The organism is Virgibacillus byunsanensis, assembly GCF_042675965.1.
GTDB lineage: Bacteria > Bacillota > Bacilli > Bacillales > Amphibacillaceae > Virgibacillus_R > Virgibacillus_R byunsanensis.
On the sequence record NZ_JBHTKJ010000008.1, the window covers coordinates 1 to 57,457 of the forward strand.

Genomic DNA, 57,457 nt, shown 5'->3' on the forward strand with positions numbered 1-57,457 from the left:
TTGAGGAAAGGTCCCCTCCTACTTGACCCATTAAGGCTTGGCGATAAGCCAAGTTTTCTAATGTTTAGGGTAAGTGGAGCTGGAAAATTAATCAACAGGTGGGGTAATTGATCAAGAGGCGGGGGAATCATTCAAGAGAGTGCTGTAATCGATCAAGAGGCGAGGAAATCGATCAACGGAGTGCTGTAATCGATCAAGAGGCAAGGTAATCGATCAACGGAGATGAAAATTGATCAAGAGGCTGGGGAATCGATCAAGAGGGATGAAAATCGATCAAGAGGCAGGGAAATCGATCAACGGAGACGAAAATCGATCAAGAGGCGAGGAAATCGATCAACGGAGACGAAAATCGATCAAGGATAGTGGAAAATCGATCAAGAGAGTGCTGTAATCGATCAAGAGGAGTAAAAATCGATCAAGAGGCAAGATAATCGATCAACAGAGACGAAAATCGATCAAGGGTAGTGGAAAATCGATCAAGAGAGTGCTGTAATCGATCAAGAGGGATGAAAATCGATCATGAGGCAAGGAAATCGATCAACAGCTACAATTATAGATCAAAATCCACTCATTATAGATTAATAGTACGCCATCTCTAATTAACCCAAACCAGCAAAAAAAGCTGACGCACCCATTACGGGCACGTCAGCCAATCTTCAGCAATCTTACAAGTATTCCTCAAACCAGCGGCAAATGTGGTTTAAGCGTTCGATTCTCATTTCAGGCTTACCGCTTCGGCTTAGTTCATGGTTTGAACCAGGGAAGCGCACAAATTCAACTTCTTTCCGCAAGTGCTTCAGCGTTATGAAAAGCTGTTCGCCTTGTTCAACTGGACAACGGAAGTCTTGTTCACCATGTAAAATTAACAATGGTGTCTCTACATTTTCGGCATATTTTAATGGCGAGATTTCCCATAGTTTAGTAGGGTCATCTAATAAGTTAAGACCATGCTCCCATTTCGTAAAGAAGAAACCAATGTCACTTACACCGTAGAAACTTAACCAGTTGGAAATAGAACGTTGTGTAACAGCTGCTTTAAATCGGTTTGTATGGCCGACAATCCAGTTTGTCATAAAGCCGCCATAGCTTCCGCCTGTAACTCCCAGACGATCTTCATCGATAAAGTCATACGCATCAAGTACATAATCAACTGCACGCATTAAGTCGGTATAGTCTTTTCCGCCATAATCGGTACGACATGCGTCAACGAATTCCTGTCCGTATCCATGGCTTCCACGTGGGTTAGTGTATAGGACAACATACCCTTTTGCTGCTAGTAATTGCATTTCATGGAAAAATGTTTGACCATACATCGCATGTGGTCCACCATGAATTTCTAAAACGAATGGGTGTTTCTTGCCTTCTTCAAAGCCATAAGGACGTAACAACCATCCTTGGATTTCCCATCCATCTTCAGCTGTTATCGTTAAGGTTTCTGGTTCACTTAAGGAAACCTCGCTTAGGAAATCTGTATTGGAATTTGTTAGTCGTACTAATTCGCTATCCTGCTTTAGTTGATAAAAATTACATGGATTTGTTGGTGTACTGATTCCTAGAACAAAGGAATCATTAACTTCATTATAGGAAAAACCAAATACATGATTTTCATCTTTGTAGAGTACTTCCAATTCGCTGTTTAATGTTACTTGATACAAGCCAGTTGCACCAAAATCAGTTCCTATGAAGAATAGTTTATTCTCATCTTTAGACCAAACAGGCCCTGTAGTTGATTGACCTAACCTGGTATCTCCGATCATTGAATCACCAAGTTGCATATCCCATTCCTTACTTAAACAGTAACGCTCGCTAGTTGCTACATCAAATACGTACAATTCATTTAAAGTTGCACCCATGTACGCATACTCATGTCCAAAACTAGCAATTTTATTACCACTAGGCGAAAAACATGCGCTGTTATAGGCTCCTTCTCCATCCGTCAGTTTTACTACTTCCTTGGTGGTTAGGTTTATTGTAAACAGATCATTTATAAGTTCATAATCTGCTTCGACATTGAGGTTGGCAGTAAATAATACTAGATTTCCATCAGGTGAGATGTCTTCAACGTTATGGTGAGCATCAGCTGTCGTTAATTGCGTGAATGATTCATTTTCTACATCCAATACAACGATTTGGCTGCGCTTATTATCGTGAAACCCTTGTGCGTCTGATTTATACTTTAATCGATTTACCACTAATGGTTGTTTACTTTTCTCTTCTTTTTCTTTTTGTCGTTCTTCGTTTGAATGTTCCTTCTGGTTTTCTACATCATCGTCTTGATCTAGTGAGGCACTGAAAATAATGTGCTTTCCATCTTTCGACCACTCGGGGCTTGTCGCACCGTTTTTAAATGTGGTAAGCTGTTTTGCCTCCCCCCCCTCTGTTGATAACAACCAAAGCTGTGGAAGGCCACTTCTACTAGACTGAAATACTACTTTTTTTCCATCTGGTGAAAAGCGGGGATTACTGTTCTTTTCTCCGAATGTCCATTGCTTCGCATCACTTTCATGTAAAGACTGAAAAAAGATATTCGATTCATAATCATTATTCTCTGTTGCTTTTGTTGATACATAAGCATATGCACTTCCATCAGGGGTCAACTGAGGGTCACTATGTACAGAAATGTTGGTTAAATCCTCTGCGATTAAAGCACGTTTATCTTTACTCATAAAAAAGCCCTCCTAGGCGATATAGATTTACTAAAGTTCTTATAATTCTAAACTATTTCGAATGACGAATCAATTAGGTTAAACTAATTTTTGCAATTTTGTTTCTTGTCTTACGTTGTTTAGAAAAGCTCTCAATTCTTTCGGTTTTTTGAAAATTAGAATGTTTGTATCTTGAAGGTCTGCTAACCGTTCATAGATAGCAGGAGTTTTAATCTTGTTAAACTGAAGAATCCATTGGAAAAACTCCCAGTCCAATTTTTCAGGACAGTCTTTTCCCATATCTGGTCGTGTTATATTGCGGTATTTAATTCTTCGCTTGGTATTTCCGTACAGACATCTAAACGTGGGATAATGTAAGAATATGACGGTGTCTGCTATTTGCAATCGTAAATCCATTGTACTTCCATAGTTTCCGTCGATAATCCAAGTTTCTTTATTTAAGATATGATTTTGTTCCTCTATCAATGCATCACGTTGGATTGGAGTCCAACCAGGCTTCCAAAAAATAGCATCCAAATGATAAACAGGAATAGTAACTATAGAACCTATTTCTTTAGCTAATGTAGATTTTCCAGCACCACCATTACCGATTATGGCAATTTTTCTCATACGCACCACCTACATAAAAGGATTTTCTAACAGAAGAATTATCTTAACATAATTTTCGGAAAATCACACAAAAAAGAAAACCTTTTGTGCAGGTGACAAAAGGTTAAACAGATTGATTAATTTTATTTATTTTAATAGAAGCATCTTCTTCATATTTTTGTTGTAGTTGCTTGGTAATAGTACCTGGCTTCCCATTCTTTATAGTCGTATTATCGACCTTTACGATTGGCATAATTTCCGAAGTACTACTAGATAAAAATAGTTCGTCTGCCATTGCAATGTCCTCGACAGAAAATCCTTCTTCCATAAAAGGGATATTTAGATCTGAGACAAATTTTTCAACACGCATGCGTACACATCCATGTAGTATTCTATTTGTTGCTGGATGGGTATACACTTTTCCATCTTTAACAAGGTAAACATTAGCAGCGCTGCATTCCGTTATCAAACCATCCATGTGTAAAATAGCTTCATAGCAATTATTTTCTTTTGCCTCTTGTTTTGCTAGAACGTTTGGTAACAGATTCAAACTTTTGATAAAACAATATTCCCAACGAACGTCTCGTGCAGTAATGGTAGATACACCATTTTCTAAATTTGCTAGGTTACGAGATAGGTCTTGTGCATATGCATAAAAGTTCGCTGATACATCTGAAGGAAAAATATGATCGCGTGGAGCGGACCCTCTTGATACTTGCAGATAGACTTTTCCATCTTCTTTCATATTGTTTCGTTCCAGTAGTTCCAGTAATAAATCATTAATTTCTTCTTTTGTAAATGGAAGTGTAATTTTAATTGCCTCTGCTGAACGGAATAATCGATCCACATGTTCGGTGAGTAGATAGTAATTTCCATTGTATATACGAATTACTTCATAAACCCCATCACCAAACTGCAAACCACGTTCTTCAAATGGGTACTTCAAATTATCACGATGTGTGAATTTTGTTTGTGACAAAATAATTGGGTATACAGACATTTTCACAGCCTCCTTAAAGCTTATGAATAGTTTATACTTTCTAAAAACGCTTGTAAATGGTTGATTCACTATTTAGTGATAAAAAAGTGATATCTATCACTGAGATTATTTTTGAGTTCGATATAATAAGGGTATTCAACAAAAGGATGTGGTGTTTGATGGAACCTTTATTAAGTCGACTAGAATCCTATGATTATGACATACTTATGGCTAACTCCAAACAAATATCGGTAGGTAAAGGTGAGTATATTTTTAAAGAAGGAGATCCATCAAACTATTTATATTTCGTACTAAAAGGTGAAATTCGTATCTTTAAATATTTGGGAAAACATAAAGAAATAACTATTTTTACGCGTGGTAAACAGGATGGATTTGGTGAAATCGGTATATTTAGTGGTGAGAAGTATTCTAATTCTGCATTAGCCCAAAAGGACAGCCTCCTATGTTGTATATCAAAAAAAGATATTGAAACCATTCTGTCCCATAATGGTAGATTAGGCATACATGTAACCCAGTGGCTTGCTGAATCATTAGAAGCAAGCAAGGCCAAAATGCGTGATTTTATTGCATTTGGTTCAGAAGGGGCTGTCGCCTCTGTATTTGTTAGGTATTCAAATATGTATGGGATAGTTACCCCTGAAGGCATTCGTATTACAGAACCAATCATGATCCGGGATATTAGCAAACATATTGGAATTTCCAGAGAAACAGTAAGTCGAATTATTAATAAATGGAAAGAAGAAGGTATTATTTCAAATAACAATAAATACTTTCTATTAAAAAATGTAGATTACTTTAAAGAACTACTCTTTTGTGAAAACTGTGGTGTGGAGAATTGCGTCATATAAGGGTAAGGCTGTAATCATAAACGTAAATAGATTACAGCCTAATAAAAAAATAATAGTTTACTATTGATTACTATCCAATGAGTTGTTATAATAAGAATCGTTCACCAAAAAAGGACAAGAAACGCACTTCTTTATCATGCGGGTGTAGTTTAGTGGTAAAACCTCAGCCACGAGCAAAACATCCACCGAGTAAGTTTCGAGTTGCCCCGAAGCATGGACAACCTTGAATATGCTAGTAGATGTAGGGGCATGTCAGTACGTGAACAAAATGCAATAATAAATCTTTTATCATGCGGGTGTAGTTTAGTGGTAAAACCTCAGCCTTCCAAGCTGATGATGAGGGTTCGATTCCCTTCACCCGCTCCATACATATGTCTTAACGCAGTGTTTCGTAATAACTAATTTACGAAGTGTTGCGTTTTTCATTTTCTCCAAAAAACCCCACATTCCCTAAAATAGAAACCCATATAATAACACTTCACTTGAATTAAACTTCTCTAGAATAGTATTCTAAAGAGACATACAAATTAAAAAGTTGAGGGATTTAAGATGAAACAATTAATGCAGCAACTTACACAAATGGATGGAAAAGGATATAAAGCGTATAAAAGTGTTCAAGGTCACTACACATTTGATGATTTTGATTTATATATAGATTATGTGCAAGGTGATCCATTTGCGACTCCTTCTAAAATTCGTGTAACAATTCCAAGTGATAAACGTCCAATTAAGGATGAGTGGCTTCAGACATATGCACGAAAGGTAGCTACAGAAGATGCGCTTGCTCGTGTTATTGGGAAAGCTGTTTCAAGTGACAAACCTTTCATTAAAGGGTCTGGCAAAAGTGGACAGATTCTTTTTGATAAACCTGACCAGGAAATTCTGGAACGAAGTGCTGTACAAATTACTCCAAACAGGACAACTGTGTGCATATCCGTTGGGCTTCCTGCAAATGGACGTCGAATTAATGGAAAAGAAGCTGAAAAACTATTTTCCCAGGCAATCCCGAGCATTATAAACAACTCTATTTTCACTATTACCGATGCACAAATTAACAAAGCTGTTGAGCTCGCTGACCAACAGGAAGCAATTCGTAAGGAAATGCATAAGCATAACTGGATTGCTTTTATTGCTAATGGTTCTATTTTACCAAGAGAAAGCGGGATAAGTAATCGTCCACTGAAAAATGCGGTACCTTTTCAAAGCCCTGCTGAAAATGAGGTGACGATTCGTATTCCATATCAATCTGAACCGTTAAAAGGGATGGCGATCAAAAAGGGAATTACATTAATCGTTGGTGGAGGTTACCATGGAAAGAGTACCATTTTGCAAGCAATTGAACGTGGTGTATACCCTCATTTAAAAGGCGACGGTCGGGAGTATGTTTTAACCGACCCTGATGCTGTGAAGATTCGTGCTGAAGATGGAAGGCAGGTTACAGGTGTGAATATCTCACCATTCATTACTAATTTGCCACACAAGCAGAATACGCAGGTTTTTTCAACAGAAAATGCAAGTGGCAGCACGTCACAGGCAGCTAATGTGATGGAAGCATTGGAAGCTGGTGCAACTACATTATTAATTGATGAGGATACAAGTGCGACGAACTTTATGATTCGTGATCATCGAATGCAGCAGTTAGTAAGTAAAAATAAAGAGCCAATCACCCCATTTATTGATAAAATAAAACAAATGCGGGATCAACTGGATGTGTCTACCATACTCGTTATGGGTGGATCAGGTGATTATTTTTCTGTAGCAGATCGAGTTATCATGATGGAGGCATATATTCCACATGATGTCACCTCAAAAGCAACGGAGATTATGGAAAAATACCCGATCGAACGTGATGCAACAGCTGAAGAGGTGTTTGGTGACATTTCAGCTAGATATTTTCAACAAAATACCCTACAAACGAAAAAAGGTAATCGAGAGAAGACGCAGGCAAAAGGCTTAACAAAGATTTTAATGGGACGCACCGATATAACGTTTGATAGTACCGAGCAATTAGTTGATGCTTCACAAACACGTATGATTGCTGAAATCATACAATTTCTAGATCGAACCAATGGTCTTGGACAGAAATCACTATATGAATTATTAGATGAAATAGATGAGCAAATGAACAAAAAGGGTTTAGCGTCGTTTACCACCTTTAAAAATCAGCATCCTGGTGATATTGCACGTCCACGACGCTATGAAATTGCAGCTGTCCTGAACCGGATTCGGACAGCCACTGTTAAACAAAAATAGAAGGGAGGGTAATTGTATGAATACCGATCAGCTAAAACAAGAGATTATTGCCTACAGCAAAGAAATAGGTATTGATAAAATTGGCTTTGCTTCAGCTGATGTGTTTGGCGAATTAAAAGAAAGACTTAGACGCCAGCAATCATTACAGTATCAGTCAGGCTTTGAAAAAGGGTCAGTGGAAGAACGTACAGAACCACAACGATTATTGCCTGAAGCACAATCGATACTCTCGATTGCAATTGCCTATCCATCCCGAATGAAGGATCCACCAAAAAGTACAAAAGCAGAACGTCGCGGAATTTTTTGCCGTGCATCATGGGGAACAGATTATCATGTTATATTACGTGATCGCCTGGAGAAGCTATCTGCTTTCATTAAAGAAAAAGTTCCAGATGTAGAAAATAAACTGATGGTTGATACAGGCGAGTTATCCGATCGTGCAGTTGCAGAACGTGCTGGAATTGGCTTCAGTGGAAAAAATACGGCAATTATTACACCGGAGTTTGGCTCATATGTTTATTTAGGTGAGTTAATGACGAATATTCCATTTGTACCGGATGAACCAGTTGATGATAGTTGCGGAGAATGTACAAAATGTATTGACGCATGTCCTACTGGAGCGATTGTTCAGGGCGGTCAGTTAAACGCCCAGCGCTGTATAGCATTTTTGACCCAAACAAAAGGCTTCCTGGAAGATGAGTATCGAACAAAGATTGGTAACCGGTTATATGGTTGTGACACATGCCAAGTTGTATGTCCGAAGAATAAGAAGATTGATTTTCATATTCACCCAGAATTGGAACCTGAGAACGAAATTAATAAACCAGTATTAAAGCCAATGCTGCGAATATCAAATCGGGACTTTAAAGAGACATATGGACATATTGCTGGTTCCTGGAGAGGGAAAAAGCCCTTGCAACGTAATGCATTAATCGCCCTTGGTCATTATAAGGACAAAACAGCTGTTGATGAGATGATTGCTGTAATGAGTAATGACCCAAGGCCTGTCATCCGTGGAACAGCAGCATGGGCACTGGGTAAAATTGGTACAGATGAAGCCTTTACAGCAATTAAGAAATCCATGGAAAAAGAACAGGATGAACAAGTATTGTTTGAAATGGAAAAAGGACTGGACTTTCAACAAGAGCTGTCTGCGACGAAATAAATTCAGGAAAAGAGGAATTGTTGATGGGGAAAGTTACACTATATTACGATGAGATGGATTCACCAATAGGCACATTACTGTTGGTTAGTGATGGAGAAAAAGTCGTTCGAATTGAGTTTGGGGCATTGGCTAACTTAACTGACAAAACAAAGAAATGGTTGGGGACCCATTTCGGTGAACCGATATTTGTTCAGCATCCGGAAAAAGTAAGACAAGCTAAAGATGAGCTCATGGAATACTTTGCAGGTAAACGAAAAGAGTTTACCGTTGATTTTAGTTATCATGGAACTCCTTTTCAAAAAAAAGTTTGGCAAGCACTCTTTCGTAAAATACCTTACGGTGAAACCAAAACCTATAAAGATATAGCAGTTGCTGCTGGAAATCCAAAAGCTGTCCGTGCTGTTGGTGGGGCAGTTAATAGAAATCCTTTTTCCATCGTTGTTCCTTGCCACCGGGTTATTGGAACAAATGGAAAAATGGTTGGTTACGGGGGCGGACTAGATAAAAAAGAATATTTACTGGATCACGAGGCTAAGTAACTATGAAACTTTTTCCTATAGTGTTTCGTACTATAAGCAAACAGGATAATCTATAGTTATTCTGTTGTTTTTTTTTAGAAAACCCCTGGCTATGCCGGGGGTAACGCTCTTTCTTTTTAAACACCTGACGGGATTCCTAAGCTTGTATTTCCTTATGGACAAGAGCAAGTTAATAAAGCTATCGACACGCAAGTTTCGTTAAAAGATAAAAAGAAGTACGGAAAGTCTATTTCGTGGTCCGTCGAAGACCACGGTGATCATTATATTTTCAAGTGTATCGTAGATGTACCTGAAAAAGAAGGTGAAAACTACAGCAAAAGGAATGGAGTTATCGGTGTTGACCTGAATGTTGACCATATTGGATGGTCAAACATTAACGCCATTGGTCAGTTTATTAAAAGTGGAGTCCTCCGCTTTGATATTGAAAATAAAAGAAGTGGTCAAATGACAAAAATGATCGAAGCTGAAGCCATCGCTTTGGTAGATATGGCTGTTCGTGAAAAGAAACTACTTGTATTAGAAAAATTAGATACGACAAAATCAAAAGTATCCCATGCATACGGCAATAAAAAAGCAAACCGTCGCATGTCGGCTTTCGCATATGATAAATTCATTTCAGCCATTAAAAACCGCGCTGAAAAAATGAGGATTCACGTTTACGAAGTGAATCCTGCATACACCAGTCAAATCGGTAAAATGAAATATATAAAACGTTTCGGCATTTCGATACATCAAGCAACTTCGTTTGTCATTGCTTGAAGAGCAATGGGTTATAAAGAAAAACTCCCACCAATGTTGCATTCCCTATTACCAGAGAAGATGATAGGTCTGCATCACTGGGCGCAATGGAAGAAAGTCACTACCCTCCTGAAAGACATTCGTACGAGTACATACTATCAATCAGAACTTTTTGACGAAAACCAGTTTCGCGAAAGTGGACTCTTGTTTCGAGGGGCTCTTACAGACTACGAAACAAAAGGAATGGATAAGTTGAAAAGTAGAAAAACCACAGCCTAGTTGAACGGGCTATGGTATTCTAGGAATCTACTTGGGTTCTTAGCTTTCTCCTTTTGGGAGTCCCCTTCCCCGAAATTTCATTAGAAATTTAGGTGGGGGGTAGTTCATTAGTGGGCAACAAGTAAGAGCTAACTATCATACAGAAACTAGAGAAGACAGGGAAAAACGGACAAGGACAATGTTGATATTAGGAATTATTGGTCTGCCACATGTAATTGTAGGAGCGTTACTCCTTCTTACAATATAATATGCTTTTGACAAGCATTCTCTCCATATACTCTTAATGGAGGGGATTTTTTATGGAAAAATTAGCGAATATCTGGCTCGATTTCTTACAGTCAGAACCGAAAAATGATACATGGTGGGATAGGAAAAAGAAATTATGTGATGTACGACAAGCGGAGATGGTGCGAATCAATGGAAAAGGGCGAATTTTTCACACGTTACAGTATGACAGAGAAATAAACTACCATTATTTACTTCATTTATCCATGTTAGTGAAGCAAAACGATTACATGTATTTAGAGGAGCAGGTTATTCCTTATCAGTTTCGTGTTATTAATGGCGAGGTTATCGACCATCAGGAAATGGAGAAGCCGATTGTATTAAGTGGCAATACAGTAATGCCTGAAATTACGAGGGATTTATCAAAGCAACGATTTTCCTATAATAGACTTGCTGCAGTAAAGTATGCTGAACGGTGGTGGAATAGCTATAACCCAGCTTATGAAAAATTTGATGTCGATTGCACAAACTATGTATCTCAATGTCTCAGCGCTGGTGGAGCCCCCACGTATGGAGCCCCAAATAGAGGGAGTGGCTGGTGGTATAGTGGGGGAAACTGGAGCTATAGCTGGGCGGTTGCACATTCCTTGCGCTGGTATTTAAGTGGATCAACGAAAGGACTAAAGGGAAAAGAGGTCCAATCTGCTAATGAACTATTGCCGGGGGACATTATTTGTTATGATTTTCAAGGTGATGGCAAATTCGATCATAATACAATTGTAGTTGCAAAAGATACGAATGGAATGCCACTAGTAAATGCTCATACAGACAACAGTCGAAATCGGTATTGGTCTTATGAGGATTCTACCGCTTATACACCCAATATAAAGTATAAATTTTTCCGAATAGGTGAGTAAATGATATACTAATGAAGTTATTATAATGGTAAGGAGAATGTATAGTGAGTTTACATGTTGTATTATATCAACCAGAAATACCAGCAAATACCGGTAACATAGCAAGAACATGCCTGGCAACAGATACGACACTTCACTTGATACATCCATTAGGATTTTCAACGGATGATAAAATGTTGCGACGTGCTGGCTTGGATTATTGGAAGAATGTTGATATTAAAGAATATAGCTCGATTCAGGAGTTGTACGATACCTATCCAAAAGGGGATTTTTATTACATTGAAAACTTCGGTACAAAGCATTATACCGATTATGATTATAGTAATGTGGAGCCTGAATTGTTTTTCGTATTTGGAAGGGAAACAGATGGTATTCCGAAAGAACTGCTTGAAGGTAAGGAAGATAAGTGTCTTCGCATTCATATGAATGATAAGGTTCGTTCATTAAATTTATCAAACACAGCTGCAATTATACTTTATGAAGCATTACGTCAACAAGGCTTTCCAAAACTGTTATAAAAAAACCGTCATGCGATTAAAATCACATGGCGGTTTCTTCTATTAAGACTTATCATTGATTATGCTTAGGTACACCTGCTTTTGCTTCGTATCCGGAAGTGAGACATGAAGTGATAAACACAACGATTACTCCCATAAGTAGAAAAAGATTCATCAAGGCGCCCTCCTTTAACTTTATATATGTACAATCACTATATTATTATTCTGTCCTTATTATAGCGAATAAATCACCAGTTGTGAACCTTGAAGATACCAATGGAGAAAAATTTCTCAAAAAGTCAGTGGGAATGGTATTAAAAAAATATGGAAAAGCTAACTCTTTTGTTGTTTCTATACTTGAATTGGAGTATATTAGTTGATGAAGTCATTCGAGAGTTCTATAATGTTACATGAGTGTGAAAAGACGTTTTATCGAATTAAGTTAACTTCTAATGGGGGTATATAACGTGGCACATAACGAAGAATCTAATAAAAGATTCTGGGAAAGATTTCATGGCCCAAACATGGGTTATGTAGAAGAACAATATGATCTATACAAACAGGATCCAAATGGTGTTGATCCTTCTTTAAAAGAAATTTTTGATCAGCACGGAGCGCCTGATTGGATGTATCAATCAGATAGCTCAGTACAGAGTACGTCTCAAACTACTTCTATAAATGATGTGAAAAAATTAACCTCAGCGATGAAACTTGTTGAGGCTATTCGCCGTTTTGGCCATCTAGAAGCAGATATTTATCCAGTTGGAAAAAGAAAACGTGGATCAGATTTGGTTGATCCCAAAACATATGGATTATCAGATGATGACTTGAGGAGTATTCCTGTATCATGGTTATGGGAACAGGCGCCAGCTGGTGTAGATAACGGCTATGATGTAATTCAGCAACTGAAAAAGTATTATGCAGGGAAAATTACCTTTGAATATGATCATGTAAATAACGATGATGAGCGTAAATGGTTATTGGAACGAATTGAAACTGGTGAATTCCATTTAGCCTTATCAAAAGAGGAACAAAAGCAATTATTAGAGCGACTTGCACATGTAGAAGGCTTTGAAGGGTTCTTACAAAAAACTTTTGTAGGACAAAAACGCTTTTCTATTGAAGGCTTGGAATCAATGGTACCAATGCTTGACCGTATTGTAAAATATGCTGCTAAAGATAAAGTAGAACATATTATGATGGGTATGGCACACCGGGGTCGTCTGAGTGTTTTAGCCCATGTGTTAGGAAAACCTCTAGATAAAATATTTTCTGAATTTCATCATTCTCCAGATAAGGAACTAATTCCATCTGAAGGATCGATGGGCATTAATTATGGCTGGACTGGTGATGTGAAATATCACTTTGGCGCAACCAAAGAACTGCATGAAGGAGATGAAACGGCAACACGCATTACGCTTGCTCACAATCCATCTCATTTAGAATTTGTAAACCCTGTTGTTGAAGGTTTTGCTCGTTCAGCCCAGGATGATCGTTCAAAATCAGGCTATTCAGAGCAAAACATTAATAAAGCGATTCCTGTTTTAATTCATGGTGATGCGGCATTTATTGGAGAAGGCGTAGTTGCAGAAACACTAAATTTAAGCGGTTTACCAGGTTATCAAACAGGTGGTACTCTACATATTATTGCGAATAATCTTGTAGGCTACACAACAGATCAAGAGGATGGAAGATCGACTCGCTATGCAAGTGACTTAGCAAAAGGTTTTGAAATCCCAATTATTCATGTAAATGCAGATGATCCAATTGCTTGTGTATCTGCTATCCAAATTGCTTATGAATATCGTCAAAAATTTAATAAAGACTTTTTAATTGATTTAGTAGGTTACCGTCGTTATGGCCATAATGAAATGGATGAGCCAAGAACGACACAACCACATCTTTACCAAGATATTGATGAACATCCAACTGCTGCACATGTTTTTGCAGAAGCATTGACGGGAAATGATGTAATTGTTGAAGATGATTTTGAAAAGATTAAACAGCAAGTAGAAGATCGATTGCGTGAGATTTATGATGGTATGAACGAAAACAAAACAGGTGAAATTGAACCGAAAAACATGCCTAAAGTTTTAGAAAACGGTTTGGATCAGTTTAAAACAGCGTTTCCAGTAGAAGATTTAAAAAAGATTAATGAAGACCTATTGAAACGCCCAGAAGGGTTTACCGGATTCAAAAAGCTGGAAAAAATATTAAAACGTCGCGAGAATGTTTTAAAAGAAGGCAATAAGGCTGACTGGGGCGCAGGGGAAGCATTAACATATGCATCCATACTGCATGATGGAATTCCCATTCGCTTAACAGGCCAGGACACAGAACGAGGTACATTTGCGCACAGACATATGGTTCTACATGATGTTAAAACAGGGGATGAATATTGTACATTGCATGGAATAGATGGTGCTAATGCCTCTTTTGACATTCGAAATAGCCCACTTTCTGAAGCTGGTGTGTTAGGGTTTGAATATGGTTATAGTGTGAATGCACCAAACACATTAGTTATTTGGGAAGCGCAATTTGGTGATTTCGCTAATGCTGGACAGGTAGTATTTGATCAGTTTATTTCATCAAGCCGTGCTAAGTGGGGCGAAATATCAAACATGGTAATGCTCCTGCCTCATGGTTACGAAGGTCAGGGGCCGGAACATTCAAGTGCACGTTTAGAGCGCTACTTACAACAAGCTGCTGAAAACAACTGGATCGTTGCGAATGTTACGTCATCTGCACAGTTCTTCCATTTAATGCGTAGGCAAGCAGCTATGCGTAATCGTGAAGAAGCACGACCACTCGTTCTTATGACACCGAAAAGCTTGTTACGTAACCAGCGTGTAGCATCACCTGCAGAGGAATTTTCAGAAGGGAAATTCCAACCGTTACGTCAACAGCCGAATTTAAAAGTAAGTAAGAAAAATGCGAAACGATTATTAATTGGCAGTGGGAAAATAATGGTCGATATTGAAGAAGCAATTGATAATTCCGAGGAAGACTTCAATTGGCTCCGTGCAGTACGTTTAGAACAAATTTACCCATTCCCGAAAAAAGACTTAGAAAAAGTACTTAAGGAACTTCCGAACCTTGAAGAAATCGTTTGGGTACAAGAAGAGCCTAAAAATATGGGCAGCTGGGATTTCGTTGATGATTATTTGAGGGATTTATTACAAGAAGGACAATCGTTGCGTTATATTGGCCGTCCAAGACGTTCCGCACCTGCAGGAGGAGAGCCGAACGTGCATAAAGCAGAGCAAAACAACATCATTCAAAAAGCTATCAACCGAGGAGGAGATTCCAGTGAAAGAAATTAAAATTCCAGAACTGGCAGAGTCTATTACAGAAGGTACAATTGCAGAATGGCTCGTCAAAAAAGGTGACAGAATTGAAAAAGGTGACCCAGTTGTTGAGTTGGAAACTGACAAGGTAAACGTAGAAGTAAATGCTGATAATGCTGGTGTCCTTACAGAAATTATTTGTGAAGAAGGCACGGATGTTGAAGTAGGCGACGTGATCGCTAAAGTAGATGAAAATGGTGAATCTGGTGGAGAAGCTTCTGATGAAAAAGAAGAAGCTCCAAAAGAAGAAGCAAAGGAAGAACCTGCAAAAGAAGAGAAAAAAGAAGAAAAGCAAACTCAACAACAGGATACTTCCGAGGATACGAACAAACATGATGTTATTGCAACACCTGCAGCTAGAAAGCGTGCTCGCGAGTTGGGTATTGATCTTAGCAAGATTCAACCACGTGACCCACTAGGACGCATTCGCCCGGAAGATGTGGACTCAGCTTCAAAAGGTGGAAATGAACCAAAAGAATCGAAGCCTGCGAAAAAAGAAGAGCCTAAAAAATCCGAGAAGACGGAATTCGAAAAGCCGGTAGAACGTATGAAAATGTCACGCCGCCGTCAAACGATTGCCAAACGCCTAGTTGAAGTACAACATGAAGCAGCAATGCTAACAACATTTAATGAAGTAGATATGACAGCTATTATGAAACTTCGTAGTGAGCGGAAAGAAAAGTTCGTTCAAAAGCATGACGTTAAATTAGGTTTCATGTCATTCTTTACAAAAGCCGTAATTGGTGCATTGAAAGAATTCCCATTACTAAATGCAGAAATCCAAGACAATGAACTTGTACTGAAAAAGTTCTATGACATCGGTATTGCGGTATCGACTGAAGATGGTCTTGTTGTACCTGTTGTACGTGATGCCGACAAACTTGATTTTGCTGGAGTAGAAAAAGAAATTGGTAATCTAGGTAAGAAAGCACAAAATAAAGAATTGCAATTAAATGATCTTCAAGGTGGGTCATTCACGATTACGAATGGCGGAACATTTGGATCCATGTTATCTACACCTATTTTGAATGCACCACAAGTAGGAATTCTTGGAATGCATAATATCCAAAAACGTGCTATGGTCATGCCAGATGATTCTATCGAAGTTCGTCCAATGATGTATCTTGCCCTATCTTATGACCACCGTATTGTAGATGGTAAAGATGCGGTGCAATTCTTAGTTCGTATTAAGCAATTGCTTGAAGATCCATACGATTTATTACTAGAAGGATAATTAAAAATTAAATGTAGACCCGTTATACATGATCTTTGTATGACGGGTTTTTTTGTGGTTTGAGTAATGTGTTTCCGCAGAGTTAAGAGTCAAGCACGGAATAAAGCAGATAAACGCGGAATAAAGGCTAAAATCGCGGAATTGTTACAAACTTTCGTGGAATAATAGTTTTAAACGCTGAATCAAAGCTATTTCCCGCGGAATAACCGAACAAGAGAATAGTAAAGCAATGTGTAAACATTTTCTATCCATACAGCTGTTAAAAATCGCACTAGTAGGGAATAACTAACTAAATCAAATAATGGGATTTAAATGGAAAAACTTTACCTTGAAAGACGTCTGACAACCTGTTAAACTCGTCTATGGAAAGATTGATTGTAAGCATTTACAATTACTATTTAGTTATTAAGGGAGGCTACATCCGTGGATATTCTTCTAGGGTTATTGGCAATCGTTGTCGTCCTCGGACTAGCATTTTTGATGTCTAATGATAAAAAGAATGTTAATTATAAAGGCATCGTAATTATGTTGGTTTTACAGATCGTGACAACTTGGTTTATGTTCACAACACAAATAGGTCAATCCGTTATAAATGGTATTTCGGCAGGGTTTAATAAGTTAATTGAATTTGGAAGTGAAGGAATAGGCTTTGTAGTAGGTGGAGTAGAGGTTGGAGAAGGTGGCGTTTTCTTCTTTGATGTCTTATTACTAATTATCTTTTTTGCTACTATCCTATCAGTGCTTACTTATTTAAAAATACTACCGCCTATTATTAAATATTTAGGTTGGGCTATTTCAAAAGTTACAGGATTACCAAAAGTAGAATCCTTTAATGCTGTTAACAGTATCTTTTTTGGCCAATCCGAAGCATTAATAGCAATCAAATCTCAGTTTCACCATTTAGATAACAACCGTTTATATGTTGTAAGTGCTTCAGCAATGGGTTCGGTGTCAGCATCTATTGTCGGTGCATACTTACAGATGATCCCACCACAATATGTATTAGTAGCTTTACCACTTAATATGTTTAGTGCACTAATGATTGCGTCTATCATTGCACCTGTAAAAGTTTCTCCAGAAGAAGATCATGTAGATGTTAAGAATGTTTCTGAGGATAAAAGTATTTTTGAGGCTATGGGTAATGGAGCTTTAGAAGGTGGAAAAATTGCACTAATTGTTGCTGCTATGCTAATAGCATTTATTGCATCCTTGGAATTAGTAAACTGGTTGATCCAATTTGTTGCTGCAGGTGTAACACTTCAAGAAATTCTAGGTTACGTTATCGCACCAATTGGAATGTTAATGGGTATTGCTCCTAGTGAAGTTATTGAGGCTGGTTCTGTAATGGGAACTAAAATTGTTACAAATGAATTTGTAGCAATGCTTGACTTCCAAACAATGCTTGATGATATGTCAGAGAAAACAATAGGAATTGTATCCGTGTTTCTAACAAGTTTTGCTAACTTCTCATCCATTGGGATTATTGCAGGTACTGTTAAAGGAATTGATAGTGATAAGGCTGGAACCGTTTCAGGATTTGGTATGAAACTTCTTACCGGTGCCACTTTAGCATCCATCCTTTCAGCAACTGTAGTAGGAATCTTTTTATAAAAGGAATAAAAACTCACCTGCATTTTTTATGATGCTGGTGAGTTTTCTTCTATTGCGACGTATTTCTTTTGCAAATATAGTAATCGAAAGAGTAATGCTATGGCTCCACAACTCAAGCCGACAATAATACCAACCCAATAACCAAATGGTTCTAGTGCCGTATAGTTTGCTAACAACCAGCCAGTTGGCAAGCCAATAATCCAATAAGAGATGAATGCCATGATGAGTGTAATATTAACATCTTTATAGCCACGTAATGCACCTTGGATAGGTGCGCCAAATGCATCAGCTAATTGGAAAAATATTGCATAATATATAAAGTGTTTTGTGAGTTTAATTACTTCTGGATTGGAGTTATAAAGTGCCGCTACCATGTCGTTAAAGACATACAACACTAACCCTGCAAAAATAGCGATGAATAACCCACCACTAATTCCGATATATCCGTAGGTTCGGGCATGTGAGTATCTTTTGGCACCCATTTCAAAGCCAATTACAATCGTTAAGGCCATTCCAACACTTAAAGGAATCATATAAAGTAAGGATGCAAAATTGATTGCTGCTTGGTGTGCAGCTATTGTATAAGTGCTGTACACACTCATTAATAATGTCACAGCAGAAAAAATGCTCGTTTCAAAAAAGATGGCAAAACCAATTGGTATTCCAATTCTCAATTGTTCCCACCAAGCCTTTAATGAAGGTAAAACCCAGCCCGTAAAGATACCAAAACTGCTGAATGGGCGAATTTTGTATACTACTCCAAATGCAATCACACATACTAACCAGTAGGTTAATGCTGTTGCGATTCCGGAGCCGATTCCTCCATATGCAGGAACGCCAAATTTACCAAAAATGAATATATAATTAAAGACTATATTTAACGGTAAGGATACCAGGATTATAATCATGGAAATACGTGTTTGACCAAGTGCATCAATAAAACAACGTAATGTATTGAATACAAATAAAGGTATAATTCCAGTACTAAGTGCTATTAAATAATATTTAGCAGTGTGTCTTACTTCCGCTTCTAAGTCCATTGCATGTAAGATAGGATTAAGTGTAAACCCACCTATTAGAATGACAATAACCGCCAAGGCAATCCCTAAGTAAATACCTTGCTGAACCTTTTTGGGAACATCCTCTTTTGACTTTGAACCGATTAAGTGAGCAATAATAGGGGTAATGGCTAAAAGAACACCATTTACTCCCGTGAAAATCGGCACCCAAAGACTTGAACCAATTGCTACACCTGCTAAGTCTTCTGCACCAGCGCGACCGGACATAACGGTGTCAAAGAAATTCATTAGATACATGCTAACTTGTGTAATCAGGATAGGTATAAGAATGATTGTAAAAAGTTTTAGTTTTTCTTTTGTTGTGGATGTTTCATACATAATTCTCTTCCTTTTTCGATATTTTTTTATTACACTTTAACAAGGAACTTAGCTAAGTTTCTAAAAAGGTTGAGTATATTTAATTTAGCCATAAAAACTATTATACCGATTAAAACCGGATAACGATAGAAAGGAAGTTTATTTGATGCAAAAGAAGCGTATTCTTTTCACTGGTGGTGGCACAGCAGGCCACGTCATTGTTAATCTTGCACTAATTCCCGTTTTTCAGCGTGAAGGATGGGAAGTTGATTACATAGGATCGAAAAATGGTATTGAACGAAAATTAATTAGTCAGCTTGATGAAGTAACTTATTATCCAATTTCAACAGGAAAATTGCGACGTTATATGTCCAAGGAGAATTTGAAAGATCCATTTAAAGTTTTAAAAGGCACAGCACAAGCATGGCGCATTATAGGTAAACGCAAGCCATCTATTATATTTTCAAAAGGTGGCTTTGTTTCCGTACCTGTAGTTTTGGCTGGGAAAATGCGGGGTATTCCATCTGTTATCCATGAATCAGATTTCACTCCAGGTCTTGCAAATAAAATCTCAACTCCATTCACACAAAAAGTTTTAGCAACGTTTCCAGAAACGATGGATTATTTGCCTAAGAAGAAAGCAGAATACGTTGGGGCAGTTATCCGTGATGAACTATTTCAAGGCAGTAGAAAAAAAGGATTGGAAATGTGTGGTTTTACCGATCCAAAACCTGTTCTACTTATTATGGGTGGTAGTGGCGGATCCGAAAAAATTAACGAAACTGTAAGAAATAGTCTAGATCAATTACTGACTGAATTTCATGTTATTCATATTTGTGGAACTGGTAAAATTGATGAAACGATTGAACGTAAAGGCTATAAACAATTTGAATATGTAGACGAGGAATTAAAAGACCTCTTTGCCGCAACTGATTATGTGTTATCCAGAGCAGGTGCGAATGCCATATTCGAATTCTTAGCTTTACGTAAACCGATGCTTCTTATCCCGTTGTCAAAAGGGGCAAGTAGAGGTGACCAAATTATAAATGCAAAATCATTTATGGAAAAAAGATATGCACGTGTTATGCAGGAAGAAAATTTAGCAGTGGAAAGCCTTATGAATGAAGTTTTTGAGTTGAAAAACAATGGCTCATTAATGAGTATTAATATGGAAAGTTACAAGAGTGAAAAGGCAAAAGAACGAGTTATTGAAATTATAATGGAAACCAAAAAATAGGAGAGAAAATTTGTTTTTAAATAAAAATCTCCTCTGGACAACATGCCAGAAGAGATTTTCTGATTTTTAATAGCTGTGTAAGCCAAAAGAGATAGGCTCCATTCTAATCTTCCATAACCTATAAGTCTCATCTTCTTTAAAATGAGCTAATTGGTTAGCTAACACAGTTTGTAACTTTGTTTCGGTATAATTGAGAAATTCTACATTCCTTGTTCCTCCATATTTCAAGTTAGTTCAAATGATGAATAGTCCACATGTTGAACTATTATGAGTAACCATTTTGAAAAACGTGCAATAATGAAACCAATAAATGCAAGTTTAAATAATTAGTTCGCAGATTTAGAGTAATATAGAGTATTTTGGATAATATAAACGATATAAGTCTTCTATATTTACTAATTGCTATATAGCCATAGATATCACTGCATTTTCGCTCTTTAGTATATTTGAGTAAATATACTATTTTCGATAAACTTATGAGTATTGCAAGATAAAGTGTTCAAGAATAATTTCATTTTCATACCCCATAAATGAAATTATTGTCCTCTTTTAATACTTGTTTAAGATTTCTGCGATCTGCCTAAATACATATGGCGCTCAAATCATGGGAGCAAAAAGTAAGACACTTCTACCCGTTTACTAGTGTGAATTGATAATAATTTTATGAAAAAGGAGTAAGGTATAATATGAAGAAATTAATATTTTTATTTTCTGCTGCAATTTTAGTAGTACTTTCTGCATGTGGTGGGGATGCTGGATCAGAAGGAGAAATTGATACCATCATTTTGGCTGATGCTGGATGGGATAGTATACGTGTCCACAATAGCATTGCCCAAAAAATTATAGAAGAAGGATATGGATATGATACTGAAGTAACCTCTGGCTCTACTCCAGCTACTATTCAGGGGCTTAGAGATGGAGATATCAATGTTTACATGGAAGTTTGGACAGACAATGTAAAGCAAGCTTATGAAGAAGCCATCGAGGCTGGAGACTTTGAAAAAGTTTCTGTGAACTTTGATGATAATGAACAAGGTCTTTATGTTCCAACATATGTTATGGAGGGTGACGAGGAACGTGGTATTGAACCAATTGCACCTGATTTAAGAACAGTTGAGGATTTAAAAAAATATCCAGAAATATTTGAAGACCCTGAAGACCCAGGACGTGGAAGGATTATTAATGCACCAAGTGGTTGGGCTGTAAAAGAAGACATTGATACAAAGTTTGACGTATACGGCTTAGATGAAACAATGAATAACTTTATGCCTGGTTCAGATGCTGCGATTGTTGCTGATCTTACGGATGCTTATAATGCAGGTGAAGCCTGGGTCGGCTACTACTGGTCACCGACGGGGGTAACTGCTAGGTATGACATGACATTATTAGAAGAACCGGAATATGATGAAGAGATATGGGACGAATCTAAAGCAACAGAATTTCCACCAAATGATGTGGTCGTAGCAGTTCATAAAGATTTGCCAGATCAAGCATCTGAGGTAGTTGATTTTTTAAGTAACTATGAAACAAGTAGTGAACTTACAGAAGAAGCATTAGACTACATGAATGAGAATGATGCTTCGCCTGATGATGCTGCCATCTGGTGGATGAACGAACATGAAGATCTTTGGTCTGGATGGGTGCCTGATGAAGTAGCTGAAAAAGTAAAAGATTCTATGTAAGTGAAACGGCGAGGTTAGTCGATCTTCCTTTTGGAAACATACCCCTTCATAGGGGTATGTTGATGTTGGATCGTGATCCTGCTTTTAGTCGGCCTTCCGCCTTCTTATACTAAGCGAATCGATATTTACTTATCGTAAGGAGGCAATGGAAGCCCACTAGCAGCACGGCCGTTGGAACTGGACGTTGCTTATCCAGTCGTTTACTTATGCGAAGGGATTGCTCTTCGTCATGTATAACCAAAAGTATAAGCAGCTAGCCATCGGTTAGCTGCTTTTATAAACTAACAATATAGAAAAGAGAGGTGAAACGGCTGCAACATTGCAGTCTGCCCATGGGAGGATTTCCTGATATACAAACAAGACTAGGTGATTATGTTGACCAATTTGTCAGCTTTCTGGATACAACGTTCGAAGTGTTTTTTGAGTTAATATTCTTTATTTCATCGCGAACAATCAATGGAATTGAAGACTTTTTAGTTTGGATGCCGTGGTGGCTCTTTATATTATTGATCTTTCTATTAGGTTGGTATTTTAAGTCCGTACTTTCTGGAGTAATGTATGGATTGTTTATCTTTTTAATAGGTACATTTGGGTTGTGGGAAGATATGATGACAACCATTGCGATTATTTTAACAGCTGTTATCATTTGTTTAGCAATAGGTATCCCTGTAGGTGTTTGGATGGCGTTTAATAAAGGGTTCTCTAATATAATGCGACCATTACTGGATGCGATGCAAACAATGCCAAGTTTCGTTTATTTGATTCCGGCAATTTTCTTCTTTGGACTAGGAAATGTTTCAGCGATATTTGCGACATTAATTTATGCACTGCCTCCTGTAATTCGTTTAACGGAACTAGCTATTCGCGGTGTGGATCGAGAAGTAATCGAATCGGCTCAATCATTTGGATCATCGAGATGGCAAATGTTAAGGAAAGTGCAATTACCACAAGCTTTACCGACTATTATGGCTGGGGTTAACCAAACAACGATGATGGCCCTTGCGATGGTAGTTATTGCTTCTATGGTTGGTGCATCAGGGTTAGGTGAACAAGTCCTTGTTTCCATTAACCGTATTGATATAGCATTAGGGTTTGAGGCAGGAATTAGTATTGTATTTTTAGCTATAATAATTGACCGGGTCACAAATGGTGTAGCAGATAAATTTCAAAAGCATAGGGGGGTGAGCTAATGACAACCAAAATTAAACTAGAACACGTCTCAAAAATTTTTGGGCCTAAACCAAAATCGATTATACCGATGATTAAGCAAGGTAAGTCGAAAGAGGAAATTTTAGAGGAAACTGACCATACTGTAGGTGTATATGATGCATCTTTGGATATAAAAAAAGGGGAAGTCTTTGTTATTATGGGCTTGTCAGGAAGCGGAAAGTCCACGTTAATTCGTTGTTTTAATTTGCTTAATAAACCAACTGATGGATCAATTTATATTGATGATGAAGATATCGTGTCCTTTAATCCAGCTCAGCTAAAAAAAGTAAGACAAGAAAAAGTTGCGATGGTGTTTCAGCATTTTGGCTTGTTTAGTCATCGAACGATTCTTGGAAACGTAGAATACGGATTAGAAATCCGTAATGTATCGAAAGAAGAACGACATGATATCGCCATGAAAAACATAGAGATTGTTGGTTTGAAAGGATATGAAGATAAGTTTCCTGATGAGCTTTCAGGTGGAATGCAACAACGGGTAGGGTTAGCACGTGCACTTGCAAATGACCCTGATATTTTATTAATGGATGAACCCTTCAGTGCTCTTGATCCACTTATTCGCCGGGAAATGCAATTAGAGTTATTGGATATCCAGGAACGGTTACAGAAAACAATAGTTTTTATTACGCACGATGTAAATGAAGCATTTAAAATAGGTGATCGTGTAGCAGTGATGAAGGATGGGAAGGTTGTTCAGGTAGGTACACCTGAAGAAATTATTGAAGCACCAGCGAACAACTATATTTCTGATTTTATTAAGGATATTGATCGATCAAAAATCTTTCAAGCAGAACATGTCATGATCAAGCCAAATGCCTTAGTCTCTATTAAAGATGGCTTACATGTGGCAGTTAAGGAAATGGAAGAGAATGGTATATCCAGTGTGTTTGTTGTTGACCGCGGTCGTCATCTGAAAGGAATTGTTACGATTGACGATGCTATTAAAGGCATTAAAGAGAAGAAGCCACTAGAAGATGTGCTTCGTCATGATGTAACTACGGTAAAGCAGGATGAATATGTAAGTGATCTAATACCTAAAGCATTAGAATCCAGTTTTCCTTTAGCTGTATTAAACGATGATGAAAAAGTGGTAGGCTTTATCCTTCGCGTTCATGTATTATCTGGTTTAGTGTCAGATGATGTGAATGAAAGTGAAGAATATCATGGCTAACAGTAGCCTTATAAGATAAGAACAAGAACGTTCTGTAAGTGAAACAGAACGTTAGATAAAAAACCGACCTTATAAAAGGTTGGTTTTTTATAGCCTTACCAGGAAATTATAAAATTAGGAGCCAGTGGTTAATTTATTAATTGTGTAAGCCATGTCCAGCATCGACGTATAGGACAAGGAATGCTTCCCTAAAAACAATCGCACGTAGAAAAAGTGCTTTTCTTTTCAAGGACGTGGCGAACTTAGCCTGTCAGAGCGTTTCTAGCTTTTGTTCTCTTATTGAGTAGTTCCTTGCCGCAGAATTCTGACATTCACCTCAAAATCCACGTTTATGTTGGGAAATTTTTCTCTCCACTCATCTTCCTTCATTGTGCCACTTGCTGTATGTGATTTATATAATTTTCCATATCCAAACGGGTCTGACTTCAATGATTGTAATTGCTCTAAAAGAATTTTAAATTCTTGTTTTAGTAGATAGGAAAGTATAAAACTTTCTTATCTACATAAGTGCAACTAAGGCTTTCACCATTAAGGCTTGGTGATAAGCCAAGTTTTCTAAGATTCTGTCTGGTAATTTATATAAAACAAAGCTATTTTTTTTTGTTGATGTTCATATGTTGAAAAAATCAGATCTTCATTATTTTCAAATTTATTTTTCATTAACTTTTCTAATTCATCTATTTTCAACGGAAAAATATTACCGGTTTTACCTGTCCATTGGCTTTTTTTCCTCATATAAACCTCTCCATTTCCGGCATTAGCGACTAGTCAACTGCCCACCCTATAACTCCGATAAGTCAAACAAAAAAAGCATTTTGGTCAGGTCAGTCCAGTCCATACATCGCCTAACAGATGCTTGGGGCTTTTGTAGTTAGTATGTGAAAATAACCTAAAAATATTAGAAAATCAGCTTATCACCAAACCTTAATGGCATAAAGCTAAATTGGACTAATGTAGATTTATATGCTTCTTATCTACTAAAAAAACTACCACAATAAGTTTTGTGGTAGTTAATATTGCAATTCTATTTACCTTTGGTTACGACATCAACTTTCCCTGTTCCTGGATCAATCACTAAACCATGAACTTTCACCTCTGGTGGAAGGAGTGGGTGATTACGAATAATTGAAACACTTTGTTGCACGGATTCTTCGACAGTATCAAATCCGTGAAATTCGTCCTGAAAGTTAATACCCGCATTCTCTAATGTTTGTAGTGTTTCTTTTTTAATGCCTTTTTCAGCCATTTTTCCGATTAAATGCTTAGGGTCAACATGTGACATTCCACAGTCATGATGACCGATTACAGTTACTTCTTCTGCCTGTAGCTCATAGACAGCTACTAAAATACTTTTCATAATGCTATCAAATGGTTTTCGGATGATAGCCCCTGCGTTTTTCAGCATCTTAACATCGCCATTTTGAATATTAAGTGACCTAGGCAGCAACTCAACTAAACGTGATTCCATACATGTAAATATAACCATGCGTTTGTTTGGAATACTATTTGTTTTGTAAGCTTCATAATTTTTCCCTTCAACAAATTGCTTGTTATACGCTAACATTTCTTCAAGGTACATGTAATCAACTCCTTACGTAAAATATAGCAGTTTTAAAATAAATCTGCACCTGTTAGCTAAAAAAACATATTAATGGGTGATAAGAATCACCTGTTAATATGTTAAAACATGTCTATAGACTCATTTTTTAGAAAATTCATTGTTGTATTTTATCGAATCATGTATGATTAATAAAAAACAAAGGGTGTGATTTAAATGGGAGAAATAGTCCGTTATTGTAGACTATGTGAGAAACAAATGGAATCTAGCCCGTTTATGATGTGTACAACGTGTCTTGTGGAAAGTGATAGAGTCCGCAACTATGTTATAAAACACCCACAAGTTTCCCTTGAAGAGATTTCTTTATCTACAAATGTACCCTATGAAAAAGTAGAAAATATGATTAAATTAAATAAAAGAGTGACACGACAACAAATTAAACTATCCTAGAGAACCACTAGGAGGGAGAATAACTCTTTATTGAGTTATTCTCTTTTTAGGTAGTAAGGAAAGTTTAGAGCGAAAGTTATGTATATTTATCTACAGAACCTGCCACGCCCTAGCTCCAGCGCCTAGACACTCGGGCATAAGCAGTTTAGCTCTGTGTGGAAAGGACACATCACACTACGCGATCTGCTTATGCTTTTGTACGTTTTATAAACGAGCAAACCGCTTAACCGATAATGAACAAGCAATTAGTCATGCGACCATCTTTCAGGTAGGAACAGATAACTATTTTGTTAATGAGCAAGTTTCGTTACAAGGAAAACGTGTTGTTGAGGACAATAATACCGTTTAATTTGGTTACCGTATTCCGGAACCTGGCATTCGTTGGATTTATTTGGTACTTCGGATCATTTTCACTAGAACCCAGCAGTATTATATCGATTGGAATGCTTTATGCGTTTGTCGACTATTTAACACGTTTATTTGAACCTGTCACAGACATTGTCAATCAATTGCCATTAATTGAGAAAGCACGCGTTGCGGGAAGCCGTGTATTTGAGTTAATGGATCATGATGGAGAGCAAGTCAATGCTTAATCGCTTTATTGAGAAATTGCCTAATGGATACGATGAAAAAGTCACAGAAGGTGGCAGCACATTTTCACTAGGTGAACGCCAACTAATATCGTTTGCCCGTGCCCTTGCATTTGATCCTGCTATTCTTATTTTAGACGAAGCAACAGCTAATATTGATATAGAAAGAATTATACAACGTGCTTTAGATGTACTGAAAAAAGGGCGAACGACACTTGTAATCGCACACCGCTTATCAACTATTCAGCAAGCTGATACAATTTTCGTGCTAGATCATGGTAAAATAAAAGAACAAGGGAATCATGAACAGCTTATAGACGAAAAAGGCCTTTATTTTCAAATGTATCAGATGCAAAAGGGTAGCATAAAAAAAGCAGCAGTTTAATAGGAATTTGCGGGGTGTCATATGGATAAAAAAGAACAAAAGAATGATGATATAATTGATGATGATCTATATGAGGAACTAGATGAGGAAGAGATGCGTGACCTAGTACACCAAGGTCGTCAACAGGTATTAGATCGTGCTAAAGAGGAACGTGAGCCTAAACCAAAACGTCCGTTTCCTAAGTGGGCATTTTGGCTCATTGCGTTTGCGATGGTCTTTAATATAGTTGCGTTGTTACCACAAACATTCTCCATTCCTGCAATTGATTTTTTGATAACATCAGCTAAATTATCTACTCAAGATGATATAAAAGCTTATAAAAAATCAGTAGTAGTAGTTGAAACAGAAGATGGCAGAGGAACTGGTTTTTCCATTTCGAGTGATGGAACCATATTGACCAATCACCATGTAATAGAAGGAGAAGATACGGTAACAGTAGCCTTTCCAGATAATGGACTATTCTCAGCAGATGTAGTTGAAACGCATCCGTCTGTTGATTTGGCAGTTTTAGAAGTAGAGGAGGAAGGTTTACCTTATTTAGATTTAGCGGAACAAACTACCTTTGAACAGGGTGAGCCGATTAACTTTATTGGAAATCCCCTCCGATTTAATGGAATTGCAAATGAAGGAACGATTATTGATTATACACAACTAGATAGTTGGGATGAACATGTACTCATGATTAAAGCACCTGTATATCGAGGTAATAGTGGTAGCCCTATTATAAATCAGGACGGTAAGGTTATTGGGGTAGTTTTTGCCACATTAAATCATGATTCAGAAGGAAAAGTAGGTTTATTTGTACCAATAGATTATTATTATAACTATTTTAATCAGTGAGATAGCGCGTGCTGTCTCATTTATTTGTAAATTCTATGATACATTTTAGGATTTTTGTCGATATATAAAATAAAAAGTAATTAATATTTAAAGAAACTGTAATTATTTTGATGTGGCAACACTTGTTTCAGTGCGTTATTATAATATTGTTGATAGAAAACTAAACAATTGTAACGTTAAAATAAAAGGCTATTTTCGCACGCATAGTTGCTTTTTCACTTTCATACTTGATATAAACTGCGACGTAACTTGATGTGACGGTTAACCTAACGCTACGGAAATACACTTCGCTTTCCGTGGGCGGCTGATGAGCCTCCTCGAGCTAACGCTCTGCGGGGTCTCAACTAGGCCTCTGCTCCCACAGGAGTCTACGTGTATTTCCTCCGCTGTTATTTCCGTTACTGTCGTGGGACTGTATCTGTATTGATAAAACACCTTACCAGTTTGGGTGAGCGGAGGGCGGTGACTCCTTGAAAATATAAACCAATTTTCTGCGTGCGATGTAACGCTGTCGAAGCTCTCCTTGTCCTGCGGGAACAGCACGTGTCCGAAGACCCCGCTTAGATGCGCCTGCGTCTTCTAGTAACGCTTCGAAGTATGCTTCCTCAGCGCAAGGGAACGAAGAAGATGATTCAAGTGGTACCTGGCTGAGGCCGTGCCCGCGGAAAGCATCCGTCCGTAGCGATCCCGGACGGCGGCAATAGAAGTAAGCCTAAAGTTACGTCGCAGTCTATATCTATTGTGACAAAAACAACAATCTTTTAGAAAATAGCCAAATAAAAATAAGAGACGGTGATTTCGTCATGACTTATAATATATATGTAGTAAACTTAAAACTCACACCCAAAAAGAACTTTTTAAAAACGAACTTTATAGTGGCTGGAGGTGTTAGAGATTGATGATCAGTCAGTCACTAAAAGACACTTCCCTTGAAGAAATGATTGCAGCTGTTCAACAAGGAGATCACGTTGTACAGAACTATCTTTTAAAGACGTATCAGCCATTTATTGCCAAGTGTGTGTCCGAGGTATGCAAACGTTATATAAATCCAAAAACAGACGATGAATTTAGTATTGGATTGTCTGCATTTAATGAAGCAATGCTAACCTATTCACCTGACAAAGGAAGTTCATTTCTATCTTTTGCCAAGCTTGTTGTGAAGCGGAAAGTTATCGACTACATTAGATTCATGCAAAAATACCCAGTCGCTGTTTCATTTGATGAGACCTATGATGAGGAACGAATGGAGAATCCTACTGAGGTAGTTGCGGCTAATGAGATTTACCAACAGGAACAAGATACGTGGCACCGCAGAGATGAAATTATGGATTTTAAAGAAAAATTACGTTTGTATAAATTAACGTTGCCTGAATTAACAGAAGTATCTCCAAAACATAAAGATGCACGAGAGTCTGCTATTCATACGGCCAGAATTCTGTTTAATGATGAACAACTAAGAGAAATTGTGCTAAGGAAGAGAAAACTTCCCATTAAAGAGTTAGTCAAAAAAGTAGACGTAAGTAAGAAAACGTTAGAACGGAACAGGAAATTTATCTTGGCGATTTTTGTTATTCTCAATGAAGATTATGTTTATCTGAAGGATTATTTGAAGGGGGTGGGTTAGTGAAAAAGGGAATTGTGATGGAACAGCATCGTCGTTATACCGTTATGATGACTAAAGACGGTGCTTTTCAAAAAGCGAATCCTATTACTGATGCAGAAATAGGTGCGGAAGTTTCTTATGAACCGGTGGATCGTTCAGTATTATTTCTGCCTACATGGAAACAGATCAGTGCTCCAATGCGGGTAGTAGCGATGGCTTGTGTATTATTATTATTTGTCATGCCATTTTTGTTCATAAACAACAGTCATACATATGCTTATGTAAATATCGATATTAATCCAAGTGTGGAACTCGAAATTGATAAATCATTACATGTCCAATCCATTCAACCACTAAACGATGATGCATCTGAGATGATGAACCGGCTAGAAGAATATGAAGGTAAAAATGTAGAACATATTATAACAACAATTATGGAGGAAAGTGAAGGAGCAGGCTTTCTGGAAAATGGTAAAAATATACTTGTTGGAATAAGCTATGCAAAAGAAAATGCAAACGACGATTCGGTACTTATTAATATAGAGAAGTATCTAGTTGATCATCAGCCAGACTGGGAAATAGCTACGTTCCAAGTACCGACAAATGTTAGAAAAATGGCCAGACAAGAAAAAAAATCAATGAATGAATTGATGGCAGCTTCTATTTTAGAAAAAGATGAAGATATAAATGATGAAACATCTAAAGATGAAGAGCCAATGAATGATGAAGATAAAGCAATTATTAATTCTTTTTACGACGATAATCAAAATCATTCTGAGGCCGAAGATACGATTGAAGATTCAAGCGCAGTTGAAAAGAAGGAACAGTCTTCTTCTGATGAAGATAAAGAACCAGATGATAACCAAGAGACTGTTCATCCTAGCGAGTTAAAAGGTGAAAATGGTGGGATTAACTCTAATGGGAGAAATAACGGTAATAATGGAAAAGGAAATAAAGCAAGACATTATGATAACGATGGTAAAGATAATAAACAGTATAAAGATAATAAGGGAAATATGGAAAGTAAGGAAAACAAAGAGATTAATGGTAATAAGGGAAACAATGGAAATAATGACAATAAAAATAACAGCGCCGACAAAAAACACAATAATGGAAAACACAACGCCGATAAAAATCGTAACGATGGAAAAAATAACAATGGTAATGGAAATCGTAATTAAATGCGTCAGCATGAAGAAGCTCACCAGTAGCCTAAGGTGCGCGAAATGTATTTCCAGAGCGGTAAGTTATGTCGTAGTTTACATCAACTATGAAGAAAAAGTAATAATGCGTGTAAAAACAAAGGGATACACCAACAGGTGTATCCCTTTTGTTATACTTCCATTGCAACAGCTGGAAGGTGTTTCATGGCATGGTCAATATAGTAAAGAAGGTTATCGTGACATTCGAATATCTTTGCTTGGTCAAGTGAGTAATGATAAGCGTGTAAAAAGTTTTGAATTTTTTTGGATAACACGTCATCATTTGTTCGAACCATTAACACAAGTAAGTCGTCCCACTGTCCCCATAACGTGAAATATAACGCTTTGTCGTAATCTGGAATATCCATTTATTCCCCTCCTTAAATAAAGGGTCATTTTAAGTTTCCCCACTTTATATATATATTTTCTGAAACATAAATGGTGTGAATGTCAAAAAAAGGTTTATGTGATGATTTGAATAAAAATAAGCGACGGTAACATACTAAAATCAAAATAATGAGGAGGATTAAAATATAATGAAATGGAAATATCTTAGTATCGTAACCGTAGCTGCAATAACTTTGATTGGATGCCAAGCAGGAGATGAAGAAGGACAGAATGGAAATAACACTGACAATGTGGAACAAACAAGATATAATACAAACACCGATGATACAAACAGAAACGATAATAACGCAGATGACATGAGAAACAATGATTTTACAATGGATCGAGATAATGAAACAGGTAACCGTAATAACATGAACAATAATAATAACAACAATAATAATGATAACGAAACTCGGCAGAACAGGTATGATGTTGCAGATGAAGCTGCAGAGCGTATAACAGACAGAGTTAATGGTATTGACCAAGCATATGTATTAACTACAGATGAAAATGCTTATGTTGCCGCTGTTTTAGACACTAACAACAATAATAATGGAACTAACAACAATGGCACTAACGGTATGACCGGAAACAATAATAACAACAATAACAATAACAATAATACGAATAACATTACGAATGGTAATGAGGGTAACGAGTTAACAGATGAAGTTAAAGAAGAGATTGCTGATATTGTAAAATCTGTTGATGCAGATATCGATAATGTTTATGTTTCCACCAACCCAGATTTTGTTGATCTAACAAATAACTACGTAGATGATACAAATAATGGTGAGCCGATTGAAGGATTTTTTGATCAAATGGGGAATATGATTGAACGACTATTCCCACAAAATAGGTAACTATTACTATCAATAAAACGAGTAACTCATGTCCCTGAGTGCTCGTTTATTTTTTTGTAAAAATGTGCAACATATGATATACTTCATCATATAATTCATAGTAATCATAGTAAAAAACTATGATTTAATAAACGGCATGGAGTTGACTTAAATGGGACGTGAATTTCTTGATTTATTTGATAATTGGGCAACAACATATGACGATAGTGTAGCTGGTCAAGATCCGCAATATCAGGCTGTTTTTGCAAATTATGAAGTTATTTTAAATAAAGTTACCGAAAATTCTTATGGGAATATTCTGGAGTTTGGTGTTGGTACTGGGAATTTAACGGAGAAGCTAATAAATGCTGGTCACCAAGTATTTGGTATTGAACCTTCACAGGCAATGAGAAAAATAGCAGCAGAAAAGCTACCTAACCTTCATTTAATGGAAGGTGATTTTATTTCCTTTCCCAAACCTACACTACCAATTGATACGATTGTAAGTACGTATGCATTCCATCATTTAACAGATGAAGAAAAAGAAGTGGCGATTAAGCAATATGCAGATATGCTACCACAAGCAGGTAAGATTGTTTTTGCTGATACTATGTTTGAGGATGAAGATGTAAAAGAAAAAATCATTGAAGAGGCCAATAAACATCAATTTTATAATTTATCTGAAGACCTAAAACGAGAGTATTATCCAACGAAAGAAGTGTTGCAGAACATTTTCTTAGACCATAACTTTGGTGTATCATTTAAACAAATGAATGATTTTGTTTGGTTAATCATAGCTAATAAAAAGGAATAAAAGCTAAAAGGGGAGATTTACATGGTAAAGAAAATGAATGTAGAAAGTTTTAATCTGGATCATACGAAAGTTAAAGCACCATATGTAAGGTTAGTTGGCGTAACAGAAGGTTCCAATGGTGATAAAGTTTACAAGTACGATATTCGATTTAAACAACCGAATCAAGAACATATGGAAATGGCTGGTCTGCATTCGATTGAACACTTAATGGCAGAGAATATTCGTAACCATATGGATAATGTATTGGACATCGGCCCAATGGGCTGCCAAACAGGCTTTTATTTAGCAATTTTAAATAATGATAATTATGATGAAGTATTAGATACATTAGAAAAGACATTAGAAGATGTCCTTGAAGCTGAAGAAGTTCCTGCATGTAATGAGGTGCAATGTGGCTGGGCTGCTAGCCATAGCCTAGATGGGGCTAAAGAAATAGCTAGAGAAATGTTAGAACATCGAAATGAATGGCACGAAGTCTTTTAAAGAATTTGGGAATATGAGGCGAGGAAATATGGCAATTTACCGTTCAGTTAAAGAATTAATTGGTGGGACTCCTTTGTTTGAGATATCACAATTTCCGTTACCACAAGGGGTTCGTTTGTTTGCAAAGCTGGAATATTATAATCCCGGTGGCAGTGTGAAAGACAGGCTTGGTGTGGAGCTAGTAAATGATGCGTTGAATCGTGGTGTTCTAAAAGAAGGTGGTACCATAATTGAACCAACTGCTGGAAATACTGGGATTGGCTTAGCTTTAGCTGCATTAGATAAAAATATTTCTGTATTATTTTGTATTCCAGAGCATTTTAGTATGGAAAAACAAATAATCATGCAAGCATTAGGAGCACAAATTGTTCATACTCCTAGAGAAACGGGCATGATTGGAGCTATCGAAAAAACCAATCAATTGTTAAAGGAGATTCCAAACAGTTTTTCACCTCAGCAGTTTGCAAACCCCGCAAATCCAAATGCGTACTACAAAACGATGGCACCAGAAATTTGGACTGATTTAAATGGGGGAATAGATGTATTTGTTGCTGGTGCTGGAACTGGTGGTACGTTTATGGGGAGTGCACGTTACTTGAAGGAAAAAAATCCAGCAGTCAAAACAGTGATTGTTGAACCAGTTGGATCCATCATTGCTGGCGGTGAGCCTGGACCACATAAAACGGAAGGTATTGGTATGGAATTTTTACCGGAATATATGGATCGTTCTTATATGGATGCCATTCATACCGTTTCTGATGACCATGCATTTAAAATGGTAAAACAATTAGCTGAAAAAGAAGGACTTCTTGTTGGGAGCTCCTCTGGTTCAGCAATGTATGCAGCTTTGCAAGAAGCCAAAAACGCTGAGCCAGGAGAAACACTTGTAACGGTTTTTCCTGATGGTAGTGATCGATATTTAAGTAAAAATATTTACGCTGATGTAACGTAAAATAGATACTTAACATGAAGGAGAATTTATATGCGAGCAAAAACAAAAATGATTCATGGTGGAATTACTGGGGATGAACAAACTGGTGCTGTATCTGTACCGATATATCAAGTGAGCACGTATAAACAAGACCATGTTGGTGAGCACCGTGGCTATGAATATTCACGAACTGGAAATCCAACAAGACACGCTTTAGAACAAGTGATTGCAGATTTAGAAAATGGAGCATCGGGATTTGCATTTGGTTCAGGGATGGCAGCCATAACCTCAGTTATGATGCTTCTTGATGCAGATGATCATGTTGTCATGACTGACGATGTGTATGGTGGTACGTATCGTTTAATGACAAGTGTTTTAAATCGATTTAACCTAGATCACACATATGTGGATACAAGTTATCCAGAAAAAGTGGAAGCAGCTATTACAGAACGTACGAAAGCATTATATATTGAAACACCTACAAATCCATTATTAAAAATAACGGATATTAAGAAGATGACAGAAATTGCAAAAAAACACGATTTACTCTTAATTGTTGATAATACGTTTGCTACTCCATATTGGCAACAACCACTAGACCTTGGGGCAGATATCGTATTACACAGTGCAACGAAATATATCGGTGGTCATAGTGATGTAGTAGCTGGACTTGTAGTAGTTAATGCAACAGATCTGGCTAAACAAATTCATTTCATTCAAAATTCAGTTGGTGGTGTATTAGGGCCGCAGGATTCCTGGTTGTTAATGCGTGGAATAAAGACGCTTGCATTACGGATGGAAGCAATTGAGAAAAACGCACACAACATCGTAGAATTTTTACAGGCTCATGATAAGGTATCAACGATCTATTATCCTGGTATGGAAAATCATCATGGTCACGATATCGCAAAGCAACAAGCTACCGGATTTGGGGGAATGATATCGTTTGATGTTGGTAGTGGCGAACGAGCAGATGAAGTGTTAGACCGGGTTCGTTATTTTACACTAGCTGAAAGTTTAGGAGCAGTTGAAAGTTTAATTTCAGTACCTGCTAAAATGACGCATGCTTCTATTCCACCCGAAAGAAGAGCTGAACTTGGTATTACAGATGGTTTGATCAGGGTTTCAGTTGGAATTGAGGATAGTGCAGATTTAATAGAAGATTTGGCAGAAGCTTTAAAATAGGGAGGGACGGCTGTTACTGGCCGTCCTTTTTCTTATCGGCTACGTGAAATTTATGATATGCTAATAGAAATAAATGATGTATGGAGGAAATGAATATGAGCGAAAACGTATTGAATTATTTAGCTGAAAACCGTGACCAATTGTTACAGAAATTAAATGAGTTTTTAACCATTCCAAGTGTCAGTACCGATCCAGTACATAAAAAAGATATTAAAAAAGCAGCAAATTTTATGGAAGCATACTTAAATGAAATTGGTTTTGATAAAGTAGAACAGCAAGATACTGGTGGACATCCATTGGTATATGCCGAGTATAATCAGGCAGGACCAGACGCGCCGACTGTTTTATTTTATGGACATTATGATGTTCAACCCGTAGATCCATTAGAACTTTGGGATAGTGATCCTTTTAAACCTGAAATACGTAATGGACGATTATATGCAAGAGGTTCAAGTGATGATAAGGGGCAAGTATTTATGCATCTTGCTGTTTTTGAAGCATTCATGAAAACAGAAGGTAAGCTGCCGTTAAATGTTAAAGTGTGTATCGAAGGTGAAGAAGAGATTGGCAGCGAAAATTTATATAAAATTCTTCATGATAAAAAGGAAGCATTTCAAGCAGATTTCGCAGTAATCTCTGACTCAGGAATGGTTGCTAAAAATCAGCCGACGATTCTGTACGGGTTAAAAGGCTTTACAGGAATTGAAATTAACGTCACTGGACCTGATCATGATTTGCATTCTGGAATGTATGGTGGTGCGGTTAAAAATCCGATTATGGCGCTCACACAGATTTTAGCTTCTATGAAAAATGAAGAAGAAGTGATTACAGTAGATGGGTTTTATGATGGAGTAGAGCCATTAGCTGATGAAGAACGCGAATTAATTAAACAGGTAAATGGTGAGGACTATAAGGAAGCAACTGGTATAAACGAAACAGCTTCAGAAAAAGGATATACTGCTAAAGAACACACAATGGCACGACCGACGTTTGAAATAAACGGTATTTATGGTGGTTATCAAGGAGAAGGTACCAAAACAATTATTCCTTCATCCGCTACTGCTAAAATTACATGCCGGCTTGTACCAGGACAAGACCCAACAAATATTCAGCAGTTACTTGTAGATCATGTGAAAAAGCATGCACCAGCGAGTGTTAAAGTTGAAGTAGTTAAAGAGAAGCTTTCGGCTAAAGCATATAAAGTAGAACCAAACCATCCTTTAATTGATAGTGCTGCAAAAAGCTATACCAAAGCTTTTGGTAAAGAGACCGTATATGTGCGGATGGGTGGATCCATTCCAGTTGTTGAATGGATTGAAGATATTTATAAGATGCCAATTGTATTACTAGGCTTTGGTACTCCTGAGGATCGATTACACTCCCCAAATGAAAGCTTTCCATTGGACAGCTTTGATAAAGGGATGGAGACATTGGTTTATTACTGGAATGAAGTCAACAATAAGTAATAAGGATTTTATAAAATTCTCCCTGTACAAGTGGGGAGATTTTCTTTCGTTTTTTAGAACAATTACGAGGGAACTGTAAAAGAAAGAAAAATAATAGAAGGTTTATGGAGGGTTTAATATGAAGTATGCAGTAATTACCGGAGTTTCAAGAGGACTTGGAGAATCTATTGCTACATTATTTTTACAATCAGGAACACACGTTATTGGTATCGCCAGAAGTGAAAATAAACAATTATCACAACTTGCAGAACAACATAATATGATTTATAAACATTACACATGTGACCTTGCAGATACTCATGCTATCGAAAAAACATTCCAAGCTATAAGTGACGATGTCTTTAGAGAAGAACTCACAACACTTTATTTGGTTAATAATGCGGCCGTCCTGGAACCAATGGATCAAGCTATGAATATCAAAAGTGCAGATTTGGCATATCATATGCAAGTAAATACAGTAGCTCCAATGGTGATGACAAATTTATTTATGAAAAAAGTAAATGAAAAGCAAATTCCTTTGATTAGTGTAACGATTTCATCTGGTGCAGCAGAAAGGCCAGTATATGGATGGAGTGCTTACTGTAGTTCAAAGGCAAGTATTAATATGTACACAAAGACTGTTGCACTAGAACAAGAAGAGTTAAATACAGGTACGAAAGTAATTGCATTCAGCCCAGGTGTTATGAATACCGTAATGCAGGAGAAAATACGGGCAAGTTCACACGAAGAATTCATAGAGGTAGATAAATTTAAAGCGTATAAAAAGAACGATTTACTAAAAAGTACGGATACAGTTGGTAGAATTTTAGTTGATATTATGACGGATGAAACAGGTTTAATAAATGGGAAAATTTATAATGTGAAAGATTATATTTAACAAACATTCTAATTGGAGAATATATTTTCTTTCCAAGTTAATTTTATGAACAAACGCCCTTCCCAATCCTTTTTGCCCTGCATAGTTTATAGAGATATCGAAAACCAGGAGGGAATTATATGAGTGGAGTTGGAGCAGCAGGCTACGGTTCAGGTTTTGCACTATTAGTCGTGCTTTTTATTTTGCTAATCATCATCGGAGCTTCTTATGCAGGTGGTTACGGTGGAGGATACGGCGGATATTAATAAATAATAAAGAAATGCAGAGGATAACTTCCTCTGCATGTTTAGTATTTAAAACAATTGATGGTCATTTGCTGCTATTTTTTTGTGAAGCAGTTTATGGACAACTCCTATGACGATTAATAAACTAATCAGCAGAAAAATAGAGCTACTAGCAAGACCTTGAATGGCATCTATATTCCAAAGTACTAAGACAATTATACCAAATGCTCCAAATTCAATTAGCAAAGCAATCAGTCCCATGAATCTTGCTTTAAAAACTTCTTGTTCATCGCTCCAATTTAATTTTGGTTCCAGGAAATCGAGATATGTCCCCATAACACTTGTGAACCAACTTGCAGTTAAAACAAGAATCAACCACATTATGATAGTGATTAATGGTATTTTTAGGAGAAAAATAAATACGATTAGAAATAATCCAATTGTTAACAGATTTATAATCCAAGCAGTAGCAATTTTACTGAAAAAGACCTGCTTTGGATCTAATGGGAGAAATAAATTTGTATGCCAGTTCTTCCCCTCTCTTGATATAGAGGATATTGAAGTAGCATTTGATCCCAGAATGAAGATCGTTACAATGAATAGTAGTAGAATGCTTTGTTTTGCTGAAAATGAGTCCATAAATCCTGCAAGGGAGTTATTGTTCATATCTAGCATTAATATAATAACAATAAAAACGGGCGCAAATAGACTTTGAATAACACATTGCATCAAAAAGGTAGGCGTACGAAAAATAATACGTAATTCCTTCTGTATATAGAGAATCCAAACTGGCTGACTGGTGATTTTTTTGAACAGCTTTTTCTCGGAAACTTTTCGTTTATTCCCTGTTTGAATACCTAAAACACCTTTAAAGTAAACTAATTGTCCCAGCCAAATGAATAAAAGAAACATCCCCATACTTACGGTAATCATTACTATAAAAAAGAGAAGTCCTTCCCACATTGCAGCGCTAGCAAGTGCCTTCGTACTGAAGAATGCTGGTGGGTAAAATGCTGTGGCCATGTTGAGAAGTGTATCCTGTTCCTGCAAAAAATCTGCAAAATTATCGATAACAGCAGTTGAGTTAGTATTTAAACGTATGAAGACATTTAATAAGATAATAAACACTAACATAAGAATGCCTGCGAATACTTTTGAGCGGTCTTTATTTTTAGCAATGTTTACATATCGCATCATGACCATTAAGAGTATAGATGCAATCGTAAAAGGGATAATAGGAAGTACTAAAAATAGCAGGAATCCATATAGGTAATATAAGATTGATGCATCGCTTATGTTACCGTAGAAAAAAAACGCTGGCAGAAAAAAAGCACTTGCAATTAAGTATAAATAAAGAAATGGTCCTGCTGCTTTTCCGAGTAATATCTGGTACGGTTGAAGAGGAAAAGGGATAAATGAGGCAATATCCTCAGCAAAATAAAACGCATTTAAAACGGTCATGAAACTGAAAAAAAGCAATACTACATGACTAATCAGAAATAAAATTCCTAATATAAGTGATTCCTGATTATAAGGTTGTAAAGCCTCGTGTAACACAGATATTATGTTTCCAACCATATTGATGTAAAGAAAGAAAACAGGCAACAAAAAAAGGCCAACTATTATGTACAACCATGTTCGGGCATCTGATTTACCAGCCCTGGAGTATTGCATCTTTAGCATCGTTTTTATTAGTATCCATGTCTTATTCATCAGTGGTCAACTCCAAAAATACTTGCTCTAGTGATTGATCTGATTGGAACTGTTCGCGCATTTCACCCATATCTCCATAAAATATTAGCTTCCCATTATTAATAATAGCAACGATATCGCATAATTGTTCCACAACTTCTAATCCATGACTGGAAAAGAAAACTGTATTACCTGCTTTAGCATGGTTGCGCATCATTTCTTTTAACGTAAAAGCTGATTTTGGATCGAGCCCCGTTAAAGGTTCATCTAAAATCCAAATATTAGGGTCGTGCAATAGGACACCTGTTACAATGATTTTTTGGCGCATCCCATGTGAATATGTTTGAATATAATCATCTAATGTATTATAAATATCAAATTGTTGGGTTAGGGTTTCTATTCTTTTTTTGAGTAAATCTTTTGGAACTTCAAATATATTTCCAATAAAATTTAAGTACTCAATACCTTTTAATCGCAAAAACATGTCTGGCTGATCGGGCACATAACCGAATATTTTTTTAGCTTCTAGTGTATTTTTTGCAATATCAAAACCATTGATCGATATAGAACCTTCATCAATTGGTAATATGCCTGTCATCATTTTAATGGTTGTAGATTTTCCTGCTCCATTTGGGCCGAGGAACCCAACAATTTTCCCGTCAGGAATGGTGAAATCTAAAGTATCAATTGCATGTCTATGACCAGCAAAGTGTTTACTGACTTGCTTGATCTCAATCATCGTACTCCCTCATTTCTGGATTTCTTATTATGGAATTAGTAGTATAGAACACAACTAACTTTTATTTTATGGTACACTTTATGATGGATTAATATTGAGGAAATCGTAGCTATTGTTATTATTCTAACATACAATAAAACGTGTTTTGATGAAACGAAGAAGGGAAGAAAAAATATGATAACACGAAAAAGCAAACGAGAAATTGAGAAAATGCAATTGGCTGGTGATCTTTTAGTTAAGTGTCATAAGGAAATTGCCAAGATGATTAAGCCAGGTATTTCAACAATGGAAATTGATACATTTGTAGAGAAATTTTTAGAAAAACATGGTGCAACACCAGAACAAAAAGGATTCAGCGGATATCCATATGCAATTTGTGCATCTATTAATGATGAGATCTGTCATGGTTTTCCGCGTGAGGAGAAACTAGTTGACGGTGATTTAGTAACCATTGATATGGTAGTGAATCTAAACGGTGGATTAGCAGACTCGGCTTGGACATACGCTGTTGGTAATATTGACGAAAAAGGGAAACGACTATTAGAAGTAACAAAAACGTCCTTAGATAAAGGGATTGAGCAAGCCCAAGTAGGTAATCGAATTGGAGATATTGGCTATGCCATCCAGAAATATGCAGAAGGAGAAGGGTTTTCTGTCGTACGTGATTTTACCGGTCATGGCATTGGACCAACGATACACGAGGAACCACATATCCCTCACTTCGGACTGCCAAATAAAGGGCTTCGATTAAAAGAAGGTATGGTTGTTACCATTGAACCAATGATTAATGAAGGTAGCTGGCGTAGTCAAATGGATGATAATAATTGGACTGCAAGAACAATTGATAAAGGACGTTCTGCACAATTTGAACATACTATAGTCATTACAAAAAATGGACCATTAATAACAACCGATCAAGATAAGTAATTCTTTTGGGGGAGTGTCTCATGCGCATTGTATCTATTTGTCCAAGTAATACAGAAATCGTGGAATATTTAGGCAAGGCTGATTTATTAGTTGGTGTGGATAACTTTTCAGATTGGCCAAAATCGGTATTACAATTGCCAAAAGTAGGACCTGATTTATCCATAGATATGGAAAAAGTAGCGGCATTAGAGCCGGATTTAGTATTGGCTTCGTTGAGCGTTCCAGGCATGGAAAAAAATATAACAGCACTAGATGAGAAGAATTTACCATATATTATACTAAATCCAAATTCACTTGTGGAAATCGGAGAAGACATAAGAAAAGTAGGAATTGCCTTAGGTAGTGAGGAGTTAGGTGAGGAGAAGTCCGCAGAATTTCTTCGGGAAGTTGTGACTTTTCGTTCAAAAGCTTCTGATCAAATCAATAAACCAACGATATATTGGGAATGGTGGCCTAAACCAATTTTTACCCCGGGAGCAGTTAATTGGTTAACAGAAATCAGTGCATTGGCTGGAGCGGAGAATGTATTTGCAACTGAAGATGTAGCAAGCGTTCAAACCGATTGGGACGATGTTAAAATGCGAAATCCAGATCATATTTGTATGGTGTGGGTTGGCGTGAAGGAAGAGAAAATGAATCCAAAGCTATTGTTGAAACGACCAGGCTGGAGCGAGATGAAGGCCATTCGTAGTGGCAATATTCATGTGTTGGAAGAATCGCTTTTTTGCAGACCATCGCCAAGGTTGCTTGAAGGACTAAGGAAATTGGTTGATGTTATTAATAGGTAGAGGCTGTCTTGTTAAGATAGTCTCTTTTTATATGGGCTTTATGTGATTTTGTGTAGACGGATGAAGGAAGATGATCGGTTTTCCAGGCTGTTGATCGAAATTCACGGCTGTCGATCGAAATTCCAGGTGTCCTTGATCGATTACGGGGGTTGCTTGATCGAATATCATGTCTGTTGATCGAAATTCACGGCTGTCGATCGATTTCCAGGTGTCCTTGATCAATTACGGGGGTTGCTTGATCGAATATCATGTCTGTTGATCGATTTTCGAGGCTGTCGATCGAATTCCAGGTGTCCTTGATCGATTACGGGGGTTGCTTGATCGAATATCATGTCTGTTGATCGAAATTCCCGGCTGTCGATCGATTTCCAGGTGTCCTTGATCAATTACGGGGGTTGCTTGATCGAATATCATGTCTGTTGATCGATTTTCGAGGCTGTCGATCGAATTCCAGGTGTCCTTGATCGATTACGGGGGTTGCTTGATCGAATATTATGTCTGTTGATCGATTTCCCAGGCTATCGATCGAAATTCACGGCTGTCGATCGAATTCAAGGTGTCCTTGATCGATTACAGGGGTTGCTTGATCGAATATTATGTCTGTTGATCGATTTTCGAGGCTGTTGATCGAAATTCAGTGCTGCCGATCGAAATGCTGTCAGCCCATTTAAACAAAAAAAGAAGATTCTCTGCCTTCAGCAGAAAATCTCCCTCCATCCTCGCTTCTTACATGTTATCGATTCAAAGCTCTTCCCCCAAAAACTATCGTTATTACTGGGCTTAACAAACAGAAGAATGCAAATGGTAAATACGTCAGCACGGGGACACCTAGCACGTCTGCGATAAATACACCACAGACGCTCCATGGTACGAGTGGATTTATAACAGTCCCTGCATCTTCTAATGTTCGTGATAATGCCTTATTGGATAGTCCTGCTTTTTGGTATATACTTTTATACGTTTCACCTGTAAGCATAATGGATAAATATTGTTCACCTATCAATACATTCACTCCTATTGCTGTCGCTGCAGTAGAAACGATAATAGTACGGACTTGCTGCAGTTTTTCTTTGAAAGCATACAAAATTGATGGGATAATACCTGTTACAAACAGCAGCCCGCCAAATCCCAGTGCTAATATAACAAGTGAGACCGTAAACAGCATGCTATTTATACCGCCTTTAGTAAGCAGTTCATTGACGGGCTCGAATGCTGTGTCAGCAGTATAACCGTTAAACCAGATCGACCAAATATCAGACCAAGTAAGTCCACTTATTATACGAGCAAGTAATGTTGCTATCGAGCTTGAGAGAGCAAGAGCAATAAATGCTGGTATTTTGAAAATAGTTGAAAATACAAGTATCACCAATGGTAACCATGAAGTCCAGTGCATTAAACCAGTTGACTCGAGTGCTGCTTGATACTCCCCAACTGCCTCAAGTGGCATGGTCTCGTTTGGTGATAAAATGACAAATAAGATGAAGGTAATAATAAACGCTGGAATGGTTGTTAAGCTTATATGTTTGATATGCTCAAATAAATCAACTTCCACAATAGTGGAGGCAAGGTTTGTCGTATCAGACAATGGCGACATTTTATCTCCAAAAAATGCTCCTGAAACAATTGCACCTGCCGTGATGGCCATGGACGCATCAAGTGCACTGGCCATACCGATAAATGCAACTCCGATTGTTGCTGTTGTTGTTAAAGAACTTCCAAGAGACACACCAATAATTGCGGTGATCGCAAATACAATCGCATAAAACCAAGTGCCACCAATGAAAGAAAACCCCGAATTAATCAGAATAGGAATCGTTCCACTAATCATCCAACTGCTTATTAATACACCAATTAACAGGAATAAAAACACAGCACCCATGCCTGATTTGGCACCGGCAACCATGCCCTCTTCCAACGATTTAAAAGTTATATTTTTAACTAATCCATACGCAACTAGTGAAAATATTCCAATCAAGATGGGAATGTGTGGGACTGTTTCCAAACCAATGATAAAATAACTGATGAGACCTATGATAGCAATAAATAAGATAATGGATTCACTTAATAATGGGTGATGCTTCGGGTTGATTGGAAACATGTTTTTTCCTCCTTCTTAGCTGTTTGTACATATAAAAAAGCTTCATCCCTAAAATAGGGACGAAGCTTTCTCCGCGTTACCACCCTGATTGTTGAACGTGATTTCGCTCAACCTCTCAAAAAATATCCGTTAAATTCCGAATGTGTAATTCAATTATGCTATGCCAGAGCTTTCACCATACCACTCTGTCTCTAGTTGCTGCTTGTTAGATAATTTACTTCGCATTCTTGGATCGTCGTTTATAATTTAAAATGTTACTATGAATATACATGGTATAATCTTTAGTTGTCAATATTTTTTCTATGAAAGAGTTTCAATTTCATTTTATGACAAAATCAGTTATAATAGTTTGAATTATTTAACCAAAGGGAGAACGATAATAGTGGAGAAAGCAGCTATACATAAAAATAATTCACCCTCTATACATATGATTCGAAAAGGTATTGCGGCAGGCTTCCCCATCATGCTCGGTTATATGCCGATTGCGATAACATTTGGCGTTTTGGCGAAACAAGCAGGTATGTCATTGATAGAATTGACATCCATGAGTGTTTTAGTTTTTGCTGGTGCAAGCCAATTTATGGGTGCCAATATGATCGCAGTGGGTGCTGGGGCAATTGAAATTATTGTCGCTACATTTGTACTTAATTTTCGTCATTTTGTGATGAGTTTGTCGTTTATGAATCGCTTGAGGGGTATTGGACTAAACTGGAAGGTTCCTTTATCATTAGGGTTAACTGATGAAACATTTGCAGTGTCTTCTTTACATACGGAAGAAGCAAAAATGGAAAAAGGGCCACTATTTTATACAGCCTTAATTTTGACGGCATATTCGTCATGGATCGTGGGTTCATTTTTAGGCGGAGTACTTGGGGAAGTAATTCCTGAAATACTAAGTCAAAGCATGGGGATTGCTCTATATGCCATGTTTATTGGGCTTTTAGTTCCGTCTGTGAAAAAAGAAATAAGAGTAGGACTGATTGCTATCATAGCTATGTTGATCAATTTACTGTGTAGCCAGGTCATGAGTGATGGTTGGGCGATCGTGCTTGGTACCGTATTAGGCGGCTTAAGTGGAATATATTTACTGAAGGAGGATAAGCCATGATTTTTGCAATCATAATTGGAATGTCACTTGCTACTATGATTCCAAGAATTATACCAGCTTACATTGTTGATAAGCTGCAGTTTCGTGATTGGGTAAATCGTTGGTTGAATGCCATACCGTTTGCAGCTTTAGGAGCGCTTATTTTCCCAGGTATCTTAACGGTTAAGCCTGATCAGCCCCACATTGGATTACTTGGTGGGATAGTAGCAATTGTGTTAGCGTATTTTGGGTTAAATGTAATCGTCGTCTTATTAGGAGCTATTGCAACTGTATTTTTATTATCGATGTAATTCAATAAATATATAAAGATTGATTACAAGGGGGATAGGTATGTTTTCTATTCGTAAGGCAGTATATGAAGATGCAGAGGACATTGCGGAAATCCATGTAAGTAGCTGGAAAAGTACTTATACTGAGTTACTAGATGAAAAAGATATTTCTAATATTACGTATGAAAATCGAAAAACATTGTGGGAAACAATATTGCGCATGCAAAAAAAAGAACAATGTACGTTTGTAATCTACAAGAATGATAATCATAAGATTGTTGGATTTGTTTCTGGAGGGCCTGAACGTACGAAACGATTTGAATACGATACAGAAATATATACGATATATTTATTAGATGAATTTCAGAAGATGGGGTTAGGGGCTCGTTTGTTGAAAGTTTTTGCTGAAGAGATGATGGAACTTGGCTACAAATCTATATTGGTTTGGGTACTAAAGCAGAATCCATCGAGCAGGTTTTATGAGCGGTATCATGCAAGTCCTGTTGGCGAAGAAGAAATCACTTTAGGGGAAGGTACTTATAAGGAAACTGCATATGGATGGGAAAATATTAATGGTTTATTACGTTTATTGAAATAAGGCTGTCGACATGACAGCCTTATTTTTGTACTCCTGATTTTAGGAAACTATGTGTAAGCCACATCCAGTTTCAACGTACAAGACAAGGAATGCTTCGACAGCGAAATATCACACGAAGAAAAAGCGGACTTTTTTTAGAGGACGTACTATGCCGATGACGCCATATGGAAGATTGACATAACCACCGATTTGCACGGCAACGTAAACCCACCCGCGATGCGTGGACGCAAGCCATACGTCGCTAAACGGGCGCTTCAAAGCTTTTGTTCATTCATAAGGTTCAATATGAATATGGGCATGCATTATATTGTGCTTGTGAGCAAGATGATTTTCAATTCGATCGGTAATATCATGACCTTCTTGAACGTTTAACTTCGAGTCAACCAAAATGGTAATTTCGATAAATTCCTGATTGCCATGGATACGTCCTTTAACGTCAATTACCTTTTTTACGTCAGGATTTCTCTCAATACTAGTTCTTATCTTTTTAATTTGCTTTTCATCGAATCCATCGGTCAATGTGTGTGTAGAATCTTTAAATATATCCCAAGCTGTTTTGCATATAATGATACCGACTAATAGTCCTGCTAACGGATCAAGCCAGTATAAGCCAAACTGGGAACCGATTATTCCGACGAATGCACCAATACTAACGAGTGCATCAGAACGATTATCCTGCGCGGCGGCATATAAAGAGGAGCTTTGTATCTTACGAGAAAGCCGTAAATTATATCTATAAACAATAAACATAATAATTGCTGCACCTAAGGCTGTCCATGCAGTTAGCATACTAGGTTGTCCAATCTCATTTGTAACAATCGTTCTAAATGTGCCAAATATAACTTGAATTCCTACCGTTACCATAATGAATGCTGCGAATAACGAAGCAACAGTTTCTGCACGATAATGGCCATAATGATGATCCTCATCTGGTGGTTTTCTTGAAATCTTTAGTCCAATTAATACGGCGATAGAAGCGACCACGTCCGTTGAATTGTTTAATCCATCTGCACGTAATGCTTCAGAGTCACCTAAGTGAGCAATAATTAGTTTGGTTACTGCTAAAAAAAGGTAAGCAACAATGCTGATCAACGCACCCTTTTCTCCTTTTTTTAAATTATCTGCATGACTCATCCAATGGCCTCCATCTTTTTCCTATAACAAGTTCGATATCATATTCTACCAAAGTAGTATATGGTGGGTCTAGAGAAACATTCAAGCACCTAGTAATATGTATTGTTTCATGTAAAGTAAGTTTCATTAGTGAAAAATCTAGGAAAGTGCCTAAAGCCTGCAAAGTATAAAAAGTAATGGGATTTGAATATAGTGCTATGCGTTTTAGGACCACCATTGATCGCAGTATTAATGAAACAAGACCTAATCTAGGATGGTTAGTTTGCTGACACTCTTTGCACTTGGTGTTGGTGTACTTGTATATAAAAAATAATCCGTGATATATGTAACTTTTTTGTTAATTTTTGTTGCAATTATTCTAAAAATTTAGGATAATAGAAAAAAGGAACAAAGGGGAGTGTTCCATGAAACAGCAAAAATTAGTGTATCGTTTCTATCGGTATGATGGAAAAACACTTCATGCAAAAAGAGAAATCCCATTTGAATTAAAACTATCGTCAAGATTGATATTAGATGAAATATGCTTTAATTGGAATAAAAACGTGTTAGAATCAGCAATAAACAGCTCCATTGATAAAGGGGATAAAGAAGCCTTTATACAATTAAGTGAAGCTTATAAACATTTTATTTGGGAGTAACATACCAAAAACTTTTATAGTGGCCTTACCGTAGTTTGGTGAGGCTATTTTATTGTGACTATTTACAAGGGGGAGAATATGGAACAGGATAAGGTAATTATGAAGAGACAGAACAAGATATTATTTTACATTTTATTATTCTCATTATCTTTAGGAGTCGGTACACAAATTATCGTTGGTGCACCAAAGGAAAACTTTATCGCACTTGGTGTAGGTGGTACTATAAGTGTGGGACTAATAGGTCTTTTGCACTTTAAAAATAAATTTATACAAACTATTCCTTATTTAGCTATTATCAGTTTATCGAGTATTGCATTTATGATTATTATTAGTTCTGATTACGTAACGAACATGTTGTTTACATTTTATATTTTAGCAGTAGCAGCAATATCACTCTCATTAAGGGTTTTAGTTACGGGAGGAGTTTTAGGTCTCTCCTTACTTACATTTTTTATTATTGAAAAAGGGGAAGTTGTTGGGATTGACGGACGAGCAACAGCAATTACGATTGTATTTTTTATATTAGTATTTTCCGTGTTAGTTATCCAAGTTAAAGTTGCACGTCAATTTTTAACGAATGCACAAGAGGCACTTCTAGACAGTGAAAAAAGATCCAATGAACAAAAAAGACAAACAGAAATCGTTCAAACCAGTGCAAAGAATGTACAATCTCAAATGGGAATTATTGAACAGGATAGTAATTTGAACAGCCATTCCATGCAGGAGATGCGTCAAGCTTTTCTGGAAATTGCCTCAGCAAGTCAAAATCAAACAGAAACGGCAACTGATATTTCATCTAGTACAGATAGAACGAATAAATTATCAGAAAAGATGATTACTTCTTTTTCAAAGAGTACCCAAGATGGGGAAGAACTACGTGCATTATCGTTACAAGGTCAGCAATCGATGGAAAATCTGTCTGGCACAATGGAAGGTTTTCAATCATCTTTTGAACAACTGCGTGTAAATATGGAAAACTTAGTCCAAAAAATGAATGAAAATAACACGTTTACGTCTAAAATTCAAGATATCGCAGAACAAACCAATTTGTTAGCGTTGAATGCAAGCATTGAAGCTGCCCGGGCTGGTGAATCGGGAAAAGGTTTTGCAGTTGTTGCTGGTGAGGTACGTAAATTAGCTGAAGTATCACAACAAACAGCAGAACAAATTAGAACGAATTTGATATCTATTGAAGACGATGCTAAAGAAGCCCAGCAAGAGGTTAACAGCAATAAAGCACTACTGCAAAAGAGTACTGAAATTGTGGATATATCGAAGGTGAATTTTGCTAAAATAACAAAGCAATTAGCTAACTTTATCCATTATCTTGGTTATCTCAGAAAACAGGCCACTGAGATTCAATCGTCATCAGAAACCATTGATAAATCGGTAGATAGCTTAGCTTCAATCATAGAGGAAACAACCGCAACTATTGAGGAGTTGGAAGCGATGGTAGATGATCAAGTTAACCGTATGACGAATTTAGCTGCGGCAATTGAAGAGACAAATCAAACAGCAGCCGCATTGGAAAAACCGCAGTAAATTAATTAACAAAATTTTACCTAGATTTGTCCTAAATTTTACACTTCTTTGATATGCTTAATAAAACGAATATGGGGGCATGATATGAGTAATAAAAAAACAGTTCGTAGTTGGATGATGTATGACTTTGGTAACTCAGCATTTGCGACTGTTATTATGGCTGCAGTGTTGCCTGTATTTTACTATGATGTAGCTGCTGTAGGTCTTGATGATTTGTTAGCGGAGAGTTATTGGGCATACTCACAGTCAATTGCAGTGCTGATCGTTGCCATAATGGCTCCTTTTCTAGGTGCAATAAGCGACTTTTCGGCTGCTAAAAAAAAGTTCTTACGTTTCTTTGCCTTTATGGGAATAGTTGCAAGTATTTTATTATCCTTTGTAGGTGAAGGGGATTACATATTTGCATCGTTACTATTAATTGTTGGAACGATAGGGTTCTCAAGCGCTAATATATTTTATGATGCATTTCTGCCAGAAATTGCTGATGAAGAAGATATTGATAAGGTATCAGCTTCAGGCTTTGCCTATGGATACATTGGTGGGGGAGTATTATTAGCAATCAATATCTTGATGATTATAAAGTTTGAATGGTTTGGGATTCCTAATGCAACTGTTGCTAGTCAATTGTCATTTGCATTAGTAGGGATATGGTGGTTCATTTTTTCCATACCTCTATTTAAAAATATTCATGAGGAAAAGAAAGCACCCACCAAACGTGACAAATCGTATATTAGGATTGGGTTTTCTCGTGTTACGACCACATTTAAGGAAATTAAGCAATACAAGCATTTATTACTATTTTTATTAGCTTTCTGGATGTACAATGATGGTATTTCCACTATTATTAAAATGGCGACTATATACGGAAGAGGAATAGGGATCGACCAGAACTCTCTGATTATAGCATTATTAATTACACAGTTTGTTGGGATTCCCTGTACGTTTTTCTTTGGTTGGTTAGCTAAAATTATATCGGCTAAAAGAGCGTTGTACATTACCCTTTTCGCCTATTTAGGCATCGTTATTTTAGGGTATTTTATGACCACTGCACTGCATTTTTATTTACTTGCAATTTTTGTAGGATTAGTTCAGGGTGGAGCCCAATCTTTAAGTAGATCTATTTTCGGTAGAATGGTTCCAGATAATCGACATGCTGAGTTTTTTGGATTCTATGGTATCTCCGCAAAGTTTGCTGCCATTTTCGGACCATTTTTATTTGGGTTTATCGGACAGATAACTGGTTCAAGCAGATTGGGAATTATCTCATTAGTGGTCTTCTTTATCGGTGGAATTATACTGTTAAAGTTTGTGAATATAGAAAAAGGCATGCAGGATGCAAAACGACAAACGAATTTTGCAGATAAAGTGGACGTAAAACCACAATAGCATATAGCCTCTAAGGAGTGGTTAGTTTGCGTATCAATGGTATTCGAAAAGCATTATATCAATTTGCTAAAATTTTGGGTGATGTAAATGCTGTCAAAAAAGGTAAAGTTGGCAAACGTGTTGGGAGACGAGTTGCAGGTCGAGGTACAGGAAAGCTATTGAGAAAACTCTTTAAATAAGTGGCTGTTTTTTAAAAGATTATTGTTTTTGTCACAATAGATATAAACTGCGACGTAACTTGATGTGACGGTTAACCTACCACTACGGAAATACACTTCGCTTTCACCCATCCGGGTACAAGTGCGACATCTGCTTCGTTTCACTGCGCAGTGTCTTCTACCCGTGGGCGGCTGATGAGCCTCCTCGAGCTAACGCTCTGCGCGGTCTCAACTAGGCCTCTGCTCCCACAGGAGTCTACGTGTATTTCCTCCGCTGTTATTTCCGTTACTGTCGTGGGACTGTATCAGTATTAATAAAACATCTTACCAGTCAGGGTGAGCGGAGGGCGGTGACTCCTGCGGGAACAGCACGTGTCCGAAGACCCCGCTTAGATGCGCCTGCGTCTTCTAGTAACGCTTCGAAGTATGCTTCCTCAGCGCAAGGGAACGAAGAAGATGATTCAAGTAGTACCCTGGCTGAGGCCGTGCCCGCGGAGAGCATCCGCCCGTAGCGATCCCAGACGGCGGCAATAGAAGTAAGCCTAAAGTTACGTCGCAGTTTACATCGACTGCGACATATCAGCAACAAAACTTACAAAATGAGCTTTAAATAAAAAACTCTCAGGTACACGAAAATGTGCGACTAAGAGTTTTCTTTTATTTACTAAACGATGGCATCACTATATTTATTAGATAGGTTTAATGCTAATTGTTTTCCGGTATCATAAGAAATGGAACCGATCAAATCCGATAGAAATTTAGAGGTACGCTCATTTGTGTTCCAATATTCAAGTACTTCAGATAAAATTTCGATTCCTTCTGCACGTCCTTGCTCGTACAATTGAAGGAAGCTTTTCGAACAAGGTTCGTTTGTAGCCGGGTGATACCAGGTTTTTTCTTTTTCGTTTAAATAATCAACATTATCCTTTATTGGTCTATGGGAATAGGAAGAAATAACTGATTTAAACATGGAATTTTTCCATCCATATGGATCTGAAAGCAACTTTAAGGCAAGCTTCATATCCCTGTATGCTTTTTGGATATATTCTGTAGATTCTCGTTTAACCTCCGGGTAGTGCCTCTTTATGGTTGTATGTAGTAAATCAATAATGTCTCTATTTAATGAGAAACCAACATCAATTTCCTTATACACTGGCGCTTTCCAGGTTTTTAAATTATGGTATTTTTCCATCATTGCTGTATCTATTAATACTTCGAGTTTTTGGTGGTTGCTGCCTTCGTATCCAGCCCGGTAGTGAATGTACGGGTGGGCATTTCGGTCTAAAATGTGATGGGTTACAAAACCAAAGACATATGCCTGCACATGAGAATCCATATTTTTTGCAGAAGATATAAGGTCAATTAAAAAATCCCCGCAATGCTTTGTATGCAATTTCATCCCAATTTCGTGAACAGGTTCATCCTTAATCCATGGCCAGAAATTATAATAAAAAAATGGGTCTGGACCCTGTGCACCGAGATTCATATATGTTTCAAGTTGTGTGAATGGATTGGGGTTTTCTATTGTATCAACCACATCTTCACAAAAAAGCATATGGGTCCAAATATTTGGCATTTGAAATCCTCCTTGTGATAAAGCTTATAAATTAAGGCTGTTTTAGTAAAGTTTGTTGCCTTTTGAGAGAATAGATATAAACTGCGACGTAACTTTAGGCTTACTTCTATTGCCGCCTCCGGGATCGCTACGGACCGTGTCTTCCTTATTTTATTATAGTGGAAACTGTTTAAAAATAACTAGTATGAAACTCGTACGTTTTTGTGACTTCCTATTATATTTCCTAATATTGTAACATAATTCCATTTTTCTTATTTTTATATAAAGTATTGATATGATAGGTGATTATCTGCTTAAAAATTTGTTACAATAGGAATTGGTAATAAAGTATGTACATAGGGAGGAAGCAACAAATGGATTATCGTATAGAAAAAGACACTTTGGGAGAAATAGAAGTACCTGCTGATAAATATTGGGGGGCACAAACAGAACGCAGTAAACAGAACTTTCCTATTGGTAATGAAAAGATGCCAAATGAAGTTGTAAAGGCTTTTGCAATCTTAAAAAAGAGTGCTGCAAAGGCAAACAGTGAATTAGGGTTAATGGATGAGAAAAAGGCAGAGGCTATTGCTTATGCTGCTGATCAAGTGATAGATGATAAATTAACGGACCATTTTCCGTTAGTTGTTTGGCAAACAGGTAGTGGAACACAATCTAACATGAACGTAAATGAAGTAATTGCGTTTGTGGGTAATCAGTGGTTAACCGAACAAGGAAGCGATTTGATGCTTCATCCAAACGATGATGTCAATAAATCACAGAGTTCTAATGACACATACCCTACTGCTATGCATATAGCCTCTGTTTTAAAAGTTGAAGATACAGTTCTTCCGGCATTACGTATATTAAAAGAGTCGGTAAAAGTAAAAATGGATGCCTTTCAAGATATTGTGAAAATCGGTCGTACACATTTGCAGGATGCAACTCCACTAACACTTGGACAAGAAGTGAGTGGTTGGCATCGTATGCTTGAGAAATCTGAAAAAATGATTAGTGAGAGCACTAATTACTTGAAAGAGTTGGCTATTGGCGGAACAGCTGTTGGAACTGGGTTGAATGCACATCCTGATTTTTCAGAGAAAGTATGTGAAGCGATTAATGGATTTACGGATAAAGACTTCATATCTGCTCCGAATAAGTTCCACGCATTAACAAGTCATGATGAAACGGTTTATGCACATGGAGCATTAAAGGGACTTGCTGCTGACTTAATGAAGATTGCAAATGATGTACGTTGGTTAGCTAGTGGTCCACGATGCGGTATTGGTGAAATTACAATTCCAGCTAATGAGCCAGGAAGTTCTATCATGCCTGGAAAAGTAAATCCAACTCAAAGTGAATCTGTAACAATGGTTGTAGCACAAGTTATGGGAAATGATGCTACTATTGGTTTCTCGGCTAGTCAAGGTAACTTTGAATTAAACGTATTCAAACCAGTAATTGCATATAATTTCTTACAATCATGCCAAATCCTTGCAGATAGCATGCTTTCATTTGATGAACGTTGTGTTAAAGGCATCGAACCAAATCACGAGCAAATTGAGAAATATTTAAATGACTCATTAATGCTAGTTACTGCATTAAATCCACACATTGGTTATGAAAATGCTGCAAAGATTGCTAAAACGGCATTTAATAATGATTCCACGTTAAAAGAAACGGCTGTGGAACTAGGATTATTAACGGAAGAAAAATTCGATCAATATGTTGATCCAAAAGAAATGACACATCCGAAGTAAATAAACATATAGAAAAACGCTCATTTATCATCATCTTGATAGGAGCGTTTTTTTATTTTTTTATATTCCAAACTAAGCACAATTTACCAACAATATTTCGTGATAAGTTTTCGTAAAATGTGAACAATATAGGTACAGGAGGTGATAAATATGGCTAATAACAATTCTTCTAATCAATTAGTAGTACCTGGAGCACAACAAGCACTTGACCAAATGAAGTTTGAAATTGCTCAAGAATTTGGCGTTAATTTAGGTGCTGATACAACTTCTCGTGCTAACGGTTCTGTCGGTGGTGAAATTACAAAGCGTCTAGTTGCAACTGCTCAACAGCAATTCAGTGGACAACAACCTAAATAAACAATGGCTCGGAAGGGAATCCCCCTTACCTGATAATATGTTTATAGAGGGAAGGTCTTTATCGACTTCCCTCTAATAATGAAACAGTATAATGGTATTATTTACATATTATAGAGAATTATTCATATTTATGAGTTGTTTCTTTACTTGATTCGTTTTTCGTTTTCTGGGTCAAAGAAGTGTACATTGTTCATGTCAAATGCAAGATTGATGTTTTCGCCACCATGAATGTCGGTACGTGAATCAACCCTTGCGATAAAGTCCTGGTCGTTTACTTTTGAATAAAGATAGGATTCTGCTCCCATTAATTCCGCTACATCTATAGTTGCTGTGATTTTGGTATCTGGAGTGGAATCAATAAACACAGGCTCATCATGAATGTCCTCTGGGCGAATTCCCAAAATGATGTCTTTACCTACGAATCCTTGGTTTCGAAGTGTCTTCATTTTACCTTCTGGAACTTTGACTTTAATGTCTTCCATTACAAAATGATTTTCTTCAAGTGTACCGGTAAAGAAGTTCATAGATGGAGATCCGATAAATCCACCAACAAATACATTTTCAGGTGAATCGTAAACTTCTTTAGGAGCACCTACTTGTTGAATAATACCATCTTTCATAACGACAAGTCGCGTTGCCATTGTCATTGCTTCCGTTTGGTCGTGTGTGACATAAATGGTAGTTGTTTGTAAACGACGGTGAAGCTTTTGAATTTCAGCACGCATTTGCACACGTAATTTAGCATCTAGATTGGATAAGGGCTCATCCATTAAAAATACTTTAGCATCACGTACAATGGCACGACCTAACGCTACACGCTGACGTTGTCCACCTGAAAGCGCCTTAGGTTTTCGGTCCAGGTATGCTTCAAGACCTAAAATGTTTGCAGCATTATTAACACGCTGTGCAATTTCATCCTTTTTAAATTTACGTAGTTTTAATCCAAATGCCATATTGTCATAAACACTCATGTGTGGATATAGGGCATAATTTTGGAAAACCATTGCAATATCACGATCTTTTGGTGCAACATCGTTCATTTTTTTATCATTGATGAACAATTCACCATCTGTAATTTCTTCTAAACCAGCAATCATTCTTAAAGTTGTTGATTTACCACAACCTGAAGGTCCAACAAAAACAATAAACTCTTTATCTTGGATATGTAAATTAAAATCGTCTACAGCAGTCTCTTTTTTATCATATATTTTCTGTATATGATTTAGCTTTAATTCAGCCATGTATATTCCTCCATTACAATTATTTATTACATCTATTGTATAAAAGATAAGTTTGGAATGTATATAGTAAACATGCACAAAGAACCTAGAGTCTTTTGTGCATGTTTATGAAAGTATAATTTTTAGTTGTCTTGTTCAGCTTTCAACCCCAAAATTGCCAGGTACACAGTTACTGCCTGATGGAATTGCCGAACATCAATTCCGGTTATGTCGATAAATTTATCAATCCGGTATTGCAGACTATTGCGATGCATGTACAGTTCCTTTGCTGTAACCGAAATGTTTAAATTACACGCTATAAACGTTTCTATTGTCTTTAGAAGTTCTTCATCATCTTTAACATCTCTTAATACACTTTGTGTGATGCTTTTTCGTAATGGCTTGTCTGCCTTTTCGATAAAAAGATACGGGATGACGTCTATATAGTTAACTACTGCTTTTGCAGAATAAGTAAAAGCTACTCTGGATCCTTGTTTTAATGTTTGATAATAGGATGGCGCTTCGAAATGATTACGTACAAAGGAGCCAACAAAGAATTTAATCTTTACATATAAATCACTCATTAAGACATCAATGATTTGTTCGTATGACATACTTTCATCTTTAGATCCTGATTGCTCTTCTATTATAATTCCCTCTTGTTCATTTTCCCACAGAACAGGAACAGTTTTATTAAAGAGCTCATTGATTGCATTTTTAAATGTATGGGGATCTATTTGGTTTTTTTGAATGGAAAAGTAGATAAATCGATATGTAGATCTTGTTTTTGCCGGTTTCTCAGTGGTGATACGTGTTTGCCAACGCTGCTCATCCATAGTAGGTACAGGAAATACGGAATCATAAGGCTGTAAAAACGTGTTTAATAAAACGTCGTCTTTTGTAGTTAACTCCCTTTTCTTTATACCAATGAGTTCATCTGTAGTTGTTATAAACCATTTATAAGTGTCATCAGATGTAATAGGATATTTCTCGTAAGTTATTAATGACGGAAAAATGGATCTTAATTTATTTATCATAGGAATTTCCT

The 57,457-nt window shown here is 37.0% G+C and carries 57 protein-coding genes, 1 tRNA gene and 1 pseudogene; 43 read left to right on the forward strand and 16 right to left on the reverse strand.

Annotated elements, in window-relative coordinates; all coding sequences use genetic code 11:
• Positions 1 to 222: 222 nt before the first annotated feature.
• Entirely contained in the window at positions 223 to 363 is a 141-nt protein-coding gene (locus ACFQ3N_RS04010; RefSeq protein WP_390359802.1) for a hypothetical protein, read from the forward strand.
• A 302-nt stretch (positions 364 to 665) separates the two neighbouring features.
• Here the strand turns inward: ACFQ3N_RS04010 and ACFQ3N_RS04015 are convergent, their stop codons facing one another.
• The 3 genes from ACFQ3N_RS04015 to dat all read right to left on the reverse strand — a co-directional run bounded on the left by ACFQ3N_RS04015 (position 666) and on the right by dat (position 4,254).
• Positions 666 to 2,666 (reverse strand): S9 family peptidase, encoded by a 2,001-nt coding sequence (locus ACFQ3N_RS04015; protein WP_390359804.1) that lies wholly within the window; start codon positions 2,664 to 2,666, stop codon positions 666 to 668.
• 78 nt (positions 2,667 to 2,744) lie between these two features.
• Positions 2,745 to 3,275: a DNA topology modulation protein gene (locus tag ACFQ3N_RS04020; RefSeq protein WP_390359806.1), complete on the reverse strand. Its 531-nt coding sequence runs from the start codon at positions 3,273 to 3,275 to the stop codon at positions 2,745 to 2,747.
• A gap of 103 nt (positions 3,276 to 3,378) precedes the next feature.
• On the reverse strand, positions 3,379 to 4,254 hold the full coding sequence (dat, locus tag ACFQ3N_RS04025; protein ID WP_390359808.1) for a D-amino-acid transaminase: 876 nt from the start codon (positions 4,252 to 4,254) through the stop codon (positions 3,379 to 3,381).
• A 158-nt stretch (positions 4,255 to 4,412) separates the two neighbouring features.
• Between dat and ACFQ3N_RS04030 the strand changes: the two genes are divergently transcribed.
• The 13 genes from ACFQ3N_RS04030 (at position 4,413) to ACFQ3N_RS04090 (ending at position 17,907) form a co-directional block, all read left to right on the forward strand.
• The gene (locus ACFQ3N_RS04030) at positions 4,413 to 5,102 is read left to right on the forward strand and encodes a Crp/Fnr family transcriptional regulator (RefSeq protein WP_390359810.1); all 690 of its coding nucleotides are present in this window, start codon (positions 4,413 to 4,415) and stop codon (positions 5,100 to 5,102) included.
• Between the two features lie 292 nt (positions 5,103 to 5,394).
• Positions 5,395 to 5,468: transfer RNA gene (locus ACFQ3N_RS04035), tRNA-Gly, on the forward strand.
• A gap of 183 nt (positions 5,469 to 5,651) precedes the next feature.
• Entirely contained in the window at positions 5,652 to 7,355 is a 1,704-nt protein-coding gene (locus ACFQ3N_RS04040) for an ABC-ATPase domain-containing protein (RefSeq protein WP_390359812.1), read from the forward strand.
• A gap of 16 nt (positions 7,356 to 7,371) precedes the next feature.
• Positions 7,372 to 8,520, forward strand: coding sequence for a tRNA epoxyqueuosine(34) reductase QueG (gene queG, locus ACFQ3N_RS04045; RefSeq protein ID WP_390359814.1), 1,149 nt, complete (start codon positions 7,372 to 7,374; stop codon positions 8,518 to 8,520).
• 23 nt (positions 8,521 to 8,543) lie between these two features.
• Positions 8,544 to 9,059, forward strand: coding sequence for a methylated-DNA--[protein]-cysteine S-methyltransferase (locus ACFQ3N_RS04050; RefSeq protein ID WP_390359816.1), 516 nt, complete (start codon positions 8,544 to 8,546; stop codon positions 9,057 to 9,059).
• Positions 9,060 to 9,503: 444 nt separating this feature from the next.
• Positions 9,504 to 9,818: an IS200/IS605 family accessory protein TnpB-related protein gene (locus tag ACFQ3N_RS04055; RefSeq protein ID WP_390359818.1), complete on the forward strand. Its 315-nt coding sequence runs from the start codon at positions 9,504 to 9,506 to the stop codon at positions 9,816 to 9,818.
• Between the two features lie 33 nt (positions 9,819 to 9,851).
• The gene (locus tag ACFQ3N_RS04060) at positions 9,852 to 10,076 is read left to right on the forward strand and encodes a hypothetical protein (RefSeq protein WP_390359820.1); all 225 of its coding nucleotides are present in this window, start codon (positions 9,852 to 9,854) and stop codon (positions 10,074 to 10,076) included.
• 106 nt (positions 10,077 to 10,182) lie between these two features.
• On the forward strand, positions 10,183 to 10,323 hold the full coding sequence (locus tag ACFQ3N_RS04065) for a DUF5316 family protein (RefSeq protein ID WP_390359971.1): 141 nt from the start codon (positions 10,183 to 10,185) through the stop codon (positions 10,321 to 10,323).
• A gap of 52 nt (positions 10,324 to 10,375) precedes the next feature.
• Complete coding sequence (locus tag ACFQ3N_RS04070; RefSeq protein ID WP_390359822.1) at positions 10,376 to 11,218, forward strand: amidase domain-containing protein; 843 nt, start codon at positions 10,376 to 10,378, stop codon at positions 11,216 to 11,218.
• Positions 11,219 to 11,262: 44 nt separating this feature from the next.
• A complete protein-coding gene (gene trmL / locus ACFQ3N_RS04075; RefSeq protein WP_390359824.1) occupies positions 11,263 to 11,736 on the forward strand; it encodes a tRNA (uridine(34)/cytosine(34)/5-carboxymethylaminomethyluridine(34)-2'-O)-methyltransferase TrmL in 474 nt (157 codons plus the stop codon).
• A gap of 446 nt (positions 11,737 to 12,182) precedes the next feature.
• Positions 12,183 to 15,038 carry a 2-oxoglutarate dehydrogenase E1 component gene (locus ACFQ3N_RS04080; protein WP_390359825.1) on the forward strand — a complete coding sequence of 952 codons (2,856 nt, stop codon included), beginning with the start codon at positions 12,183 to 12,185 and terminating at the stop codon, positions 15,036 to 15,038.
• Positions 15,025 to 16,296 carry a 2-oxoglutarate dehydrogenase complex dihydrolipoyllysine-residue succinyltransferase gene (gene odhB / locus ACFQ3N_RS04085; RefSeq protein WP_390359827.1) on the forward strand — a complete coding sequence of 424 codons (1,272 nt, stop codon included), beginning with the start codon at positions 15,025 to 15,027 and terminating at the stop codon, positions 16,294 to 16,296. Before ACFQ3N_RS04080 ends, odhB begins: the two co-directional genes overlap by 14 nt.
• A 423-nt stretch (positions 16,297 to 16,719) precedes the next feature.
• Entirely contained in the window at positions 16,720 to 17,907 is a 1,188-nt protein-coding gene (locus ACFQ3N_RS04090; protein ID WP_390359829.1) for a NupC/NupG family nucleoside CNT transporter, read from the forward strand.
• 26 nt (positions 17,908 to 17,933) lie between these two features.
• Here ACFQ3N_RS04090 and ACFQ3N_RS04095 read toward each other — a convergent pair whose 3' ends face one another.
• Positions 17,934 to 19,304, reverse strand: a complete 1,371-nt coding sequence (locus tag ACFQ3N_RS04095; protein WP_390359831.1) for an MATE family efflux transporter — start codon at positions 19,302 to 19,304, stop codon at positions 17,934 to 17,936.
• 145 nt (positions 19,305 to 19,449) lie between these two features.
• On the opposite strand from ACFQ3N_RS04095, the gene ACFQ3N_RS04100 reads away from it, so the two are divergent.
• The 4 genes from ACFQ3N_RS04100 to ACFQ3N_RS04115 all read left to right on the forward strand — a co-directional run bounded on the left by ACFQ3N_RS04100 (position 19,450) and on the right by ACFQ3N_RS04115 (position 24,600).
• Entirely contained in the window at positions 19,450 to 20,520 is a 1,071-nt protein-coding gene (locus ACFQ3N_RS04100; RefSeq protein WP_390359833.1) for an undecaprenyldiphospho-muramoylpentapeptide beta-N-acetylglucosaminyltransferase, read from the forward strand.
• Positions 20,521 to 21,206: 686 nt separating this feature from the next.
• Entirely contained in the window at positions 21,207 to 22,202 is a 996-nt protein-coding gene (locus ACFQ3N_RS04105) for an ABC transporter substrate-binding protein (RefSeq protein ID WP_390359835.1), read from the forward strand.
• 332 nt (positions 22,203 to 22,534) lie between these two features.
• Positions 22,535 to 23,392: an ABC transporter permease gene (locus tag ACFQ3N_RS04110; protein WP_390359837.1), complete on the forward strand. Its 858-nt coding sequence runs from the start codon at positions 22,535 to 22,537 to the stop codon at positions 23,390 to 23,392.
• Positions 23,392 to 24,600 (forward strand): quaternary amine ABC transporter ATP-binding protein, encoded by a 1,209-nt coding sequence (locus tag ACFQ3N_RS04115; protein WP_390359839.1) that lies wholly within the window; start codon positions 23,392 to 23,394, stop codon positions 24,598 to 24,600. The genes ACFQ3N_RS04110 and ACFQ3N_RS04115 overlap by 1 nt, the downstream gene beginning before the upstream one ends.
• 276 nt (positions 24,601 to 24,876) lie before the next feature.
• Here the strand turns inward: ACFQ3N_RS04115 and ACFQ3N_RS04120 are convergent, their stop codons facing one another.
• From ACFQ3N_RS04120 to ACFQ3N_RS04130, 3 genes are all read right to left on the reverse strand, one after another.
• On the reverse strand, positions 24,877 to 25,086 hold the full coding sequence (locus ACFQ3N_RS04120) for a Ger(x)C family spore germination C-terminal domain-containing protein (protein ID WP_390359973.1): 210 nt from the start codon (positions 25,084 to 25,086) through the stop codon (positions 24,877 to 24,879).
• Between the two features lie 69 nt (positions 25,087 to 25,155).
• Complete coding sequence (locus tag ACFQ3N_RS04125) at positions 25,156 to 25,335, reverse strand: hypothetical protein (protein ID WP_390359841.1); 180 nt, start codon at positions 25,333 to 25,335, stop codon at positions 25,156 to 25,158.
• 289 nt (positions 25,336 to 25,624) lie between these two features.
• Entirely contained in the window at positions 25,625 to 26,179 is a 555-nt protein-coding gene (locus ACFQ3N_RS04130) for a beta-class carbonic anhydrase (protein WP_390359843.1), read from the reverse strand.
• A 195-nt stretch (positions 26,180 to 26,374) separates the two neighbouring features.
• On the opposite strand from ACFQ3N_RS04130, the gene ACFQ3N_RS04135 reads away from it, so the two are divergent.
• From ACFQ3N_RS04135 to ACFQ3N_RS04155, 6 genes and pseudogenes are all read left to right on the forward strand, one after another.
• Positions 26,375 to 26,608 (forward strand): hypothetical protein, encoded by a 234-nt coding sequence (locus ACFQ3N_RS04135; protein ID WP_390359845.1) that lies wholly within the window; start codon positions 26,375 to 26,377, stop codon positions 26,606 to 26,608.
• A 293-nt stretch (positions 26,609 to 26,901) separates the two neighbouring features.
• A complete protein-coding gene (locus ACFQ3N_RS20445) occupies positions 26,902 to 27,201 on the forward strand; it encodes a hypothetical protein (RefSeq protein ID WP_449369432.1) in 300 nt (99 codons plus the stop codon).
• A gap of 10 nt (positions 27,202 to 27,211) precedes the next feature.
• Positions 27,212 to 27,583 (forward strand): annotated as a pseudogene (locus ACFQ3N_RS20450) (ATP-binding cassette domain-containing protein); the annotation flags it as partial.
• 21 nt (positions 27,584 to 27,604) lie between these two features.
• Complete coding sequence (locus ACFQ3N_RS04145; RefSeq protein ID WP_390359847.1) at positions 27,605 to 28,423, forward strand: S1C family serine protease; 819 nt, start codon at positions 27,605 to 27,607, stop codon at positions 28,421 to 28,423.
• Positions 28,424 to 29,321: 898 nt separating this feature from the next.
• Positions 29,322 to 30,047 (forward strand): RNA polymerase sigma factor SigI, encoded by a 726-nt coding sequence (gene sigI, locus ACFQ3N_RS04150; protein ID WP_390359975.1) that lies wholly within the window; start codon positions 29,322 to 29,324, stop codon positions 30,045 to 30,047.
• A complete protein-coding gene (locus tag ACFQ3N_RS04155; protein ID WP_390359849.1) occupies positions 30,047 to 31,207 on the forward strand; it encodes an anti-sigma factor domain-containing protein in 1,161 nt (386 codons plus the stop codon). The genes sigI and ACFQ3N_RS04155 overlap by 1 nt, the downstream gene beginning before the upstream one ends.
• 152 nt (positions 31,208 to 31,359) lie before the next feature.
• On the opposite strand, the gene ACFQ3N_RS04160 is transcribed toward ACFQ3N_RS04155, so the two are convergent.
• Positions 31,360 to 31,596: a YhdB family protein gene (locus tag ACFQ3N_RS04160; protein WP_390359851.1), complete on the reverse strand. Its 237-nt coding sequence runs from the start codon at positions 31,594 to 31,596 to the stop codon at positions 31,360 to 31,362.
• Between the two features lie 168 nt (positions 31,597 to 31,764).
• Here ACFQ3N_RS04160 and ACFQ3N_RS04165 point away from each other — a divergent pair, with 168 nt between their 5' ends.
• The 8 genes from ACFQ3N_RS04165 to ACFQ3N_RS04200 all read left to right on the forward strand — a co-directional run bounded on the left by ACFQ3N_RS04165 (position 31,765) and on the right by ACFQ3N_RS04200 (position 38,461).
• Entirely contained in the window at positions 31,765 to 32,481 is a 717-nt protein-coding gene (locus ACFQ3N_RS04165; RefSeq protein WP_390359853.1) for a YhcN/YlaJ family sporulation lipoprotein, read from the forward strand.
• Positions 32,482 to 32,632: 151 nt separating this feature from the next.
• The gene (locus ACFQ3N_RS04170; RefSeq protein WP_390359855.1) at positions 32,633 to 33,274 is read left to right on the forward strand and encodes a class I SAM-dependent DNA methyltransferase; all 642 of its coding nucleotides are present in this window, start codon (positions 32,633 to 32,635) and stop codon (positions 33,272 to 33,274) included.
• Between the two features lie 21 nt (positions 33,275 to 33,295).
• Complete coding sequence (locus ACFQ3N_RS04175) at positions 33,296 to 33,757, forward strand: S-ribosylhomocysteine lyase (protein WP_390359857.1); 462 nt, start codon at positions 33,296 to 33,298, stop codon at positions 33,755 to 33,757.
• Positions 33,758 to 33,785: 28 nt separating this feature from the next.
• Entirely contained in the window at positions 33,786 to 34,709 is a 924-nt protein-coding gene (locus ACFQ3N_RS04180) for a PLP-dependent cysteine synthase family protein (protein ID WP_390359977.1), read from the forward strand.
• Positions 34,710 to 34,739: 30 nt separating this feature from the next.
• A complete protein-coding gene (locus tag ACFQ3N_RS04185; RefSeq protein ID WP_390359859.1) occupies positions 34,740 to 35,873 on the forward strand; it encodes a bifunctional cystathionine gamma-lyase/homocysteine desulfhydrase in 1,134 nt (377 codons plus the stop codon).
• Between the two features lie 95 nt (positions 35,874 to 35,968).
• Complete coding sequence (locus tag ACFQ3N_RS04190) at positions 35,969 to 37,339, forward strand: dipeptidase (protein WP_390359861.1); 1,371 nt, start codon at positions 35,969 to 35,971, stop codon at positions 37,337 to 37,339.
• Positions 37,340 to 37,457: 118 nt separating this feature from the next.
• Positions 37,458 to 38,216, forward strand: a complete 759-nt coding sequence (locus ACFQ3N_RS04195) for a (S)-benzoin forming benzil reductase (protein ID WP_390359863.1) — start codon at positions 37,458 to 37,460, stop codon at positions 38,214 to 38,216.
• A 119-nt stretch (positions 38,217 to 38,335) separates the two neighbouring features.
• Complete coding sequence (locus ACFQ3N_RS04200; protein ID WP_390359865.1) at positions 38,336 to 38,461, forward strand: YjcZ family sporulation protein; 126 nt, start codon at positions 38,336 to 38,338, stop codon at positions 38,459 to 38,461.
• A gap of 48 nt (positions 38,462 to 38,509) precedes the next feature.
• Here ACFQ3N_RS04200 and ACFQ3N_RS04205 read toward each other — a convergent pair whose 3' ends face one another.
• Both ACFQ3N_RS04205 and ACFQ3N_RS04210 read right to left on the reverse strand, forming a co-directional pair.
• Positions 38,510 to 40,153: a putative ABC transporter permease subunit gene (locus ACFQ3N_RS04205; protein ID WP_390359867.1), complete on the reverse strand. Its 1,644-nt coding sequence runs from the start codon at positions 40,151 to 40,153 to the stop codon at positions 38,510 to 38,512.
• The gene (locus ACFQ3N_RS04210) at positions 40,146 to 40,871 is read right to left on the reverse strand and encodes an ABC transporter ATP-binding protein (RefSeq protein ID WP_390359869.1); all 726 of its coding nucleotides are present in this window, start codon (positions 40,869 to 40,871) and stop codon (positions 40,146 to 40,148) included. Before ACFQ3N_RS04210 ends, ACFQ3N_RS04205 begins: the two co-directional genes overlap by 8 nt.
• A gap of 174 nt (positions 40,872 to 41,045) precedes the next feature.
• On the opposite strand from ACFQ3N_RS04210, the gene map reads away from it, so the two are divergent.
• Together map and ACFQ3N_RS04220 are read left to right on the forward strand one after the other, a co-directional pair.
• Positions 41,046 to 41,798 carry a type I methionyl aminopeptidase gene (map, locus tag ACFQ3N_RS04215; protein ID WP_390359871.1) on the forward strand — a complete coding sequence of 251 codons (753 nt, stop codon included), beginning with the start codon at positions 41,046 to 41,048 and terminating at the stop codon, positions 41,796 to 41,798.
• A 20-nt stretch (positions 41,799 to 41,818) separates the two neighbouring features.
• Positions 41,819 to 42,586 (forward strand): cobalamin-binding protein, encoded by a 768-nt coding sequence (locus tag ACFQ3N_RS04220; protein ID WP_390359873.1) that lies wholly within the window; start codon positions 41,819 to 41,821, stop codon positions 42,584 to 42,586.
• A 246-nt stretch (positions 42,587 to 42,832) separates the two neighbouring features.
• On the opposite strand, the gene ACFQ3N_RS04225 is transcribed toward ACFQ3N_RS04220, so the two are convergent.
• Positions 42,833 to 43,000: a hypothetical protein gene (locus tag ACFQ3N_RS04225; RefSeq protein WP_390359875.1), complete on the reverse strand. Its 168-nt coding sequence runs from the start codon at positions 42,998 to 43,000 to the stop codon at positions 42,833 to 42,835.
• 319 nt (positions 43,001 to 43,319) lie between these two features.
• Entirely contained in the window at positions 43,320 to 44,684 is a 1,365-nt protein-coding gene (nhaC, locus tag ACFQ3N_RS04230; protein ID WP_390359877.1) for a Na+/H+ antiporter NhaC, read from the reverse strand.
• A gap of 427 nt (positions 44,685 to 45,111) precedes the next feature.
• Here nhaC and ACFQ3N_RS04235 point away from each other — a divergent pair, with 427 nt between their 5' ends.
• From ACFQ3N_RS04235 to ACFQ3N_RS04245, 3 genes are read left to right on the forward strand one after another with little or no spacing between them, the layout of a single operon-like run.
• Complete coding sequence (locus ACFQ3N_RS04235; protein WP_390359979.1) at positions 45,112 to 45,792, forward strand: AzlC family ABC transporter permease; 681 nt, start codon at positions 45,112 to 45,114, stop codon at positions 45,790 to 45,792.
• Positions 45,789 to 46,082, forward strand: a complete 294-nt coding sequence (locus ACFQ3N_RS04240; RefSeq protein WP_390359879.1) for an AzlD domain-containing protein — start codon at positions 45,789 to 45,791, stop codon at positions 46,080 to 46,082. The genes ACFQ3N_RS04235 and ACFQ3N_RS04240 overlap by 4 nt, the downstream gene beginning before the upstream one ends.
• Before the next feature lie 40 nt (positions 46,083 to 46,122).
• Entirely contained in the window at positions 46,123 to 46,659 is a 537-nt protein-coding gene (locus ACFQ3N_RS04245; protein ID WP_390359881.1) for a GNAT family N-acetyltransferase, read from the forward strand.
• A 267-nt stretch (positions 46,660 to 46,926) separates the two neighbouring features.
• Here ACFQ3N_RS04245 and ACFQ3N_RS04250 read toward each other — a convergent pair whose 3' ends face one another.
• Positions 46,927 to 47,793 carry a cation diffusion facilitator family transporter gene (locus ACFQ3N_RS04250; protein ID WP_390359883.1) on the reverse strand — a complete coding sequence of 289 codons (867 nt, stop codon included), beginning with the start codon at positions 47,791 to 47,793 and terminating at the stop codon, positions 46,927 to 46,929.
• 404 nt (positions 47,794 to 48,197) lie between these two features.
• Here ACFQ3N_RS04250 and ACFQ3N_RS04255 point away from each other — a divergent pair, with 404 nt between their 5' ends.
• The 4 genes from ACFQ3N_RS04255 to ACFQ3N_RS04270 all read left to right on the forward strand — a co-directional run bounded on the left by ACFQ3N_RS04255 (position 48,198) and on the right by ACFQ3N_RS04270 (position 51,538).
• Entirely contained in the window at positions 48,198 to 48,431 is a 234-nt protein-coding gene (locus ACFQ3N_RS04255) for an IDEAL domain-containing protein (protein WP_390359885.1), read from the forward strand.
• Positions 48,432 to 48,509: 78 nt separating this feature from the next.
• Positions 48,510 to 49,973, forward strand: a complete 1,464-nt coding sequence (locus ACFQ3N_RS04260; RefSeq protein ID WP_390359887.1) for a methyl-accepting chemotaxis protein — start codon at positions 48,510 to 48,512, stop codon at positions 49,971 to 49,973.
• 84 nt (positions 49,974 to 50,057) lie between these two features.
• Positions 50,058 to 51,359: an MFS transporter gene (locus ACFQ3N_RS04265; protein WP_390359889.1), complete on the forward strand. Its 1,302-nt coding sequence runs from the start codon at positions 50,058 to 50,060 to the stop codon at positions 51,357 to 51,359.
• Positions 51,360 to 51,385: 26 nt separating this feature from the next.
• Positions 51,386 to 51,538, forward strand: a complete 153-nt coding sequence (locus ACFQ3N_RS04270; protein ID WP_390359983.1) for a hypothetical protein — start codon at positions 51,386 to 51,388, stop codon at positions 51,536 to 51,538.
• A 643-nt stretch (positions 51,539 to 52,181) separates the two neighbouring features.
• Here ACFQ3N_RS04270 and ACFQ3N_RS04275 read toward each other — a convergent pair.
• Positions 52,182 to 53,093 carry a zinc dependent phospholipase C family protein gene (locus ACFQ3N_RS04275; RefSeq protein ID WP_390359890.1) on the reverse strand — a complete coding sequence of 304 codons (912 nt, stop codon included), beginning with the start codon at positions 53,091 to 53,093 and terminating at the stop codon, positions 52,182 to 52,184.
• Positions 53,094 to 53,446: 353 nt separating this feature from the next.
• Between ACFQ3N_RS04275 and fumC the strand changes: the two genes are divergently transcribed.
• Together fumC and ACFQ3N_RS04285 are read left to right on the forward strand one after the other, a co-directional pair.
• Complete coding sequence (gene fumC / locus ACFQ3N_RS04280) at positions 53,447 to 54,832, forward strand: class II fumarate hydratase (protein WP_390359892.1); 1,386 nt, start codon at positions 53,447 to 53,449, stop codon at positions 54,830 to 54,832.
• Positions 54,833 to 54,982: 150 nt separating this feature from the next.
• Positions 54,983 to 55,189, forward strand: a complete 207-nt coding sequence (locus ACFQ3N_RS04285; protein ID WP_390359894.1) for a small, acid-soluble spore protein, alpha/beta type — start codon at positions 54,983 to 54,985, stop codon at positions 55,187 to 55,189.
• A 143-nt stretch (positions 55,190 to 55,332) separates the two neighbouring features.
• Here the strand turns inward: ACFQ3N_RS04285 and ACFQ3N_RS04290 are convergent, their stop codons facing one another.
• Together ACFQ3N_RS04290 and ACFQ3N_RS04295 are read right to left on the reverse strand one after the other, a co-directional pair.
• Positions 55,333 to 56,430: an ABC transporter ATP-binding protein gene (locus tag ACFQ3N_RS04290; protein ID WP_390359896.1), complete on the reverse strand. Its 1,098-nt coding sequence runs from the start codon at positions 56,428 to 56,430 to the stop codon at positions 55,333 to 55,335.
• Between the two features lie 122 nt (positions 56,431 to 56,552).
• Positions 56,553 to 57,446 (reverse strand): PucR family transcriptional regulator, encoded by an 894-nt coding sequence (locus tag ACFQ3N_RS04295; RefSeq protein ID WP_390359898.1) that lies wholly within the window; start codon positions 57,444 to 57,446, stop codon positions 56,553 to 56,555.
• Between the last annotated feature and the right edge of the window lie 11 nt (positions 57,447 to 57,457).

What these genes read in the sequence shown, in the direction of transcription:
- ACFQ3N_RS04295 (WP_390359898.1), bottom strand. Translation starts at nt 57,446, where the DNA reads ATGATAAATAAATTAAGATCCATTTTTCCGTCATTAATAACTTACGAG.
- ACFQ3N_RS04185 (WP_390359859.1), top strand. Translation starts at nt 34,740, where the DNA reads ATGCGAGCAAAAACAAAAATGATTCATGGTGGAATTACTGGGGATGAA.
- ACFQ3N_RS04275 (WP_390359890.1), bottom strand. Translation starts at nt 53,093, where the DNA reads ATGCCAAATATTTGGACCCATATGCTTTTTTGTGAAGATGTGGTTGAT.
- ACFQ3N_RS04220 (WP_390359873.1), top strand. Translation starts at nt 41,819, where the DNA reads ATGCGCATTGTATCTATTTGTCCAAGTAATACAGAAATCGTGGAATAT.
- ACFQ3N_RS04265 (WP_390359889.1), top strand. Translation starts at nt 50,058, where the DNA reads ATGAGTAATAAAAAAACAGTTCGTAGTTGGATGATGTATGACTTTGGT.
- ACFQ3N_RS04040 (WP_390359812.1), top strand. Translation starts at nt 5,652, where the DNA reads ATGAAACAATTAATGCAGCAACTTACACAAATGGATGGAAAAGGATAT.
- ACFQ3N_RS04195 (WP_390359863.1), top strand. Translation starts at nt 37,458, where the DNA reads ATGAAGTATGCAGTAATTACCGGAGTTTCAAGAGGACTTGGAGAATCT.
- ACFQ3N_RS04190 (WP_390359861.1), top strand. Translation starts at nt 35,969, where the DNA reads ATGAGCGAAAACGTATTGAATTATTTAGCTGAAAACCGTGACCAATTG.
- ACFQ3N_RS04135 (WP_390359845.1), top strand. Translation starts at nt 26,375, where the DNA reads ATGGGAGAAATAGTCCGTTATTGTAGACTATGTGAGAAACAAATGGAA.
- ACFQ3N_RS04060 (WP_390359820.1), top strand. Translation starts at nt 9,852, where the DNA reads ATGTTGCATTCCCTATTACCAGAGAAGATGATAGGTCTGCATCACTGG.
- ACFQ3N_RS04210 (WP_390359869.1), bottom strand. Translation starts at nt 40,871, where the DNA reads ATGATTGAGATCAAGCAAGTCAGTAAACACTTTGCTGGTCATAGACAT.
- nhaC (WP_390359877.1), bottom strand. Translation starts at nt 44,684, where the DNA reads ATGTTTCCAATCAACCCGAAGCATCACCCATTATTAAGTGAATCCATT.
- ACFQ3N_RS04050 (WP_390359816.1), top strand. Translation starts at nt 8,544, where the DNA reads ATGGGGAAAGTTACACTATATTACGATGAGATGGATTCACCAATAGGC.
- ACFQ3N_RS04115 (WP_390359839.1), top strand. Translation starts at nt 23,392, where the DNA reads ATGACAACCAAAATTAAACTAGAACACGTCTCAAAAATTTTTGGGCCT.
- ACFQ3N_RS04055 (WP_390359818.1), top strand. Translation starts at nt 9,504, where the DNA reads ATGACAAAAATGATCGAAGCTGAAGCCATCGCTTTGGTAGATATGGCT.
- ACFQ3N_RS04160 (WP_390359851.1), bottom strand. Translation starts at nt 31,596, where the DNA reads ATGGATATTCCAGATTACGACAAAGCGTTATATTTCACGTTATGGGGA.
- ACFQ3N_RS04175 (WP_390359857.1), top strand. Translation starts at nt 33,296, where the DNA reads ATGGTAAAGAAAATGAATGTAGAAAGTTTTAATCTGGATCATACGAAA.
- ACFQ3N_RS04010 (WP_390359802.1), top strand. Translation starts at nt 223, where the DNA reads ATGAAAATTGATCAAGAGGCTGGGGAATCGATCAAGAGGGATGAAAAT.
- ACFQ3N_RS04235 (WP_390359979.1), top strand. Translation starts at nt 45,112, where the DNA reads ATGATTCGAAAAGGTATTGCGGCAGGCTTCCCCATCATGCTCGGTTAT.
- ACFQ3N_RS04225 (WP_390359875.1), bottom strand. Translation starts at nt 43,000, where the DNA reads ATGATATTCGATCAAGCAACCCCCGTAATTGATCAAGGACACCTGGAA.
- ACFQ3N_RS20445 (WP_449369432.1), top strand. Translation starts at nt 26,902, where the DNA reads ATGAGCAAGTTTCGTTACAAGGAAAACGTGTTGTTGAGGACAATAATA.
- ACFQ3N_RS04290 (WP_390359896.1), bottom strand. Translation starts at nt 56,430, where the DNA reads ATGGCTGAATTAAAGCTAAATCATATACAGAAAATATATGATAAAAAA.
- queG (WP_390359814.1), top strand. Translation starts at nt 7,372, where the DNA reads ATGAATACCGATCAGCTAAAACAAGAGATTATTGCCTACAGCAAAGAA.
- ACFQ3N_RS04260 (WP_390359887.1), top strand. Translation starts at nt 48,510, where the DNA reads ATGGAACAGGATAAGGTAATTATGAAGAGACAGAACAAGATATTATTT.
- ACFQ3N_RS04015 (WP_390359804.1), bottom strand. Translation starts at nt 2,666, where the DNA reads ATGAGTAAAGATAAACGTGCTTTAATCGCAGAGGATTTAACCAACATT.
- ACFQ3N_RS04095 (WP_390359831.1), bottom strand. Translation starts at nt 19,304, where the DNA reads ATGTATGAAACATCCACAACAAAAGAAAAACTAAAACTTTTTACAATC.
- ACFQ3N_RS04200 (WP_390359865.1), top strand. Translation starts at nt 38,336, where the DNA reads ATGAGTGGAGTTGGAGCAGCAGGCTACGGTTCAGGTTTTGCACTATTA.
- ACFQ3N_RS04070 (WP_390359822.1), top strand. Translation starts at nt 10,376, where the DNA reads ATGGAAAAATTAGCGAATATCTGGCTCGATTTCTTACAGTCAGAACCG.
- ACFQ3N_RS04125 (WP_390359841.1), bottom strand. Translation starts at nt 25,335, where the DNA reads ATGAGGAAAAAAAGCCAATGGACAGGTAAAACCGGTAATATTTTTCCG.
- ACFQ3N_RS04165 (WP_390359853.1), top strand. Translation starts at nt 31,765, where the DNA reads ATGAAATGGAAATATCTTAGTATCGTAACCGTAGCTGCAATAACTTTG.
- ACFQ3N_RS04105 (WP_390359835.1), top strand. Translation starts at nt 21,207, where the DNA reads ATGAAGAAATTAATATTTTTATTTTCTGCTGCAATTTTAGTAGTACTT.
- ACFQ3N_RS04180 (WP_390359977.1), top strand. Translation starts at nt 33,786, where the DNA reads ATGGCAATTTACCGTTCAGTTAAAGAATTAATTGGTGGGACTCCTTTG.
- map (WP_390359871.1), top strand. Translation starts at nt 41,046, where the DNA reads ATGATAACACGAAAAAGCAAACGAGAAATTGAGAAAATGCAATTGGCT.
- ACFQ3N_RS04255 (WP_390359885.1), top strand. Translation starts at nt 48,198, where the DNA reads ATGAAACAGCAAAAATTAGTGTATCGTTTCTATCGGTATGATGGAAAA.
- ACFQ3N_RS04130 (WP_390359843.1), bottom strand. Translation starts at nt 26,179, where the DNA reads ATGTACCTTGAAGAAATGTTAGCGTATAACAAGCAATTTGTTGAAGGG.
- ACFQ3N_RS04285 (WP_390359894.1), top strand. Translation starts at nt 54,983, where the DNA reads ATGGCTAATAACAATTCTTCTAATCAATTAGTAGTACCTGGAGCACAA.
- ACFQ3N_RS04020 (WP_390359806.1), bottom strand. Translation starts at nt 3,275, where the DNA reads ATGAGAAAAATTGCCATAATCGGTAATGGTGGTGCTGGAAAATCTACA.
- ACFQ3N_RS04205 (WP_390359867.1), bottom strand. Translation starts at nt 40,153, where the DNA reads ATGAATAAGACATGGATACTAATAAAAACGATGCTAAAGATGCAATAC.
- ACFQ3N_RS04170 (WP_390359855.1), top strand. Translation starts at nt 32,633, where the DNA reads ATGGGACGTGAATTTCTTGATTTATTTGATAATTGGGCAACAACATAT.
- sigI (WP_390359975.1), top strand. Translation starts at nt 29,322, where the DNA reads ATGATCAGTCAGTCACTAAAAGACACTTCCCTTGAAGAAATGATTGCA.
- ACFQ3N_RS04100 (WP_390359833.1), top strand. Translation starts at nt 19,450, where the DNA reads ATGCAAAAGAAGCGTATTCTTTTCACTGGTGGTGGCACAGCAGGCCAC.
- ACFQ3N_RS04145 (WP_390359847.1), top strand. Translation starts at nt 27,605, where the DNA reads ATGGATAAAAAAGAACAAAAGAATGATGATATAATTGATGATGATCTA.
- ACFQ3N_RS04250 (WP_390359883.1), bottom strand. Translation starts at nt 47,793, where the DNA reads ATGAGTCATGCAGATAATTTAAAAAAAGGAGAAAAGGGTGCGTTGATC.
- ACFQ3N_RS04030 (WP_390359810.1), top strand. Translation starts at nt 4,413, where the DNA reads ATGGAACCTTTATTAAGTCGACTAGAATCCTATGATTATGACATACTT.
- ACFQ3N_RS04110 (WP_390359837.1), top strand. Translation starts at nt 22,535, where the DNA reads ATGGGAGGATTTCCTGATATACAAACAAGACTAGGTGATTATGTTGAC.
- dat (WP_390359808.1), bottom strand. Translation starts at nt 4,254, where the DNA reads ATGTCTGTATACCCAATTATTTTGTCACAAACAAAATTCACACATCGT.
- fumC (WP_390359892.1), top strand. Translation starts at nt 53,447, where the DNA reads ATGGATTATCGTATAGAAAAAGACACTTTGGGAGAAATAGAAGTACCT.
- ACFQ3N_RS04245 (WP_390359881.1), top strand. Translation starts at nt 46,123, where the DNA reads ATGTTTTCTATTCGTAAGGCAGTATATGAAGATGCAGAGGACATTGCG.
- ACFQ3N_RS04240 (WP_390359879.1), top strand. Translation starts at nt 45,789, where the DNA reads ATGATTTTTGCAATCATAATTGGAATGTCACTTGCTACTATGATTCCA.